This window comes from Sulfitobacter sediminivivens, from assembly GCF_042611115.2.
In the GTDB taxonomy this organism is placed as follows: domain Bacteria; phylum Pseudomonadota; class Alphaproteobacteria; order Rhodobacterales; family Rhodobacteraceae; genus Sulfitobacter; species Sulfitobacter sediminivivens.
This window is the reverse complement of sequence record NZ_JBHGAR020000002.1, coordinates 115,344-169,566: the sequence shown is the minus strand read 5'-3', so window position 1 is coordinate 169,566 and position 54,223 is coordinate 115,344. Positions and strand designations below refer to the sequence as shown.

61 protein-coding genes (2 of these 61 only partly in view) are annotated in these 54,223 nt (G+C 56.6%); 23 read left to right on the top strand and 38 right to left on the bottom strand.

The features are described 5' to 3' along the window. Positions 1 to 409 carry the 5' portion of a redox-sensitive transcriptional activator SoxR gene (soxR, locus tag ACEWL3_RS03155; protein ID WP_114877178.1) on the bottom strand. 47 nt of this gene lie to the left of the window's left edge, so the window shows 409 of its 456 coding nt (coding positions 1-409); it begins with the start codon at positions 407 to 409; the stop codon falls past the left edge of the window. 85 nt (positions 410 to 494) lie between these two features. On the opposite strand from soxR, the gene ACEWL3_RS03150 reads away from it, so the two are divergent. From ACEWL3_RS03150 to ACEWL3_RS03140, 3 genes are all read left to right on the top strand, one after another. Then, a complete protein-coding gene (locus tag ACEWL3_RS03150) occupies positions 495 to 875 on the top strand; it encodes a VOC family protein (protein WP_386177570.1) in 381 nt (126 codons plus the stop codon). Between the two features lie 154 nt (positions 876 to 1,029). Further along, positions 1,030 to 1,500 carry a transcription elongation factor GreA gene (gene greA / locus ACEWL3_RS03145; protein ID WP_386177569.1) on the top strand — a complete coding sequence of 157 codons (471 nt, stop codon included), beginning with the start codon at positions 1,030 to 1,032 and terminating at the stop codon, positions 1,498 to 1,500. A 14-nt stretch (positions 1,501 to 1,514) separates the two neighbouring features. After that, positions 1,515 to 2,609 carry a hypothetical protein gene (locus ACEWL3_RS03140; protein WP_386177568.1) on the top strand — a complete coding sequence of 365 codons (1,095 nt, stop codon included), beginning with the start codon at positions 1,515 to 1,517 and terminating at the stop codon, positions 2,607 to 2,609. A gap of 120 nt (positions 2,610 to 2,729) precedes the next feature. On the opposite strand, the gene ACEWL3_RS03135 is transcribed toward ACEWL3_RS03140, so the two are convergent. From ACEWL3_RS03135 to ACEWL3_RS03120, 4 genes are read right to left on the bottom strand one after another with little or no spacing between them, the layout of a single operon-like run. After that, on the bottom strand, positions 2,730 to 4,796 hold the full coding sequence (locus ACEWL3_RS03135; RefSeq protein WP_386177567.1) for a molybdenum cofactor synthesis domain-containing protein: 2,067 nt from the start codon (positions 4,794 to 4,796) through the stop codon (positions 2,730 to 2,732). Next, positions 4,796 to 5,287 (bottom strand): molybdopterin-guanine dinucleotide biosynthesis protein B, encoded by a 492-nt coding sequence (gene mobB, locus ACEWL3_RS03130; RefSeq protein ID WP_386177566.1) that lies wholly within the window; start codon positions 5,285 to 5,287, stop codon positions 4,796 to 4,798. The genes ACEWL3_RS03135 and mobB overlap by 1 nt, the downstream gene beginning before the upstream one ends. Further along, positions 5,284 to 5,886 carry a molybdenum cofactor guanylyltransferase MobA gene (mobA, locus tag ACEWL3_RS03125; protein ID WP_386177565.1) on the bottom strand — a complete coding sequence of 201 codons (603 nt, stop codon included), beginning with the start codon at positions 5,884 to 5,886 and terminating at the stop codon, positions 5,284 to 5,286. Before mobA ends, mobB begins: the two co-directional genes overlap by 4 nt. Beyond that, the gene (locus ACEWL3_RS03120) at positions 5,883 to 6,764 is read right to left on the bottom strand and encodes a formate dehydrogenase accessory sulfurtransferase FdhD (protein ID WP_386177564.1); all 882 of its coding nucleotides are present in this window, start codon (positions 6,762 to 6,764) and stop codon (positions 5,883 to 5,885) included. Before ACEWL3_RS03120 ends, mobA begins: the two co-directional genes overlap by 4 nt. Before the next feature lie 53 nt (positions 6,765 to 6,817). Between ACEWL3_RS03120 and ACEWL3_RS03115 the strand changes: the two genes are divergently transcribed. Further along, positions 6,818 to 7,537 (top strand): AzlC family ABC transporter permease, encoded by a 720-nt coding sequence (locus ACEWL3_RS03115; protein ID WP_386177563.1) that lies wholly within the window; start codon positions 6,818 to 6,820, stop codon positions 7,535 to 7,537. Then, positions 7,534 to 7,857: an AzlD domain-containing protein gene (locus ACEWL3_RS03110; protein ID WP_386177562.1), complete on the top strand. Its 324-nt coding sequence runs from the start codon at positions 7,534 to 7,536 to the stop codon at positions 7,855 to 7,857. The genes ACEWL3_RS03115 and ACEWL3_RS03110 overlap by 4 nt, the downstream gene beginning before the upstream one ends. Here ACEWL3_RS03110 and ACEWL3_RS03105 read toward each other — a convergent pair. The 5 genes from ACEWL3_RS03105 to ACEWL3_RS03085 all read right to left on the bottom strand — a co-directional run bounded on the left by ACEWL3_RS03105 (position 7,849) and on the right by ACEWL3_RS03085 (position 11,966). Further along, a complete protein-coding gene (locus tag ACEWL3_RS03105; protein ID WP_386177561.1) occupies positions 7,849 to 8,463 on the bottom strand; it encodes a hypothetical protein in 615 nt (204 codons plus the stop codon). The genes ACEWL3_RS03110 and ACEWL3_RS03105 overlap by 9 nt on opposite strands. A gap of 26 nt (positions 8,464 to 8,489) precedes the next feature. After that, positions 8,490 to 8,624: an aa3-type cytochrome c oxidase subunit IV gene (locus tag ACEWL3_RS03100; protein ID WP_114877164.1), complete on the bottom strand. Its 135-nt coding sequence runs from the start codon at positions 8,622 to 8,624 to the stop codon at positions 8,490 to 8,492. Positions 8,625 to 8,714: 90 nt separating this feature from the next. Next, the gene (locus ACEWL3_RS03095) at positions 8,715 to 9,203 is read right to left on the bottom strand and encodes a DUF6173 family protein (protein ID WP_386177560.1); all 489 of its coding nucleotides are present in this window, start codon (positions 9,201 to 9,203) and stop codon (positions 8,715 to 8,717) included. Between the two features lie 4 nt (positions 9,204 to 9,207). Beyond that, positions 9,208 to 10,260 (bottom strand): MBL fold metallo-hydrolase, encoded by a 1,053-nt coding sequence (locus ACEWL3_RS03090; protein ID WP_386177920.1) that lies wholly within the window; start codon positions 10,258 to 10,260, stop codon positions 9,208 to 9,210. Further along, positions 10,260 to 11,966, bottom strand: a complete 1,707-nt coding sequence (locus ACEWL3_RS03085; protein ID WP_386177559.1) for an acyl-CoA dehydrogenase family protein — start codon at positions 11,964 to 11,966, stop codon at positions 10,260 to 10,262. Before ACEWL3_RS03085 ends, ACEWL3_RS03090 begins: the two co-directional genes overlap by 1 nt. 135 nt (positions 11,967 to 12,101) lie before the next feature. On the opposite strand from ACEWL3_RS03085, the gene ACEWL3_RS03080 reads away from it, so the two are divergent. Further along, positions 12,102 to 13,043: an L-threonylcarbamoyladenylate synthase gene (locus tag ACEWL3_RS03080; protein WP_386177558.1), complete on the top strand. Its 942-nt coding sequence runs from the start codon at positions 12,102 to 12,104 to the stop codon at positions 13,041 to 13,043. Positions 13,044 to 13,052: 9 nt separating this feature from the next. Here the strand turns inward: ACEWL3_RS03080 and ACEWL3_RS03075 are convergent, their stop codons facing one another. Then, positions 13,053 to 13,622: a YqgE/AlgH family protein gene (locus ACEWL3_RS03075; protein WP_386177557.1), complete on the bottom strand. Its 570-nt coding sequence runs from the start codon at positions 13,620 to 13,622 to the stop codon at positions 13,053 to 13,055. 144 nt (positions 13,623 to 13,766) lie between these two features. Here ACEWL3_RS03075 and ACEWL3_RS03070 point away from each other — a divergent pair, with 144 nt between their 5' ends. Beyond that, positions 13,767 to 14,573: a protein-disulfide reductase DsbD domain-containing protein gene (locus ACEWL3_RS03070; RefSeq protein WP_386177556.1), complete on the top strand. Its 807-nt coding sequence runs from the start codon at positions 13,767 to 13,769 to the stop codon at positions 14,571 to 14,573. On the opposite strand, the gene ACEWL3_RS03065 is transcribed toward ACEWL3_RS03070, so the two are convergent. The 5 genes from ACEWL3_RS03065 to ACEWL3_RS03045 all read right to left on the bottom strand — a co-directional run bounded on the left by ACEWL3_RS03065 (position 14,570) and on the right by ACEWL3_RS03045 (position 21,532). Then, complete coding sequence (locus ACEWL3_RS03065) at positions 14,570 to 17,980, bottom strand: efflux RND transporter permease subunit (protein WP_386177555.1); 3,411 nt, start codon at positions 17,978 to 17,980, stop codon at positions 14,570 to 14,572. The two genes, ACEWL3_RS03070 and ACEWL3_RS03065, sit on opposite strands and share 4 nt — an antisense overlap. A gap of 3 nt (positions 17,981 to 17,983) precedes the next feature. Continuing rightward, positions 17,984 to 19,438: an efflux RND transporter periplasmic adaptor subunit gene (locus ACEWL3_RS03060; protein ID WP_386177554.1), complete on the bottom strand. Its 1,455-nt coding sequence runs from the start codon at positions 19,436 to 19,438 to the stop codon at positions 17,984 to 17,986. 171 nt (positions 19,439 to 19,609) lie between these two features. Then, positions 19,610 to 20,152, bottom strand: coding sequence for a molybdenum cofactor biosynthesis protein B (moaB, locus tag ACEWL3_RS03055; RefSeq protein ID WP_386177553.1), 543 nt, complete (start codon positions 20,150 to 20,152; stop codon positions 19,610 to 19,612). Then, positions 20,149 to 20,763, bottom strand: a complete 615-nt coding sequence (locus ACEWL3_RS03050) for a LysE family translocator (RefSeq protein ID WP_386177552.1) — start codon at positions 20,761 to 20,763, stop codon at positions 20,149 to 20,151. The genes moaB and ACEWL3_RS03050 overlap by 4 nt, the downstream gene beginning before the upstream one ends. Beyond that, on the bottom strand, positions 20,756 to 21,532 hold the full coding sequence (locus ACEWL3_RS03045; RefSeq protein ID WP_386177551.1) for a uracil-DNA glycosylase: 777 nt from the start codon (positions 21,530 to 21,532) through the stop codon (positions 20,756 to 20,758). The genes ACEWL3_RS03050 and ACEWL3_RS03045 overlap by 8 nt, the downstream gene beginning before the upstream one ends. 153 nt (positions 21,533 to 21,685) lie before the next feature. Between ACEWL3_RS03045 and ACEWL3_RS03040 the strand changes: the two genes are divergently transcribed. From ACEWL3_RS03040 to ACEWL3_RS03010, 7 genes are all read left to right on the top strand, one after another. Further along, positions 21,686 to 22,624: an aspartate carbamoyltransferase catalytic subunit gene (locus tag ACEWL3_RS03040; RefSeq protein ID WP_386177550.1), complete on the top strand. Its 939-nt coding sequence runs from the start codon at positions 21,686 to 21,688 to the stop codon at positions 22,622 to 22,624. Positions 22,625 to 22,682: 58 nt separating this feature from the next. After that, positions 22,683 to 23,240 carry a hypothetical protein gene (locus tag ACEWL3_RS03035; protein ID WP_386177549.1) on the top strand — a complete coding sequence of 186 codons (558 nt, stop codon included), beginning with the start codon at positions 22,683 to 22,685 and terminating at the stop codon, positions 23,238 to 23,240. Positions 23,241 to 23,401: 161 nt separating this feature from the next. Beyond that, entirely contained in the window at positions 23,402 to 23,818 is a 417-nt protein-coding gene (locus ACEWL3_RS03030) for a hypothetical protein (protein ID WP_386177548.1), read from the top strand. Positions 23,819 to 23,914: 96 nt separating this feature from the next. After that, positions 23,915 to 25,195 carry a dihydroorotase gene (pyrC, locus tag ACEWL3_RS03025; RefSeq protein ID WP_386177547.1) on the top strand — a complete coding sequence of 427 codons (1,281 nt, stop codon included), beginning with the start codon at positions 23,915 to 23,917 and terminating at the stop codon, positions 25,193 to 25,195. Next, positions 25,195 to 25,803 (top strand): glycerol-3-phosphate 1-O-acyltransferase PlsY, encoded by a 609-nt coding sequence (plsY, locus tag ACEWL3_RS03020; RefSeq protein WP_386177546.1) that lies wholly within the window; start codon positions 25,195 to 25,197, stop codon positions 25,801 to 25,803. Before pyrC ends, plsY begins: the two co-directional genes overlap by 1 nt. Beyond that, a complete protein-coding gene (locus ACEWL3_RS03015) occupies positions 25,800 to 26,090 on the top strand; it encodes a hypothetical protein (RefSeq protein WP_386177545.1) in 291 nt (96 codons plus the stop codon). The genes plsY and ACEWL3_RS03015 overlap by 4 nt, the downstream gene beginning before the upstream one ends. After that, positions 26,087 to 26,710: a LysE family translocator gene (locus tag ACEWL3_RS03010; RefSeq protein WP_386177544.1), complete on the top strand. Its 624-nt coding sequence runs from the start codon at positions 26,087 to 26,089 to the stop codon at positions 26,708 to 26,710. The genes ACEWL3_RS03015 and ACEWL3_RS03010 overlap by 4 nt, the downstream gene beginning before the upstream one ends. 121 nt (positions 26,711 to 26,831) lie before the next feature. Here the strand turns inward: ACEWL3_RS03010 and ACEWL3_RS03005 are convergent, their stop codons facing one another. Continuing rightward, positions 26,832 to 27,212, bottom strand: a complete 381-nt coding sequence (locus tag ACEWL3_RS03005) for a hypothetical protein (RefSeq protein WP_386177543.1) — start codon at positions 27,210 to 27,212, stop codon at positions 26,832 to 26,834. Here ACEWL3_RS03005 and ACEWL3_RS03000 point away from each other — a divergent pair. After that, positions 27,156 to 27,332, top strand: coding sequence for a hypothetical protein (locus ACEWL3_RS03000; protein WP_435000493.1), 177 nt, complete (start codon positions 27,156 to 27,158; stop codon positions 27,330 to 27,332). The two genes, ACEWL3_RS03005 and ACEWL3_RS03000, sit on opposite strands and share 57 nt — an antisense overlap. Before the next feature lie 27 nt (positions 27,333 to 27,359). Further along, positions 27,360 to 27,734: a hypothetical protein gene (locus ACEWL3_RS02995; RefSeq protein WP_386177542.1), complete on the top strand. Its 375-nt coding sequence runs from the start codon at positions 27,360 to 27,362 to the stop codon at positions 27,732 to 27,734. Here the strand turns inward: ACEWL3_RS02995 and ACEWL3_RS02990 are convergent. From ACEWL3_RS02990 to ACEWL3_RS02980, 3 genes are all read right to left on the bottom strand, one after another. Continuing rightward, complete coding sequence (locus ACEWL3_RS02990) at positions 27,731 to 29,101, bottom strand: glutamate--cysteine ligase (RefSeq protein WP_386177541.1); 1,371 nt, start codon at positions 29,099 to 29,101, stop codon at positions 27,731 to 27,733. The two genes, ACEWL3_RS02995 and ACEWL3_RS02990, sit on opposite strands and share 4 nt — an antisense overlap. Positions 29,102 to 29,162: 61 nt before the next feature. Continuing rightward, positions 29,163 to 29,690 (bottom strand): hypothetical protein, encoded by a 528-nt coding sequence (locus ACEWL3_RS02985; RefSeq protein ID WP_114877144.1) that lies wholly within the window; start codon positions 29,688 to 29,690, stop codon positions 29,163 to 29,165. Then, entirely contained in the window at positions 29,687 to 30,415 is a 729-nt protein-coding gene (locus ACEWL3_RS02980; protein ID WP_386177918.1) for a 16S rRNA (uracil(1498)-N(3))-methyltransferase, read from the bottom strand. The genes ACEWL3_RS02985 and ACEWL3_RS02980 overlap by 4 nt, the downstream gene beginning before the upstream one ends. Before the next feature lie 12 nt (positions 30,416 to 30,427). Between ACEWL3_RS02980 and ubiA the strand changes: the two genes are divergently transcribed. From ubiA to ACEWL3_RS02965, 3 genes are all read left to right on the top strand, one after another. Then, entirely contained in the window at positions 30,428 to 31,390 is a 963-nt protein-coding gene (gene ubiA, locus ACEWL3_RS02975) for a 4-hydroxybenzoate octaprenyltransferase (RefSeq protein WP_386177540.1), read from the top strand. A 61-nt stretch (positions 31,391 to 31,451) separates the two neighbouring features. After that, positions 31,452 to 33,359: an OmpA family protein gene (locus tag ACEWL3_RS02970; protein WP_386177539.1), complete on the top strand. Its 1,908-nt coding sequence runs from the start codon at positions 31,452 to 31,454 to the stop codon at positions 33,357 to 33,359. Then, complete coding sequence (locus ACEWL3_RS02965) at positions 33,346 to 33,675, top strand: hypothetical protein (RefSeq protein WP_114877140.1); 330 nt, start codon at positions 33,346 to 33,348, stop codon at positions 33,673 to 33,675. Before ACEWL3_RS02970 ends, ACEWL3_RS02965 begins: the two co-directional genes overlap by 14 nt. Positions 33,676 to 33,743: 68 nt before the next feature. On the opposite strand, the gene ACEWL3_RS02960 is transcribed toward ACEWL3_RS02965, so the two are convergent. The 11 genes from ACEWL3_RS02960 to ACEWL3_RS02910 form a co-directional block, all read right to left on the bottom strand. After that, on the bottom strand, positions 33,744 to 34,190 hold the full coding sequence (locus ACEWL3_RS02960; protein ID WP_386177538.1) for a universal stress protein: 447 nt from the start codon (positions 34,188 to 34,190) through the stop codon (positions 33,744 to 33,746). Between the two features lie 68 nt (positions 34,191 to 34,258). Then, complete coding sequence (locus tag ACEWL3_RS02955; RefSeq protein WP_386177537.1) at positions 34,259 to 34,711, bottom strand: molybdenum cofactor biosynthesis protein MoaE; 453 nt, start codon at positions 34,709 to 34,711, stop codon at positions 34,259 to 34,261. Further along, positions 34,711 to 34,956, bottom strand: a complete 246-nt coding sequence (gene moaD, locus ACEWL3_RS02950) for a molybdopterin converting factor subunit 1 (RefSeq protein ID WP_114877137.1) — start codon at positions 34,954 to 34,956, stop codon at positions 34,711 to 34,713. The genes ACEWL3_RS02955 and moaD overlap by 1 nt, the downstream gene beginning before the upstream one ends. Further along, positions 34,956 to 35,621: a CDP-diacylglycerol--glycerol-3-phosphate 3-phosphatidyltransferase gene (gene pgsA / locus ACEWL3_RS02945; protein ID WP_386177536.1), complete on the bottom strand. Its 666-nt coding sequence runs from the start codon at positions 35,619 to 35,621 to the stop codon at positions 34,956 to 34,958. Before pgsA ends, moaD begins: the two co-directional genes overlap by 1 nt. A gap of 85 nt (positions 35,622 to 35,706) precedes the next feature. Beyond that, positions 35,707 to 37,572, bottom strand: a complete 1,866-nt coding sequence (uvrC, locus tag ACEWL3_RS02940) for an excinuclease ABC subunit UvrC (protein ID WP_386177535.1) — start codon at positions 37,570 to 37,572, stop codon at positions 35,707 to 35,709. Between the two features lie 289 nt (positions 37,573 to 37,861). Then, positions 37,862 to 38,641 (bottom strand): SDR family oxidoreductase, encoded by a 780-nt coding sequence (locus ACEWL3_RS02935; protein WP_386177534.1) that lies wholly within the window; start codon positions 38,639 to 38,641, stop codon positions 37,862 to 37,864. Between the two features lie 11 nt (positions 38,642 to 38,652). Beyond that, entirely contained in the window at positions 38,653 to 39,603 is a 951-nt protein-coding gene (locus ACEWL3_RS02930; RefSeq protein ID WP_386177533.1) for a calcium/sodium antiporter, read from the bottom strand. A gap of 167 nt (positions 39,604 to 39,770) precedes the next feature. Next, the gene (locus ACEWL3_RS02925; RefSeq protein WP_386177532.1) at positions 39,771 to 40,568 is read right to left on the bottom strand and encodes a S49 family peptidase; all 798 of its coding nucleotides are present in this window, start codon (positions 40,566 to 40,568) and stop codon (positions 39,771 to 39,773) included. 53 nt (positions 40,569 to 40,621) lie between these two features. Continuing rightward, complete coding sequence (locus tag ACEWL3_RS02920) at positions 40,622 to 41,383, bottom strand: ABC transporter permease (protein WP_386177531.1); 762 nt, start codon at positions 41,381 to 41,383, stop codon at positions 40,622 to 40,624. Beyond that, positions 41,380 to 42,309, bottom strand: a complete 930-nt coding sequence (locus ACEWL3_RS02915; RefSeq protein ID WP_386177530.1) for an ABC transporter ATP-binding protein — start codon at positions 42,307 to 42,309, stop codon at positions 41,380 to 41,382. Before ACEWL3_RS02915 ends, ACEWL3_RS02920 begins: the two co-directional genes overlap by 4 nt. A 61-nt stretch (positions 42,310 to 42,370) precedes the next feature. Continuing rightward, complete coding sequence (locus tag ACEWL3_RS02910; RefSeq protein ID WP_386177529.1) at positions 42,371 to 42,886, bottom strand: SRPBCC family protein; 516 nt, start codon at positions 42,884 to 42,886, stop codon at positions 42,371 to 42,373. A 105-nt stretch (positions 42,887 to 42,991) separates the two neighbouring features. Between ACEWL3_RS02910 and ACEWL3_RS02905 the strand changes: the two genes are divergently transcribed. After that, positions 42,992 to 43,969 carry a DMT family transporter gene (locus ACEWL3_RS02905; RefSeq protein ID WP_386177528.1) on the top strand — a complete coding sequence of 326 codons (978 nt, stop codon included), beginning with the start codon at positions 42,992 to 42,994 and terminating at the stop codon, positions 43,967 to 43,969. Here the strand turns inward: ACEWL3_RS02905 and ACEWL3_RS02900 are convergent, their stop codons facing one another. The 6 genes from ACEWL3_RS02900 to ACEWL3_RS02875 form a co-directional block, all read right to left on the bottom strand. Then, positions 43,970 to 44,938 (bottom strand): NADPH:quinone oxidoreductase family protein, encoded by a 969-nt coding sequence (locus tag ACEWL3_RS02900; RefSeq protein ID WP_386177527.1) that lies wholly within the window; start codon positions 44,936 to 44,938, stop codon positions 43,970 to 43,972. It abuts the gene before it with no gap. Between the two features lie 78 nt (positions 44,939 to 45,016). Further along, positions 45,017 to 45,127: a DUF2474 domain-containing protein gene (locus ACEWL3_RS02895; protein ID WP_386177526.1), complete on the bottom strand. Its 111-nt coding sequence runs from the start codon at positions 45,125 to 45,127 to the stop codon at positions 45,017 to 45,019. Further along, entirely contained in the window at positions 45,127 to 46,134 is a 1,008-nt protein-coding gene (gene cydB, locus ACEWL3_RS02890; protein WP_386177525.1) for a cytochrome d ubiquinol oxidase subunit II, read from the bottom strand. The genes ACEWL3_RS02895 and cydB overlap by 1 nt, the downstream gene beginning before the upstream one ends. Before the next feature lies 1 nt (position 46,135). After that, positions 46,136 to 47,545 carry a cytochrome ubiquinol oxidase subunit I gene (locus ACEWL3_RS02885; protein ID WP_386177524.1) on the bottom strand — a complete coding sequence of 470 codons (1,410 nt, stop codon included), beginning with the start codon at positions 47,543 to 47,545 and terminating at the stop codon, positions 46,136 to 46,138. An 82-nt stretch (positions 47,546 to 47,627) separates the two neighbouring features. Beyond that, complete coding sequence (locus ACEWL3_RS02880; RefSeq protein WP_386177523.1) at positions 47,628 to 48,971, bottom strand: sensor histidine kinase; 1,344 nt, start codon at positions 48,969 to 48,971, stop codon at positions 47,628 to 47,630. After that, entirely contained in the window at positions 48,968 to 49,639 is a 672-nt protein-coding gene (locus tag ACEWL3_RS02875; RefSeq protein WP_386177522.1) for a winged helix-turn-helix domain-containing protein, read from the bottom strand. Before ACEWL3_RS02875 ends, ACEWL3_RS02880 begins: the two co-directional genes overlap by 4 nt. A gap of 151 nt (positions 49,640 to 49,790) precedes the next feature. Here ACEWL3_RS02875 and ACEWL3_RS02870 point away from each other — a divergent pair, with 151 nt between their 5' ends. The 3 genes from ACEWL3_RS02870 (at position 49,791) to ACEWL3_RS02860 (ending at position 52,289) form a co-directional block, all read left to right on the top strand. Then, positions 49,791 to 50,903, top strand: a complete 1,113-nt coding sequence (locus ACEWL3_RS02870; RefSeq protein ID WP_386177521.1) for a Do family serine endopeptidase — start codon at positions 49,791 to 49,793, stop codon at positions 50,901 to 50,903. Between the two features lie 481 nt (positions 50,904 to 51,384). Further along, complete coding sequence (locus tag ACEWL3_RS02865) at positions 51,385 to 52,086, top strand: cation:proton antiporter domain-containing protein (RefSeq protein WP_386177520.1); 702 nt, start codon at positions 51,385 to 51,387, stop codon at positions 52,084 to 52,086. A gap of 2 nt (positions 52,087 to 52,088) precedes the next feature. Continuing rightward, complete coding sequence (locus ACEWL3_RS02860) at positions 52,089 to 52,289, top strand: hypothetical protein (protein WP_386177519.1); 201 nt, start codon at positions 52,089 to 52,091, stop codon at positions 52,287 to 52,289. Positions 52,290 to 52,318: 29 nt separating this feature from the next. Here ACEWL3_RS02860 and ACEWL3_RS02855 read toward each other — a convergent pair whose 3' ends face one another. Then, positions 52,319 to 54,223 carry the 3' portion of a DUF3131 domain-containing protein gene (locus tag ACEWL3_RS02855; protein WP_386177518.1) on the bottom strand. Its footprint extends 669 nt past the window's final position, so only the last 1,905 of its 2,574 coding nucleotides appear in the window; its start codon lies beyond the right edge, outside the window; the stop codon is at positions 52,319 to 52,321.

Below are 54,223 nucleotides of genomic sequence, written 5' to 3'. Positions count from 1 at the left end.
TTTTATGCGCTTTGTCGGTCGGATTATAAAGCGCGCAGGCCTCAAGGCTCAGGCACCCGCAGCCGATACACCCATCCAGATTATCGCGTAATTTGGTCAGCGTTGTGATCCGCTGATCCAGTGCTGCACGAAACCCTTCGCTGATCCGTGCCCAGTCTGCTTTCGTCGGGGTCCTCCCGCCCGGCAATCGGTCCAGTTCTGCTTTGATCTGTGGCAGGGTGAATCCAAATTGCTGCGCGATCATCACAAAACTGAGGCGGCGCAAGTCGGCGCGTTCAAATCGCCGCTGTCCCCCGCTGTTACGCCAAGGTTTGATCAACCCTTGCGCTTCGTAGTACCGGATCGCCGAAACTGCCAAGCCCGTGCGCGCCGCCAGTGCACCAATAGAGAGCCCATCATTAATTGCCATAGTGCCTCACAACTACCTTGACTTAAAGTTAGGTTTAGGAATTATCACAGCAAGTAGTCAACTCTAAAATCCAAAGGAAACCATCATGACTGCAAAACTTGAGCACGCAAACTATACTGTATCTGACCCTGCGGCGACCGCCGATTGGATGCAAAAACTGTTTGGCTGGCATATCCGCTGGGAAGGCAATGCCATCGCTGGAGGGCATACAAAACACGTAGGGACCGACACACAATATGTGGCGCTTTACACACCGGGTGATGCGACGAAACCTAAATACACCAGCTATAAGGTGACGGGCGGCCTCAACCATATCGCGGTCGTGGTTGACGATCTTGATGCAACCGAGCGGGCGATCAAGCAACACGGCTTTAAGACCGGTAACCACGCCGATTATGAACCTGGGCGCAGGTTCTATTTTCACGACGATGACGGCATCGAATATGAGGTTGTCCAATACGACTGACGCGGCACCAGTTGGCCAAGCATCGCCGACAACGACACCCTTGCCCCTTGCAATCCTGTGCCAGTTTAGGTCAGGTAATTACCAAGCAATTTCAATTCGGCCGCCCCCCGCAATCAAATCGGGGCGCGGCCCTCATTACGTGGACGGACTGCCCATGGAAAAGATTCCGATGACCCGGCAAGGGCATACTGCACTTGAGACCGAGCTCAAGCACCTGAAATCCGTTGAACGCCCGGCCATCATCAAGGCAATCGCAGAAGCACGAGAACACGGCGACCTCTCCGAAAATGCGGAATACCATTCCGCCAAGGAAAAGCAGTCTTTTATCGAAGGCCGCGTGAAAGAGCTTGAAGGTGCCATCTCGCTGGCCGATGTCATTGATCCTGCCAAGCTGTCCGGGGCGATCAAATTTGGCGCACGGGTGACATTGGTCGACGAAGAGTCGGGTGAGGAAAAAACCTATCAGATTGTGGGCGAATATGAGGCCAAGATCGAAAACGGTCTGCTCAACATCAAGTCCCCGATCGCGCGCGCGCTGATTGGCAAAGAAGAAGGCGATTCAGTGACTGTTCGCGCGCCGGGGGGCGAAAAATCCTATGAGGTTCTCAAAATCGTTTACGCCTGAAAGGGGGTTCAGGCATGACTGACACACCGCAGCCAGAGACCAGACCGGATACCCGACCCAATGACGGGCCGGTGCAGGACCCGCGCATTGCCAAGGCCAAATCCTCAAGTGTTGCGTCCAGACCAACACCACTGGGCATCTACGACAAGACAAAACCGGATGTTGTCACCGGGATTGAGGTGATCGCTCTTGCGCTCAGCATCGTCTGGCTGCTGGGTTCTGCGCTCTTTTTTGTGTTGATGCCCAACAACAGCAATCCGGATGACGGGTCAGGTGGACTGCGGTTCTTAATGACAATGCTGGCGATTTTCATGCCGGTCGCAATGATCTGGGTTGCCGCAATCGCCGCCCGCGCCAGCCGTGTGATGCGCGAGGAAAGCCAGAGGTTACAAGCCGCCATTGATGCAATCCGACAGACCTATATTGCGCAGCAGCAGGGCAGCAGCTTGCGTTCTGAACCCTCTGTGGCGCGCAAACTTGATGAAATCGCCGCGGCTGCGAAAAAGACAGAAACCGCTTTGGCGATTTTCCAAAGCCGGCGCGATGAAAATGCCCGCCCGGTGATCAAGGTCGATCATCCTGTTGCAGATGACCAGCCCGCGCTTGCGCTGGGCACGCAAGCCATTGATATGGCCCCGGTGCTGGCGACCGATGATTTTATCCGCGCGTTGAATTTTCCCGAAACGGCAGAGGATGAAGTGGGCTTTACCTCACTGCGGCGCGCGCTCAAGGACCGTTCAGCCTCGCAATTGATTCAGGCCGCTCAGGATGTGCTGACCTTGATGTCCCAGGACGGGATTTACATGGACGACCTGCGGCCCGACCGCGCCCGTCCCGAGGTTTGGCGCCAGTTTGCCCAAGGTGCGCGGGGCCGCACGATTGCGGCATTGGGCGGTATTCGGGACCGATCATCTTTGGCGCTGACCAATGCGCGGATGAAGCAAGACCCGATTTTCCGCGATGCGGCACATCACTTTCTGCGCCGATTTGATCGTACGTTTGCCGAGTTTGAAAAAACCGCATCAGACGGTGAAATATCCGCCCTTGCCGACACCCGCACGGCGCGGGCCTTCATGCTGCTTGGCCGCTGCGCAGGGACGTTTGATTAACGGAAACCGGATGCTGCCTCGTTGATGGAACCGAATATGACCCGTGGCTGTCAATTTTGGTGGGTCAATGCAAAGGCAGCGGATGGCATCAAGACCAGAGCCACGTAGTTCACCGGCTCATCAAATGCCAAAACTCGCGTAAGGGATGAAACGCACAAGATCGCCCGGTGCAATATCCAGCGCTTGCTCAGGCAGGTCAACCAATCCTTCGGCCCAGCTCAATCCACTGATCCGACCCGACCCCTCAGAGCCAAAAACCTCGACTTGGCCGTCCCGCATCCGCGCCCGTAGGTATTCGCGCCGCCCGGCTTTCTTGCGTTTCTCGAATGCGGCCGGCACGTCAAACCCGTGTGGTTCTGACCAATCTCCCCCTGCCAGCACTGCCATCGCGGGCCGCGCAAAGATCAAGGTGCAGACCATCGCAGCCACCGGATTGCCGGGCAACCCAAAGACCGGCACGCCATCCCACATCCCCAGCGCCAGAGGGCGGCCCGGTTTCACTGCGATGCGCCACAAGGTCATCGCACCGGACTGCGACAACAGGGCCGACACATGATCCTCGTCCCCCGCCGACGCCCCGCCACTGGTCATGATCACATCAACCTCACCCGCCGCCTGATCCAAGGTCGCGCGCAGGGCCTCGCGGTTATCCGGCACCTTGCCCAAATCGACTGCCTGATGCCCAAACTGCGTTATCATCGCTAAAAGCATTGGTCGGTTGGCGTCAAAAATCTGGCTCTGTTTGACTGGATCGCCCGGGTTCACCAGTTCGCTGCCGGTCGACAGAATGCCAACCTTCAGCCGGTTTCGCACAGGGACATTGGACACGCCCGTTGCCGCCATCAAGGCCAGTTCCGGGGCATTGATCCGCTGGCCCTTGGCCAGGATCTTCTGCCCCTTGATCACATCCTCGCCCGCCTGCCGGGTGTTTGCACCGGCTTTCACCGGTCCTGAAAAGCGTATCTTGCCACCATCAAGCACCACATCCTCTTGAAGCACCACAGTATCGACGCCACCCGGCAGGACGGCCCCGGTCAGCACGCGAATGGCTTGTCCGTCTGCAACGGCTTGCGGCGTGTCCCCAGCCGCTGCGCGACCTGAAACAAGCGGCAGTTCATGCGCACCCGGCCCCCAACCCCCGGCAAAGCCATAGCCATCGACCGCGGTATTGGCCGTCGGCGGGTTCGCGCGGTTGGCGGTGACGTCGTCTGCAGCGATCCGCCCCAATGCCTCAGCAATCGCAACGTGCTCTGTACCTGTGACCGGGTGCAATCGATCTCGCAACAGCGCCAATGCCTCGTCAACCGGGGTCCAATGCACGCCGGGCGGCAGCGCAAAACAATCGTTTCTCAGCGGCGGTGCCTTACGGACCATCAGAACATCCTCATAGCCAAGTCCAAAAATCCAACCCTCCTCAGGGGCCTGTACATCCAGCATTTCTACGAGCTTCTCACTGCTCAACGCTGATACCTGCCGGGCGGCCTCTGCGACCTGCCAAGCGTCCTTGATCATGCCCGCTGGCGCATCTTTGATAGTCAGCGACGGCCAGATTTCAACAAATGCGATTGGGGCATCCAAGGCTGCGAACGGCCAAACTGCCACCGGAAATTTGCGTCGTAACCGTGAAAGTACGGGCAGGCCCATGAAAACCTGTGAACCAACCGCGCCAGCGCCCGCCATCTGCCAGCAAGTAAAAGCACCCTTTGCCTGCTCCTCTGCCTCGCGCCTTTCAGGGAACGGATTCTCATAGCGTGTCTTAGTCCGTGGCAGGCCCGCAATATCGCGTTGCAAACCGTTGGCCCAGAACGGCCCGGTACTACCGCCCAAAGCCACATTAATTTTACCCGCTAGATCAAAACGATTGTTGGAGGCTGGTGCATCCTCGATCCGCGCTTCGAACCAATCCCAAAGCGCAAGGGGATCGTCACTGCCGGTGACAGCGCTGCAAAACCCTTGTGGATAGCCAAAGGGAAAATCAAACCCTGCCAGCACCCTGCGGTTGGCGGCCAATTCCACGCGGAAAATATCCGAGAGCCACGCCTCTGCCACCTGACGGTTGCGCAGATACACGGGCTCTTGGGCTTCCCCGCCCCGGTTCACTGCAGCCCAGATTGCATCTTTTGCGGGTTTTTTGCCCCGGTCATTGCCACCTGACCAATCCACCATAATAACGGTATCAAACGCCATCACAGCCCGACCTCAGCCAGAATAAAATCAGCGATGGCGGTTGTGTCATTCAGATCAAACACAGGACGGTCCAGATCAAGCGGCACGTCACTGGCCACGGCGCGGATCGTGTCATCCCCCGGCGCAATCAGCGCATTGCCAGTTTCCGCACGGTGCGCTTCGATCTTGGGATGGGCATCACGTTTGTACCCTTCGATCAATACCAGATCGACAGGACTGAGCCGGGCCAACAGCGCCTCCAGCGTTGGTTCTTGATCATCACGCAACTCATGCATCAACGCCACCCGATTGCGTGACGCCAGCAGCACTTCGGTGGCCCCCGCAACCCGATGCCGATGGCTGTCCTTGCCCGCATGGTCCACGTCGAAAGAATGGTGCGCATGTTTTACGGTTGAAACGCTGATGCCACGCCCGGTTATTTCAGTCACCAGCCGCTCCATCAACCCGGTTTTTCCTGCGTTTTTCCACCCGACGACGCCATAGATCCTCATCGCATTCGCTCCGCTTTGGCCAGGTCTTCGGGCGTATTCACATTGAAAAACGCAGCCTCATCAGGGAACGTTGCGATGCGTCCATGATGCTGATCCGTCCACTGCACAACCTTGCGCAGGCCCCCTTGCAACGCCGCGCGCAGATCATTGCGCAGGGCGACCGGCCATAGCCCGAATGTCGGGTGCCGCGCGGTGCCGCGTTTGGCATCCGGGGTCGCAGCCAGCACCAGTGGGTGGGCCATGCCTTCGCTGGCCAGCAACAGATGTGGCACCAGATCGCATGGGAAGAACGGTGTGTCTGCCGCTGCAGTTACGATCGTTTCAGCACCTTGTTTAGCTGCCCAATCAAGCCCCGCCAAAACGCCCGCCAACGGGCCCGCGTACCCTTCAATGCTATCGGGCAGAACGGGCAGGTCAAACCCGGCAAACCGGGCCGCTTCGCCATTCGCGTTCAACGCAAGTTTCGCAACCTGCGGGGCCAGCCGCGAAATGACAGCAGACAACAATGTGCCTTGACCCAGAGGCAGCAACCCTTTGTCACCGCCGCCCATGCGCGTGGCTTGCCCACCTGCGAGGATCACACCAAGAGGTTGTTTCATGCCGCCCCCTTGCGCCCGGATTTGCGCGGCTCATCCGCAACTGCGTCAGGGTCGGCGTCCCGGATCAGACGGTCCTCGCCTGCCAGACAGACGAATCGCTTGCCCTTCATCCGCCCAATCAGGGTCAGCCCGACTTGTTGTGCGATTTCGACCCCCCACGCGGTGAAGCCGGACCGTGAGGCAAGCACTGGAATGCCCATCATGGCAGTTTTGATCACCATTTCAGAGGTCAGTCGCCCGGTGGTATAAAGGATCTTGTCCTCGGCAGTCACACCTTCGGACGTCATCCAACCTGCGATCTTGTCCACTGCATTATGGCGACCGACATCCTCCATATAGACCAATGGCTTATCACCTTTACAAAGCACTGTGCCATGGATCGCGCCCGCCTGGAGGTAGAGAGATGGCGTGCGGTTGATCTTGGCAGATATGGCATAAAGCCAAGAGGTGCGCACAGACGTGGCAGGCAGGTTCACCCCTTCCAGCCCCTCCATCATATCGCCAAAAACCGTGCCAACCGCACATCCGCTAGTGCGGGTCTTGCGGCGCATTTTGTCTTCGTAATCGGTGGCACGTGCGGTCCGCACCACGACCGTTTCGAGCTCTTCATCATAATCCACGCCCGTAATCTCTTCGCCGGACAGCAGCATGCCCTGATTGCGCAGAAAGCCGAGCGCCAGATAGGCGGGGTAATCGCCGATTGTCATGGCGGTCACAATTTCCTGAGCATTCAGGAAGATTGTCAAAGGGCGTTCTTCGACGACACGAATTTCCGTCTGCGCCCCTGTGTGGTCGATCCCCTGCACGGCGCGGGTCAGGCGCGCGTTCCCCGGATCGGGCGCGATGAGGTAATCCTGCAGATTTGGATCCTGGGCCAATTGTATCCCCCCGGCGATGGCGTTACGACTTGGCGGTAATCTAAGGGCAACGCATGGGCATCACCACACCGAAATCTGCCTATCTCAAAGGCATTGGCGATGGGGCACCCTTTATTCTGGTGATCATCCCCTTTGCCACGCTCTTTGGCCTGATCGCAACCGAAGCAGGCTTGAGCGTGTTCGAAACGCTGGCCTTTTCGGTAGTGGTGATTGCAGGTGCCGCACAATTCACGGCCTTGCAACTGCTTCAGGAAGAAGCGCCAACAATCATCGTTCTGGCGTCAGCACTTGCTGTAAATCTTCGCATGGCAATGTATTCGGCCTCTTTGACCCCCTGGATCGGCGGTGCCGCATTGTGGCAGCGCGCGCTGGCGGCGTATCTCACGGTCGATCAATCTTATGTTGTATCCATCGCCCAATATGAACGCGCGCCTGATATGACCATGCCGCAGCGGATCGCGTATTTCTTTGGTGCGGTGACGCCAGTTGTCCCGCTTTGGTATATTTTCACGTTTGTTGGTGCATTGCTGGGTGCTCAGGTGCCAGACACCTGGGCATTGGATTTTGCGATCCCAATCACCTTTCTGGCCATGATCGCCCCCATGTTTCGCACTCTGGCCCATGTGATTGCAGCATTTGTCGCTGTTATCGTCAGCCTGCTAGTTGTGGACTTGCCCTATTCTCTGGGCCTCATCGTCGCGGGTGTTTCAGGCATGATCGCTGGCGCACAGGCCGAAGTTTGGGCCGAGCGCCGCACTGGCGCGCGATCATGATTGACAAAACGACGCTTTGGATTGTGATCATCGGGCTGGGTCTGGGTAGCTTTTTCCTGCGCTTTGTTTTTACGGGTCTGGTCGGTGACCGTGCCATGCCACCATGGCTCTTGCGGCACCTGCGCTATACGGCTGTGGCAATCCTGCCTGCGCTGGTGGCACCGCAAGTCCTGTGGCCCGCTGCAACTGGGGGTCATACCGACCCGGCGCGCCTTGCTGCGGCCTGCGTCACATTTCTTGTTGGATTGTGGACCAAGAATGTGATCGCTGCGATCCTCGCGGGTGCAGCGACACTTTACGGCCTGCTCTATTTATTGTGACAGGGCCAATTGGCCTGCACGCACCGCGTCAATCACATCACCGTCGTCATTCTCATAGTATTTTGTCGTCTTCACACCGGGCAAAGCCGATATCTGGTCCATGAACTTAACCGGGTAAAATGTCTGTTCGATGTCATTGAACCCATTGATCTGGCGCAGGATAGCTGTGGTTGCATTCGCACAATAGGCAGCCGGAACCGCCCCATTGGATGTCACCAATTGCAGCGCCCGTTCGGCCTGTTCATCTGTGACCGGTATTTCCTGAGAGACAACATGATAGGTGCTGCGCGCGTGGGCGGATCTATAGGTCTGCACCCAATTTGGTGACATTCCGTAAAGCACATCACCGCGTTCAACCACGCGGGGGTCGCGGAATGATCCGGCGGGGTCAAAAATCACCGTCTGCGATCCTTTGACCATCAGCGCGGTATGCCCGCCACTGCCAGACCGGTTATTGACCATCGTGAACACCGTGAGGCTTTTGGGGCCCGGTGCGCGGAATGCTGCGGCGGCAACAACCTCAGGCGCGCTGTCTGGTGAATTATCTGCGGCACCGCAACCCGCAACAAAGCCAACAGCGGCCAAACCGATCAAGAGACGCTTCACAATGGAATTCCTTAGATAATAGCCGGTTAGCGGATAAACATCGCCATCAGAATCAGCAGGACCAGAATCAGGATCACTGTCTTGGTGACAAAAGACATAAACCCTTCAAAGGTCTTTTCCTGCACGTCGGTATTCATGGTGCCATGTTCATGTTCGGCCATAACTATCGGTCCTTAAGTTTTGCGTTTGCGGCTGATTACCTTATTCGCATGATCCTGTCACGCCGTCAAAGCAGTCGTTGTCTATTGTGGTCACGATGTCGCGGGGCCAGGGATCGCGGGCTCTGGGTTTTCCAGATCTTCCACCAAACGGAACCCAATGCGGTTGGGCGCTGCATTTTCAACCTGCTTGGGCAATGCGCGCAACATCACGGCAAGCTGGCTGACGTGCTGAATAAGCTGTGTGCGCCCGCCCGTTGGATCAGTGCCATAGAAGGTGACGATATCAGGGTCAAAATACCCCATTCCTTCAATCCGCAGTAGGCCGGCATCGCCGCCGGTGAATCCCATTGCGACTTCATGTTCGTTGTCCAGTTGTTCTTCGAAATTCTTGAGGTAAAGGACAACCCGCTCATAGGCCCATTGCGCCGGTGATTTCTGCGAAGGGGGTTTGTCGGTGACGCATTTGGGCAATGCCTGTTCGGTGGCCTTGCGTTGTTTGGGATCTGAATGCACCTCGTGCATTCTGGGCAGGGCATCTGCCTCAACTGCTTCTGCCGCCGTCCTGATCTCGTCGTCCATCTGATCACCCTTTACGTTGATACACCCATGCACCGTCTGCTGCCCGCAATGTGCGCGTTGCTTGGCCAGTCTGATAAAGGTGGCTCAAATGGGCGACCGCTTCAACCAAGGCAAGGCCATATTCGCCTTCACCTATCGATCTTTTGAACAGCGTTGGGAAACACTCAGTTGCCGATTTGGGTGCTTCGATGAAATCCTGCAAACGTTTCAATGCACCATGATGGTTATCAATCAATTGCTCCATCCGGCGCGGCAAACCTGTAAAGGGCAGCTTGTGGCCCCCCAGCACCAAATGATCCGCCCGCGCCAAAGGGGCCAATCGTTCGCAGGCCTCAAGCCATTCGCCAATCGGATCGGCCATCGGTTCGGTCGGATAGACGCCGACATTGGGGCTGATCGACGGCAATATCTGATCGCCCGCAATGACCAGATTGTCATCCCTGCTCCAGAACGTTGCGTGTTCAGGCGCATGGCCATTGCCAATATGAACATCCCAGACGCGCCCGCCCATGGTGATCTGATCGTCCTGTTTGATCCGAGTGTACCCCAACGGCAAGGGGGTCACCACATCGGCAAAATTGAACGGGCGTTCAGTGGTGCGCTTGTCGAGCAGGTCACGATCCATCCCGGATTTCCGATAAAAACTCAGCGATTCCGCGGGCGAGACTTCCTGTTCGTCCAGCGTCAGCATCCGGGCGGTCAACCATGCAGTGCGTGTCGTGACCAGATCCGCGCCAAATTCAGTTTGAAACCAGCCAGCCAATCCAATGTGATCTGGATGATGATGCGTGACCACTACCCGTTTGATCGGCTTTCCCCCCAGCGGCCCGGCCATCGCATCGTGCCATAGTGCCTTGGATTTTTTCGATGCAAAACCGGTGTCTATGATGGTCCAGTGATCGCCCTCATCCAGCGCATATACGTTCACATGATCCAGCTTCATCGGCAGCGGAAACCGCAGCCAAAGGACACCGGCCGCAACTTCGATGGCCTCGGCCCCGTGTTCTGGCGGTATCTCCCAAGGATAACGCAGCCCTTGTGGTGCGATATCCTCCATCAAGCGGCCAATTCATCGACGCTCAGAGCGAACAGATCATCATCGCCCGCCTGTGCATGTGCGAGCAGACCGATGTGTTCGGGCAGCAACCGCTGAATGTAAAAACGCGCCAGCTTTTCACGCGCGCCGCCCCGGTCTGCCATTGCGGCTTTGAGGTGCAGATGCCCGCCCAGCACCCGCGCAAAGGCCCGCAGATACGGCACGGCCCCGGCGAAACGGGCATTCATTTCGTCTTGGGCCGTCACCCATTCTGTCGCCTCGCGCAGGGTTTCCGAGGCTTGCCAGACCGCGTCGGCCATCTTGGGAAACGCCTCGCGCGCGGCTTCGGCATCGGCCTCGATTTCGTCGAGCAAAAGATTGGCCGCCTCGCCGCCGTCCATCATCTTGCGGGCGACCAGATCCATTGCCTGAATGCCATTGGTGCCCTCGTAGATCGCCGTCACCCGCACATCGCGGCTGAACTGCGCTGCACCTGTTTCTTCGATAAAGCCCATGCCACCATGCACCTGCACCCCCATTTCCGCCACAGCCATTCCCGTGTCGGTGCCGAACGCCTTGGCAATCGGGGTCAGGAAAGCAGCGCGCGCTTTCCACTTTTCGGCCTGCGTGGCCTGCCCCATGTCGATGGCATGGGCGCACGACAACGCAATCGCCCGGGCCGCAAACACATCGGCCTTCATGGTCAACAGCATCCGGCGCACATCGGCATGCTCAGCGATTGTCCCGGAACCGCCTGCGCGGCCCTGTTTGCGCTCCAACGCGTATTCCAATGCCTTTTGATAGGCCCCTTCGGCAGCACCTATGCCCTGTCCACCAACGCCCAGTCGCGCATTGTTCATCATGGTAAACATGGCCGCCATGCCGCCTTGTTCCTTGCCGATCATCCACCCTTTTGCGCTGTCATATTGCATGACGGCAGTTGGGGACCCATGCAGACCCATTTTATGCTCAAGGCTGACCACGCTCACGCCATTGCGCGGCCCCGGTTCACCGTTTTCATCCGGCAGAAATTTAGGCACTAGAAACAGGCTGATCCCTTTTGTTCCGGCAGGTGCGCCCGGCAAGCGCGCCAAAACCAGATGGCAGACATTGTCAGAAAAGTCGTTGTCACCCCAACTGATGTAAATCTTCTGACCACTGACCGCATATGTCCCATCGCCATTGTCCTCGGCCTTGGACGACAGCGCGCCCACGTCTGAACCGGCCTGTGGCTCGGTCAGGTTCATCGTGCCGGTCCATTCGCCACAGATCAGCTTGGGCAGGTAGAGCGCCTTGATCTCGTCTGAGGCGTGATGCTCCAGCGCTTCAATCTGGCCCTGAGACATCAACGGGGCCAGTTGCAGCGACAGACACGCACCCGACATCATTTCGTTTACTGCAGAGGTCAGCGTCATCGGCAGCCCCATGCCGCCATATTCAGGGTCTGCTGACATACCAATCCAGCCGCCCTCAGCAATGGCTTTGAACCCACCGTCAAACCCGGGGGACGTCAGCACGACACCGTTTTCCAACCGCGCCGGATGCAGATCGCCATTGCGTTGCAAGGGGGCCAGTACCTCATCACACATCTTGCCCGCTTCGGACATGATTGCACGGGTCACGTCGTCAGTAGCTTCGGCAAATTGTTCAGTTTCCCGAAGTGCTGCGAAATCGACGACATGATCAAACAGAAAGTTAAAATCGTCCACGGCGGCACGGTATGGCATTTGTCATCTCCTCAAAGATCGGACCCGGGATTGGCAAGCCCGGCTTGGCCCTGATAAGGGCTGTGCGGTACGCAAGCGCAGCATGAAACGGCAGCCCAGCACCCGCAACCCACAACGCGGCGTCACGAGGATCAGATGAGCCAAGAAACAACCATTTTGCAACCCGATGCCGCCGGGATTTCCCAAGCGGCGGCGTTGCTGGCACAAGGTCACCTTGTCGCGTTTCCAACCGAAACGGTCTATGGTCTGGGCGCAGATGCCCGGAATGGTCGGGCCGTTGCGGCCATTTATGAGGCCAAGGGGCGGCCCAGCTTCAATCCGCTGATCGTCCACCTACACAATACCGACGTGATACAAACATATGTTCAGTGGTCCGACGCCGCCGAAATCCTCGCCAGCGCCTTTTGGCCCGGGCCGCTGACGCTGGTCCTGCCCCTTAAAGAAGGACACGGTTTGTCCGGCCTCGTGACAGCGGGCCTTGATACGGTCGCCCTGCGCGTGCCCGCACATGCCTTGGCACGTAAGTTGCTTGCTGAATTCGGCGGCCCGGTTGCGGCCCCGTCGGCCAACCCGTCAGGCCGGATCAGCGCCACAACAGCGGCGCATGTGTTGTCGGGTCTTGGTGGCCGCATTGCCGCCGTAGTGGACGACGGGCCTTGCCCCGTTGGATTGGAAAGTACGATTGTCGGGCTGCAGGGTGCCAAACCGACCCTTCTGCGCGCCGGTGGGCTGCCGCAAGAGGCAATTGAGGCGGCACTTGGTCACCCCCTTGATCTTGCGAACGGGGCCGATATCACTGCGCCGGGGCAGTTGGCCTCGCATTACGCGCCCGGCGCATCCGTGCGGTTGAACGCCGCTCAGGCGAATGGAGACGAAGTTTTGCTGGGGTTTGGGCCTATGGCCTGCGATCTGAACCTGTCAGAGACCGCCGATCTGGTTGAAGCGGCGGCGAACCTGTTTGAGTTTTTGCACCAATTGGACGCATTAAAGCGACCGATCGCTGTAGCACCGATCCCGGCACATGGTTTGGGCCGCGCCATCAATGACCGATTGCAAAGGGCCGCAGCACCGCGATGATCGCCTGATTTACGCCCGCCCTGCCGCCGCCGACAATCCCAAGGGATCGACCCCAATCGACTGCAACGCAGCACTCCATTTTTTTGCATCCGGCAGGTCAAACACCAATCCTGTTTCTGCGTCGCAGGTCAGCCAGCCGTTTTGGGCGATCTCAGCCTCAAGCTGCCCGGGTCCCCAGCCTGCATAGCCCAACATCAGCAAAGCCTTTTCGGGCCCATTGTGTCCGGCGATATCTTCCAGCACATCGAGGGTCGCCGTGAGCGCAAAATCATCATCAATCACAAGCGTTTCAATGGCGGAGCGGTACTCCCCCGAGTGCAAGACAAATCCGCGGCCCGTCTCAACCGGCCCGCCAATACGCACACCCAGAGAACCGTCGACAGAAGCCGTTCCTTCGACCAGTCTGTCCAAAACATCCGACAACTTCAGGTCTGGCGCAGGTTTGTTTACCATCAATCCCATCGCCCCGTCGTCGGAATGGGCCGTCACAAAAATGACCGCATGGGCAAAGCGCGGGTCGCCCATGCCGGGCATCGCAACCAGCAATTTTCCGGTCAGGTTCAAAGTGGTCGAGGTCATGCTAACGGTGCTCTCTCGTTGTCCGCTTACCTCTAAACATGGAGGCTGCGTTTGGTCGTGACAAGGGCCAAGCCCGCCATCGGCGAAACATGGATGATACAAACGTGACTTGGCAGCCGGGCTGGATTGACGCATTTATGAAATATGATGAAATTATTGATCAGCGCTTTGTTCTTCGGACTGCTTGCAGTTCCTGCGACAGCACAAGCCCAGAGTGGTGCCCCTGTCACCGGTGAAATTCTAACCGGTTGGCAGCAGCCCGACGGTACCCGCGTGGCCGCCATAAAACTGACGCTGGCACCGGGGTGGAAGACCTATTGGCGCAGCCCTGGGGACAACGGGATTCCGCCACACTTTGATTGGTCCGGGTCATCCAACCTGGGTGGTGTCGGCATCACCTGGCCCGCGCCAAGTGTGTTTCGCAAAGCTGGCGTGCGTACGATTGGGTATGCAAATGAGCTGATTTTGCCCATCATCATTGCGCCCCGCAGTTCCGGCAAGCCGGTCACATTGCATGCCGACCTCGACATCGGCGTGTGCAGTGATATTTGCGTGCCGCAGCAGTTGTCGTTGCGCGCAACTTTGGACACAACAAGTCGCAGCCCGACACCCGCGATTGCCGCCGCACTTGCTGCCCGCGCTTATTCCGCTTCAGAGGCGGGAGTAAAATCAGCGACCTGTTCCCTGCGGCCCACGGCCAATGGATTGGAGATCCAAACCCGGCTGAACGTCCCTTCGGCGGGCGGACGCGAGGTTGTTGTGATCGAACCGGGTCAACCCAATATGTGGATGAGCGAAACCGACACCAGCCGCAATGGCAGGCATCTGACCGCCATAGGAGACCTGTCAACAACCAACGGCGGGATGTTGGCCATTGACCGCTCTGCCATTCTCATCACGGTGCTGGGCGAAAACCATGCGGTTGAAATTCAAGGGTGCACCCCCGGTTAAGGTGCCGTATTTGAACCTGCTTTGCGCTGCGTGGCAAATGTCAGTGCCCCGATGAGATAGCCCGACAAAGCAACCAAAGCCGCACCGATGACGAACAGGATCAAGGCTGCTGTGAGTGCCGACAGATCGGCAAATGTCGGTATGAGCTGTGCCAGTCCGGGATAAATCTGTCCGTGCCAGATCGTCCAGCCAAGTGTCAGTGCCCCCCAGCCGATGATCAAGGCCCACAGCGCCGACATCCCCCAGCGCAAGCCCCCGACAGGCGCACGGACGCCGCGCCGCATGGCGGCAATTTGGCGGGCGATATCATGTTGTGCAGCGATCAGCGCGGGCACAACCAACAGCACCAAAAACATCCCGAACCCCAGGCCATACACCAACGTGATCACCGTCGGCTTGAGGAATTGCGCCTGTTGGCTTTGCTCATAGAGCAGCGGTGCCATCCCCAGCACAGTTGTCATAGTGGTCAGCATAACAGGCCGCAACCGATCCGCTGCTCCATCAATGATTGATGGGACCAATCCGCGCGTTTCGGCGTGTTCGTCAATCGTCGTCACGAGAACGATTGAATCGTTAATAATGATCCCGGTCATGCCCAACAGCCCTACTACCGTGAACATACTCAACGGAACATCCCAAAGGGCGTGGCCGTAAATCGTGCCGACCAACCCAAATGGGATGATTGCCATCACGACCACAGGGCGGGTCCACGACCCAAAGACCCAAGCCAACACCAGATAAATCCCCGTCAGACACAGGATCAACCCGGTCAGCGCATCGTTCAGAAATTGGTCTTCCTGCTCGCTCAGTCCTGCAAGGCGGAATTCGACCTGACGTTCCGATGCAATGCGGGGCAGAATATCGTCGGCCAGCGCTTGGGTGATCTCAGTTGCGCGCGCTGGATCGTCTTCGGATATGTCGCCTGTGACTGAAATCAACCGAATGCCGTTTTCTCGTCTCACTGTGCTAAAGCCCGTGCGGCGCGTCACACTTACAATATCGGCCAGCGGCACATAGATACCATCTGGTGTGCGCATCTGGCTTCGATCCAGAAAATCCGCTGTCAATTCGCCCTCCGGCAATTCAACACGGATGGCCGCCGATCGTGGCCCGTCCGGGTAAGTCGCGGCCTCAATCCCGCCCAGACGATTGCGCAAGGCGCGGCCCAGCGCGTCGATGGTAAAGCCCAGTGCCTGACCCTGTGCGGTCAAATCAAGGATCAATTCCTCTTTATCATAGGCCAGATTATCCTCAATTGCACTGACCTCTGGGTATTGGCGCATTGCAGCCTGCAGATCCTCTGATGCAGCTTTCAGCGTATCCGTGTCTGCGCCGTAGAACTGAACATCAAGAGCGTCACCGCCCGGCCCGGAATGCCAGCGCCGAAAGCTGACCGTTTCAGCCAGCGGATGATTTATCACCCGATCCTGCAACTCCCCAACAAAGGCAAAACTGGAATAGGGACGCAGATCGGCGTCGATCAGTTCAATCGAAATTGCGCCCAGCAGATCCGGGTCTTTGGTGTCCGCACCAGCCAACCCCCGACCCGTAGTGCCGCCAACCTGCGCCATAACGTAATCAAGTGGATTGGTGCCATAGCGTTCAGCGTATTCTGCGCCCAATTCCTCGGTCGCACGTTGCATTTCGCGCATCATCTCAAGCGTATCGGCGCGGCTTGCCCCTTCGACCATCGCGAAATTGCCAGTGACAGAAGCCCGCTCTGGCGCGTTGAAAAAGCGCCATTGCACATCGCCGCGGATAAACAATGCCACTTGGCTGGCCAGCACCACAACGACGCCTGCCAGCACCACATACCGCGCCATAATCACACCCGCCATAAACGGTCGGAACAGTTTTTCGCGCGCCCAGACAAAGCCACGGTTCACCACACGGCTTGGCAGGTCGTACCAATGCTCTGCCCGTGCCGCGCGCATCGCGTGGGCCATGTGGTTGGGCAAGATCAGGAAACATTCGACCAAAGATGCGGCCAGCACAGCAATCACCGTAAAAGGAATGTCCTTGATCAGATCGCCAAACCTGCCCCCAACGGCAATTAGCCCGAAAAAGGCGATGATGGTGGTCAGCGTGGCCGCAAAAACCGGCATGGCCATTCGTCGGGCCGCATTTTCCGCCGCCTCCATAGCGCTTTCGCCAAGGACCTTGAAGCGGTGGTCGGCGTGCTCGCCCACCACGATCGCATCATCAACTACGATGCCCAGCGTAATGATCAGCCCGAAAAGCGAGATCATATTGATGGTGATCCCGCCCGCATACATCAACGCAATTGCCGCCGCCATCGACACCGGTATGCCCGCAGCAACCCAGAACGCCGTGCGGGCGTTCAAGAACAAGAACAGCAACATCACAACCAACCCCAGTCCCATGAGGCCATTATCAATCAACAGATCCAGTCGACCGGTGATCGCGGCGGCGCGCGTACGGATCAATTCAACCGATACCGAGGTAGGCAAGCTTGCCGCCAATTCGCCCGCTACTTTCTCAACTTTTTCCTGAATCGCGATGGCGTCACCGCCATCTGATCGGTCTACGCGCACCGACATTGCCGGATTGGCACCCACAAAAAAGCTCCGATTGCGATCAACGCTTTGGGTGCGAACCTGCGCGACATCCGCGATGGTCAATTTGGACCCGTCCGGGTTAGAGCGCAAAACAATGCCCTCAATCTGGGTTGCACTTCGTTTGGCGGTACCGGTGCGTACCCGTGCATTGGCCCCTGCCACATCGCCTGCAGGATCGGCATCAACTTCCGCCGCAATGGCACCGGCGATATCGGCCATGCTTATGTCATACGCGATCAGTTTTGCGGATGGTACTTCGACCAGAGTTTCAGGAGCGGCAACCCCTCGGATTGTGGTCCGCGTCACGCCGACCGCAAAAAGTCGCGTCACAAATTCATCCGCAAAGCGGCCCAATTGTGCGGGTGCAATCGGCCCGGTGATCACCACATCTGTTACCCGGTCTCGCCATGCACCGCGCCGCACAACAGGCTCTTCGGCGTCTTCGGGCAAGGTTGTGACAGCATCCACCGCCGTTTGCACATCAGCCGCAGCACGCGCCATATCCCAAGATGGTTCAAAATCAAGCACCACCACACCGCGCCCTTCGCGCGACGTGCTGCTAGAGCTTTCGACACCTTCGATTGCCAGTAAAACCGGTTCAAGAACCTGCACAATTGCAGCGTCTACATCTTCGGCGCCAGCGCCAGACCACGTTGTTTCGACAGTAACATTGTCGATAATCACGTCCGGAAAGAATTGAGCGCGCATGTTTGGCGCAGCCGCCAGCCCTGCCACCAGCAACAACACCAGCAGCAAGTTCGCTGCGGTCTGGTGCCGGGTAAAATAGGAAAGCAATCCTCCGGCTGATTTGGGAATAGGACGCGCCATAGCTTACCCCCCCATCCGACTTTCGATCCGCGCGATTGTTTTGGCAGAAACCTGTGGTTGTGAGAGCTGCGCCAGAACCCGCTCTTTCGCCTCTTTCGGCATGCGTTTGTTGTTCTCGACAAATGCCATCAGCTTGGCGCGGCGTTCTTGCGTCAACTCAACCATTTCTGGTTCCTCTGGAACGGGTGCGCCATCTGCACGAAGCGGTTTGACCAGGATGCCGGCACCCAACAGTGGTGATCGTGCATCGATCACTTCTCGATCCACAATCGGGCCACGCACCAATACATCGTCGCCCTGCCTGCGCAATACCTCTACGTCAGCGCTTTCCAGGCGGTTGTCTTCGCCCAGAACCAAAACTTGTCCCCGCGCATCCACGGCGGCGGCTGGCAATCGCACAACATCCTGCAACAGCGGTTCGCGGACCTGTACTGTGACAAAATCGCCGGGTTTAAAGCCCGCTGCGTCATTCAATGCTGCAAAGATCAGCCGCCCTGTCGCGCCTTCACCCGCTGCCGCGCTTGTTCTTGTGATCTTGCCACTCGCCCTCAGGTCAATGCCGACCACGTCCAAAATTGCGGTGACATCGGCCTGCACAATCGCGCCATTTTCATCCAGCAGCCGTGCATATTGTGCGGTGGACACGCGGAACGACACCTCAAGATCATCTGGATCAATCAGTTCCGCCAGCCGTTCATTGCCGGTGACCAAACGCCCAACCACCACATTTGTCGCGGACAGAGTGCCGTCAAAGGGAGCGGTGATCGTCGTGTCATCCAAGCGCCGTTCTGCTTCGGCATATGCGATGCGAGCGCGCGTCAGTTGGGTCGCAGCCTGATCGATCCGCGCCTCAGCCTGAATGGCCGCCTGGCGGCGGGACAAGACGGCCTGTCGCGCCGCAGACGCTGCGAGCTCTGCCGTTTCGGTTGCAATCGCTGTGCCCACACCACGTTCAGCCAGATCGCTTTGACGTTGAAATGCGCGCGCGCGCAATTGCGCTTGTTCCTCGGCAGCAATGAGTTCGTCGCGGGCCAGTTCAAGGGCGCGCGCGGCATCCCGGACCTCGGCCTCGGCGTCGGCAACATCGCTGGCGGCCCGGTCAACGGAGGATTGCATATCAGCCGGGTCCAGACGCACCAGAACCTGGCCTGCGCGCACCTTGCCACCATCCTCAAAACCATCTGCAATTTCAATAATTTCGCCACCACCGCTGGCCCGCAATTCCAATAGTCTGCGGCTGTTCACTTCGCCAAATGTTTCAAGAATGGGCACCACGTCTTCCGCGACAGCGATGCGCACATTGACTGCAAAGACGCGTTCGCGCGCAGGAGGGGTCACTGTTTCGTCGGAAATGCGTTCCTGCACCGCCCCACTGATCAGATAGCCGGCAAAGACCAGCAGCCCCAATGAGACTGCGGCCAAAAATAGACCAATCATACTTTGTCGCAAAAAACGCATCTTCTTCCGATCATTAGGCCAAGAAAGCGACGTGCAGATTGTAATCTAGCGGACCCCAAAAAAATACCAAGTCACTATTATGGTACGAAACTAAACAGATATTCCGTCGATTTTGTGTCCTCTGACCGTCTGATCCCATCGGATTGCCGCCCCTTTGGGCCAGCGTATAGGTCACTTGCGTCGATGATGTTCATCCAGGCGTGGCATAATCTCGACAAAGTTGCAGGGCCGATGCCGATAATCCAACTGCTTTTCCAAGATTGCGTCCCACGCGTCCTTGCACGCTCCCGGACTGCCCGGCAGGGCAAAAAGATAGGTCCCATGCGCCACCCCACCCGTGGCACGGCTTTGTACCGCTGAGGTGCCGATTTTTTCCATCGACACGATGGTAAAGACGGTTCCGAATGCCTCAATCTCTTTTTCATAGACATCCCTGTGCGCCTCAACCGTCACGTCACGGCCCGTCAACCCGGTGCCGCCCGTGCTGATCACGACATCAATCGCCGCATCGTTGCACCAGCTGCGCAGTTGATCGGCAATCAATGCCCTTTCATCGCGCAGAATATGGCGCGCGGCCACAACATGTCCGGCGCTCTCAATCCGCTGTGCAAGAACATCGCCTGAGCGATCATCCGACGCCTCCCGGGTATCTGAGACTGTCAAAATCGCAATGCGGACAGGAATAAATTCCTTGCTTGTATCCAAGGTGCTCATGTTCGCTCCAATACTGCTAATCGCGCCGCGAGGGCCACAAATATCCCACTTGTGATCCAACCAAGGGCCCTGCCACCGCGTGCCATGCGCCTGCCAATCCCGCTGGCGAAAACACCCACGACCCCGTTGATGATGAACCCACCGATGCCCAATACCGCGCCAAAAATCAGGAATTGAACCAGAACGCTCCCCGCCTCTGGATCGACAAATTGTGGCACAAAAGCCAATACAAAGACGATCACTTTGGGGTTTGTCAGGTTCACAACGAAACCAGTTCCAAAGGCACGGATGACACTCATTCCCTGCCCTTCTCGCGCTGCTGCACGAGAGCTGCGCCATGCCTGAAATGCCAGATACAGAAGATAGGCAACGCCGACCCAGCGGATCACATCAAAGGCCCAAGGCAGAGCCGCTACAAGTGCGCCAAGACCGAGCCCCGCCAAGGCCACCTGCACCATACCACCCAGTGTAATGCCCGCACTGGCCGCGATGGCCGCGCGCGGTCCAGAACGCAGCCCCTGCCCCAGACAAAACATCATATCCGCCCCCGGTGTCAGATTCAGCGCCAGTGCAACCGGTACAAATGCAGCAAGGGTAAGAGGATCAACCATCGCGCAACCGCGCCTTTAGGCTTAGCAAATCTGCCCAGGCTTCGCGCTTGACCTCAGGATTGCGCAATAAATACGCAGGGTGGAACATCGGCAGTGCTGGCATGCCCGCCGCTTGTGTCCATTGCCCACGCAACCGCGTGATGCCGCGCTTGCCAAGCAGGGCCTGACACGACCAGTTCCCAACAATTACAATAAGTTCCGGCTTTGCCAACTCAATGTGCCGCATCAAAAAAGGCCGCATCATCGCGATTTCGTCAGGTTTTGGGTCACGGTTTTGCGGCGGCCGCCACGGCAATACATTGGTGATGTAAACCGGGGCATCCGCCCGGTCCCGCCCCAGCCCGATCGCAGCCAGCATCTTGTCCAGCAATTGCCCTGCCTTGCCAACAAAGGGTTTGCCGGCAAGGTCCTCATCCCGACCCGGTGCCTCGCCCACGATCATCACCCGCGCACCGGCGATACCGTCAGAGAACACCAGATTGCGGGCCCCTTTCTTTAAATCGCACAGATCGAACCGTCCGAGCGCGGCACTGAGTTCATCAAGGGTTTGCGCTGCGGACGCCGCTTGGGTAGCGATGTGTACCGCATCGGTTTTTTCGGATGATACATCAATCAAAACGGCTGCAGAGGGTGCTGTCTTTGGTTTTTCAACCGCTGCCGGCACGTCATATCGATCCACCGGTGCGTCACAGATTGCCTCTGTCGCGCCCAGTTCGACCTGCCATTCCAGCAAAGCCCGGTCTGCCCAGTATGTATTTGCCGATTCCATACTTCCAATCTATGCCCCTTGCGGCGGAACCTAAATCCCCTGCTTCCAATTGGCCCTCGTATCTTCACCTAGGGCGCAAAGTTCCTTTTGCGCGACGCTTGCTGTCCATCACCTCAGCCGCCTATAAAGCGACGAACGGAAAAGGCGCACGCAATGACATTCCCCCACCGCCATCTCTTGGGTATCGAACAACTGTCGCAGAGCGATATCACCACGGTCCTCGATCTGGCTGACACCTATGCTGACCTGAACCGCCAGCCATCAAAGCATGGTGATGCGCTTAAGGGACTGACACAGATCAATATGTTCTTTGAAAACTCTACGCGCACGCAGGCGAGTTTTGAGATTGCTGGCAAACGGCTGGGTGCAGATGTGATGAACATGGCCATGCAGGCGTCGTCGATCAAGAAAGGGGAGACCCTGATTGATACGGCAATGACGCTGAACGCTATGCATCCCGATCTGTTAGTTGTGCGCCATACGCAATCGGGTGCCGTGGACCTTCTGGCGCAGAAGGTGAATTGTGCAGTACTCAACGCCGGGGATGGCCGCCATGAACACCCAACCCAGGCGCTGTTGGATGCATTGACCATTCGCCGCGCCAAAGGCCGCCTGCACCGGCTCAGCATCGCGATTTGCGGCGATATCGCGCACAGTCGTGTGGCTCGCTCCAACATCATGTTGCTGGGTAAGATGGAAAACCGCATCCGACTGATTGGGCCGCCCACGCTTATGCCGTCGCAGATTGATCAGTTCGGGGTCGAGGTTTTTGACAATATGGCCGAGGGGCTGAAGGACGTGGATGTGGTGATGATGCTGCGCCTGCAACGCGAACGCATGGACGGCGGCTTTATTCCGTCAGAGCGGGAATATTATCACCGCTACGGGCTTGATGAAGAAAAGCTGGGCCATGCCAAACCAGACGCCATTGTCATGCATCCGGGCCCAATGAATCGCGGCGTCGAAATTGACGGGACTCTGGCGGACGATATCAACCGAAGTGTTATTCAGGATCAGGTCGAGATGGGCGTTGCTGTGCGCATGGCGGTCATGGACCTGCTGGCGCGCAACCTGCGTAATGACATTAAATAACTGCGGATGTGAACCAAACCGCTTGATGCGGGTTGATGTAGCAGAGCGAGGTTATCTGATGTCAGAAATTACGGTTCCGAAAGATGAACACGGCAAACTGCGCGTCTTTGCGCTCTCAATGTCTGATGATGCGGCCCGAGCGTTGAATGATAATGATCACCCAACGTCTGCCGATCATCCCCATCCTCAAGAGCGCGCGCTTGGAACAAGTTTTGTTGACGCCAAAAACGTAGAAGTCTTTCGCGTAGGTGATCTGGGGCCGCTGGGTCTGGCCGGGTATCTGCGCGAAGGCGCTGATGCGAATGAAGCAGAAATAACTCAGGATGCTTCCAAACTGGCAGCGGTCGATGGCTGGGTGATGGTGGTTTATTCTTCGGCCTTTGGCGGGGCAGAGGCCAAACTGGATCCGATACCTGAACTCACGCTGATTGGAACGTATGCACAAGAACAGGCCGACCAAACAACCATCGCGTTGGAAAGCGAGGCCGCGGCACCCTATACGGGTGTGCCCAGCGAGGCCCCTTCGACACCACCCAAAAATGCCGCAGGTGGTTCATTGGTTGTAGTGGGGCTTGTAGTGCTCATCGCTTTGATCCTTTGGTGGGCCTTCGGTTAACCCGCTGGAAATGGACCTGAGTTTGGGCTAGGAAGGTCCTATGCAAGAACCAAAACCCGATCCAAAAATGTCCGGCCGTATCGCGATGATCGCGCTTCTTGTGGCTTTTGGCGTCGTGGGTCTGATGCTTTGGGTTGGCTGACGTGCCGGGCGGCGTTGCGGTGGATAGCCTTAGTTGGGCACCAAAGAAAGCCGTATTTGTCCGCCAAACCATGATAGCGGGTGGCGTTACTTTTGCATTGCTGGTGCTTTTGGGGACCGGCGTTTCCCTTTATTTTGATGCGCCCATCTTCTGGGTCTTCCCTACGGCCCTTGCGCTGACACTGGGCTTCATCTTTGATGACATACTGAGGTGGCGCGCGGTACAATTCGACCGCTGGCAAATCGGCGATGGGCACTTGATACATGAGGGCCAGGACGGCAGTGCGCGCATCCCGCTGACAGAAATAGACGGCGCGCACAGGCGCTTGGGCAGCAATGTCGTCGTGCAACTGACGTCGGGCCAGCAGATCGTCTTGCGGTATCTGCCCTATCCTGCAGAAACTGCAGCACAGATCAATGCAGCCAAACCTATGTAGACGATCGGGGCTTTCAAATACAATCGCCCCTTGGTTCACAGCCCGTTTTCGGGCAAGACATGCCCAAAGCATTGCATTCTGACCAAAAGGCCCGCCATGACGCTGCATTTTATCAATGCCAAGCTGATCAACCCCGAAAGCGGCAGGATCACATCCGGCACGCTGAGTGTGGATCAAGGAAAGATCAGTAAAATTTCGGCTGATATGGCCCCTTTGCCCGCAGATGCAAAAGTGATCGACTGCAAGGGCAAATACCTTGCCCCTGGCATTGTCGATCTGGGTGTCAAAGTGTGCGAACCGGGTGAGCGGCACAAGGAAAGCTATCGATCTGCTGGCATGGCGGCGGCGGCGGGGGGCGTGACCACAATGATCACCCGCCCTGACACAGCGCCCGCCATCGACAGCCCCGAAGTATTGGAATTCGTCACCCGCCGCGCCAACGAAGCGGCACCGGTGAACGTCGTGCCGATGGCCGCCCTGACCAAAGGGCGTGCAGGCCGCGAGATGACCGAGATTGGTTTTTTGATGGACGCAGGTGCCGCCGCGTTCACCGACTGCGACCGTGTGATCACCGATACCAAAGTGTTTGCGCGCGCCCTGATCTATGCCCGTAGCCTTGGCGCATTGGTGATCGCACATCCTCAAGAGCCGATCCTCAGCAAAGGGGCTGCCGCGACGTCCGGGAAATTCGCCTCTTTGCGTGGGTTGCCCGCCGTCTCTCCCATGGCCGAACGCATGGGGTTGGACCGGGACATCGCGCTTATTGAGATGACGGGTGCAAAGTACCATGCTGATCAGATCACCACAGCCCGCGCCCTGCCCGCGCTGGAACGCGCCAAGAAAAATGGGCTGGATATTACTGCGGGCATCGGCATACATCATCTGACATTGAATGCCCTCGATGTGGCTGATTATCGCACGTTCTTTAAGCTCAAACCGCCGCTTCGGGATGAGGACGACCGCATCGCGGTTGCCCAGGCCGTCGCGAGCGGATTGATCGATATCATCTGTTCTATGCATACGCCGCAGGATGAGGAATCCAAGCGTCTGCCGTTTGAAGAAGCGGCCTCAGGTGCTGTAGGTCTGGAAACGCTATTGCCCGCAGCCATGCGGCTTGTGCATGCAGAATTGATGGATCTGCCGACTTTGTGGCGCGCGATGTCGTTGAATCCTGCAAAACGCCTTGGCCTTCCCGGAGGTCGTTTGAGCGCAGGTGCCCCTGCCGATCTAGTTTTATTTGATCCCGATGCGCCCTTTGTGATGGACCGGGCCAAACTGCGGTCAAAATCGCGCAACACACCATTTGACGGGATGCGGATGCAGGGTAAGGTGCTTGCAACTTACGTCGCCGGAACATGTGTTTACGAGGGCTCTTGATGCCGATTATTGACAGTTCACTTGCAGTTTTGATCCTTTGGGCTGTGATTGGCTATGGGATCGGATCGATCGCCTTTGGCATGATCGTGACCAACTATATGGGTCTCGGCAATTTGCGAGAAATTGGGTCGGGCAATATCGGGGCCACCAATGTCCTGCGCACCGGCAACAAGAAAGCCGCGGCGCTGACGCTGTTATTGGATGGCGGAAAAGGGGCCGTCGCGGTCCTGCTGGCGCGGATATTTGCGGGCGAGGATGCGGCGCAAGTGGCTGCGTTGACTGCAATGATCGGCCATTGCTATCCGGTTTGGCTGGGCTTTCGCGGCGGCAAAGGGGTGGCAACGTTTCTGGGTATTTTGCTGGCTTTGGCATGGCCTGTTGGTGTCGGATGTTGCGTCGTCTGGTTGATTGCCGTAGCAGCAAGTCGGATTTCGTCAATGGGTGCATTGGCGGCTGCATCGGCGTCGACTTTCCTAATGGTATTTCTGGGGTATGGAACTGCACTTGTGCTTGGTATCGTACTGACCCTTCTGGTTTTCTGGCGGCACCGCGCGAATATGAAACGCATCAAAGCGGGTGTTGAGCCGAAGATAGGCCAAAAAGTGTGACACCGCCGGGTGATGTGGTCGCACGGCTTGCGGCGCTGCCGATCGGAACCAGCACGGGCACTGCGCATGGCAGGCGCTATGTCGCCACACGCAGCATCTTTAACAATGGCCGTTCAGCGAAATTGGTGGCCGAGGAACTGGGCGGGCCTGATTATATCAGCCTGAACTTTTATGACTTGGCGGCCGGGCCGCTCCTTTATCCGTGCGAAATGCCTGCGGAAAAGGTGATGGCCTTTTTGCGAGGTTATCAGCCTGATCCGGGCCAAACCGAGGTCGCGGCATCATGACCGATGTGAACCTGCCCGTCATCTTATTCGCCGCCTTCATCGCTGCAGGCAGCCCCGGACCAGCCACCCTTGCCATTGCCGGCACATCCATGTCGTCTGGTCGTCGTGTTGGTCTGGCGCTGGCTTCTGGGGTGACGACAGGGTCATTTATCTGGTCGGTGTCCGCAGCATTTGGTTTAGGGGCCGTGATGGCGGCAAACGCGTGGATGTTTGAGGTCGCGCGTTATATCGGCGCGGCCTATCTGATGTGGCTGGCGCTCAAAGCCGCGCGATCCGCATGGTACGGCAACAAGTTGATGACGAGGCCGCTGCCTTTGACCACCCCGCGCTGCGCCTATGTGAAAGGTCTGGCATTGCACCTTACAAACCCCAAGGCGATTTTGTTTTTTGGCGCGCTTTATGCGATCGGCATTCCCATTGGCACGCCACCCGCCGCTTTGATCACGGTGATCCTGGCCGTCGGCATACAAAGCCTGATCATGTTTCACCTTTACGCTGTGATCTTTTCCTCGGCAACTATGGCATCGGCATACGCCCGTGCAAAACGTTGGTTTGAGTGCTTCTTTGCGCTGGCGTTTGGGGCCATTGCAATAAAAGTGCTCACTGCCAAGATTGGGTAGGTACACTCATGCCATCGGCACCTTGCGTATCGTGATCATGCAAAATATCCTGCCTGCACCAAGCTAGTGTGGCAGTTTCCCACCGGTCTGCGTGTCCAGCGTTCAGACCAATCAGAATAGTTCAATAATACACGTCCTGATCATTAATCTTGCGCCAGACTCGCCGAAACTTCGCCTCAATTTGGGCGAATTTCAATTTTGGATGGTAATCAATATTGGGACCGGGAAGGCGCTGGCAGACGATGGAATTCTTTTCCTTTTTGAGAACTTTGCCTTCAAGGCTATTAAGTTTGACGATCGCGCTTCGCAACTTGAATATTGGTGCGTCATGCCCGTCATCTGGTTGCTGAATCTTGTGATGGTTCCAGACGATGCAGACGCGTTCTGGGGCTTCCTTCTTGCCCGCAAAGTGCCACCACTCAATCCGTTCTAATACGAATCGTTGATGCTTTTCACCATCACTTTCATCCCGCGTCTGTCTCTGACCATGCGTCGACTTCATGACAGCGGAAAAAGCGCAATGGCTTCTGTCCGCATGGGAATGGCATTTGGCGGTGAGGATGGCGACAGTAATTGCAACAGCATTTTTGCGGTGACTGCGATCCTAAACGCGATTGGCTGAGACGCGATCTGGGCGGTGTTCGCCGAAATGCAAGCAAATGTGCCAGCCCCAGATGTGGCAGGCGGAATATCAAACATCGCCAAAGACATGCAAAAAGACCCGGCCCTGACCTCTACGAGGCTGTTGGTCATGGTGGCCATGATCGCCACACCGTTTGTCGCGGTCAAGCTGCATTTCTTTTTTATGATCTCTCCATCAGAGCTTGATGAAAACAGCTTTGGGGCTGGCAAACGCAAGCACAAGACACTTGTAGAAGGTCCCAAATCGGCCAATCCGTTTGCCGGATACAAATACCTTTATGAACGCAGCCCGGAACAAGAGGCACAGCTTCGGATCAACCAGAAAGAAGAAATCCGGTCGCTCTACCAAACCCGTGTTTTGGCCAAAAGCGGCAGCAGCTAGTAACTGTAGTCCGCATAAATCTGGTTCAGATCGCCGTTCCATTTGCCGTTGTAGTCATCCAGCAGTTCATCTGCCGGGACCTTGCCGGTTTCAATGCTCTCTTTAAGCGCATTTAGAAAATGGGTCTCATCCGGCACCATGCCACCCGCGCCGGCGCGGGCACGCGCCTTGAGGCCCGCATCAGACAAGGCTACAACCTCGCGGGCGATGTCGTGCATGTTGATGCCTGTCACTTTGGCCTGCAGACCGTCCACCGAGGCTGCCACGCGCAGCGCATCATGCTGAGCGCTGTTCCACCCTTTGACAAGATCCCATGCAGCGTCCAATGCGGATTGATCATACATCAGCCCAACCCAAAACGCCGGCAACGCGCAAAGCCGCCGCCATGGTCCCCCATCGGCCCCCCGCATCTCGATGAACTTTTTCATCCGGGCTTCGGGGAACGCGGTGGTTAAATGATCGGCCCAGTCGCTCAGTGTCGGCATTTCACCGGGCAAAGCCGGCAGCTTTCCCTGCATGAAATCACGAAATGACATGCCTAGCGCGTCGATGTATTTGCCATCACGGTACACAAAGTACATCGGCACATCGAGCGCATATTCGACCCAACGCTCAAACCCGAACCCATCCTCAAATACAAATGGCAAGGTGCCGGTGCGCGAGGCATCCAGATCACGCCACACACGGCTGCGCAGGGATTTGTAGCCGTTTATCTTGCCTTCGAAAAATGGTGAATTTGCAAAAAGTGCGGTTGCCACTGGCTGCAACGCCAAGGCGACCCGCATCTTCTTGATCATGTCCGCCTCTGAGCCGAAATCGAGGTTCACCTGCACGGTACAGGTCCGCCGCATCATAATGCGGCCCATCGTGCCCACGCGGCCCATGTAGTCATTCATCAAGGTGTAACGCCCCTTGGGCATCAGATCCATTTGCTCGTGGGTCCAGATCGGTGCAGCACCAAGGCCAATAAAACCGGCACCGATATCATCGGCCACGTCCTTGACCTCGCGCAGGTGGATGTTCACCTCGTCGCAGGTTTCGTGAATGGTTTCGACCGGGGCACCCGATAATTCCAGCTGACCGCCCGGTTCAAGCGATACATTCGCGCCGTTCTTTTCCAGCCCGATCAGCTTGCCGCCTTCTGTGACGGGGGTCCAATTGTGCCGATCCCGCAGACCTTCCAACATCGCCCGGATGGAGCGTGGCCCCTCATACGGCAAAGGCAGCAACGAATCTTTGCAATAGCCAAACTTTTCATGCTCGGTGCCAATGCGCCAATCCTCTTTCGGCTTGCAGCCATCTGCCAGGTATTGGGCCAATTGATCGTGGTGTTCTATGGGCCCGCCGCCGGACTGAGGAATAGACATGATCAAGGCTCCGAAATTAGAAAAAAGGGTCAGACTTGGATGCGGGCATTTGCCGGGGGTGTCAATGCAACAAGCCTGTCTCAAGCGGCCCACCACCGCGTCGCCAGATCACAACCGCTTGATGCCGGGTGGCGTGTAATTCGGTCAGCATCCGTTCCGTCTTTAATCCGGGCAGACTGGCAAATGCATCAAACAATGCCTCTGATCCTGCTGCATTTACGGGAATTAACAGTGGCTGCTGACCCGGCTGATCCAAGCGCCAATGCGCCGGAAACATCGCCCGCTCAAGGCTCAGTCGGTCCATTTCGCGCAGGGCGACGGTACCGCCAGTCAGTGGCCCAAAGTAGGTGATTTGCCCTTCGTCGACCTGCACCGCCCCTGCCCCGCCGTCCGCGCCCCGAAATCGCGCGCGTTGCACGCCCAGCCAGATGCCGGCCGCGCCGCCCAGAATGAGCGCATATCCCGGCACCGCCAGCAACAGGCCAGGCCCCAACACCAGCCATAGGCCAAGTGCCGTTATCACCAGCCCCACAAGGCATTCGCGCCACCGCCAAAGCTCTGCTTGCGCTTCTGGTCGGAAGAAAGTCATGCCCAATCCCCCAATCGATCCTGCCAAAGCGTCATCGCGGCAACTGCTGCGGTGTCCGCGCGCAGAATGCGCGGGCCAAGCGTTACGGGATGTGCAAAGTCCAACCCGTGCAACCGCGCACGTTCCTTGTCAGAAAACCCGCCTTCTGGCCCGATCAGGATCGCCCACGGTCCAACAGCCGCAGTGATATCTGGCAAGCAGGCAGTACCACCTGCCAGCGCCTCGTCGCAAAACATGATCTTGCGTTCGCTGTCCCAGCTTTCCAACAGCCGATCAAGTTTTACAGCGTCCGCAACCTCGGGCACATAGGTCCCGCCGCATTGCTCTGCTGCCTCAACTGCATGGGCTTGCAATCTGTCACGCTGAATCCGGCCAGCATTGGTGAAGGCTGTCATCACTGGCAGAATGCGCGCGGCCCCCATTTCTGTGGCCTTTTCCACAATAAAATCAGTGCGCGCTTTCTTGATCGGGGCAAACAGCAACCACAGATCGGGCGGCATCTGCAAGGGTTTCGTTTGCGCCACGCAACGCAGAACGCCACCGCGTTTGCCAGCCTCTGTAACATCCGCACGCCATTCGCCATCGCGCCCATTAAAGACCAAAATGGCCGCGCCAACGGCCAAGCGCATCACGCCAAAGAGATAATGCGCCTGCGCTTTGTCCAAAGTCAGCGATTGCCCCTGACCCAAAGGGTGCTCTACATAAAGTCTGATTTTTGCGTTCATGGACCAAGATATATGCACAACCCTCCACCTTCGCCAGATGCACCTGTCGCAGATGCGCCAAACGACAATTGGGTGGACAGATACGCACCTGCGTTTGCACGTCCCTATCTGCGCCTCAGTCGGGCGGATCGGCCCATTGGCACATGGCTTTTGCTGTTGCCGTGCTGGTGGGGTTTGACGCTGGCCATCATTTTTGACCAGACGCCGCGCTGGGGTGACCTTTGGATATTCATTGGCTGCGCCTTGGGGGCGTTTTTGATGCGCGGTGCGGGGTGTACGTGGAACGACATCACCGACCGCAATTTTGATTCACAGGTCGCCCGCACCCGGTCACGGCCGATTCCGTCGGGTCAGGTCAGCGTGCGCGGTGCCGTTAGCTGGATGGTGTTACAAGCGCTGGCGGCGGCGTTGATCCTATTTACGTTCAACCGCGCGGCCATCTCACTGGGCGTACTATCGCTTTTGCTGGTGGCGATCTATCCATTTGCCAAACGCTTTACCTGGTGGCCGCAAGCGTTTTTGGGACTTGCGTTCAACTGGGGGGCTTTGCTGGTCTGGACGGCCCACACGGGCAGCCTTCAATCGCCCGCTGTTTTGCTCTATTTTTCGGGCATTGCATGGACGCTTTTCTATGACACCATCTATGCGCATCAAGATACCGAAGACGACGCCCTGATCGGTGTGAAATCCACCGCGCGGCTGTTTGGCGACAATACAAGTCAATGGTTGCGGAGGTTCTTGGCGGCGTCCGTCGGATTGATGGGACTTGCGGTTGTTTTTAGCGCAATGCCCAATGCGTCCGTGCTGGCACTTGTGATCGCATTGGGCGGCCCTTGGGCAATGGGCTGGCATATGGCATGGCAATTGCGCGGCCTCGACATCCACAACCCCGCCAAGTGCCACCAATTGTTTCTTGCCAATCGAGACACCGGCATGATCCCGCTGTTGTTTTACGCAGTCGCGCTGCTGGTATGATTGCACCCCCTGCCCCACTTGCGTATCAAAGACCAATCATGAGTAATACAGAAGTACCCCCATGCGCTTGTCCTCTGTCCTAACGATCGCCCTCACGTTTGCTGCGGCTGCGGTGGTTTCTTTGGTGGCCGCGAATTTTTCTGTGCAACTGATCGAAGAAAACTCGGAAATCGGGGTGCGCAATGCACTCGATGACCAAGGCATGACTTGGGCTGAAGTGGAAGCAGATGGACTGAAGGTCACGCTTGCCGGGATTGCTCCGACCGAAGCCGTTCGCTTTCGTGCCCTGACAACCGCAGGCGGCATCGTAGACGCCGCGCGTGTCATTGATGATATGGAAGTCGAGGCGCAGGCCGCAATCGCACCACCGCATTTTTCTGCCGAAGTGTTGCGCAATGATTCCGGTATTTCAGTCATTGGACTGATTCCTGCAAGCACGGACAAAGCCGCTACCATTGCCAGATTTCAAGCGATGGTAGGCGATGAAAAAGTGGCCGATCTTCTTGAAACCGCCGATTACCCTGCGCCGCAAGGCTGGCAGGACTCCCTTGATTTCGCGATCAGTGCAATGGCGCTGCTGCCGCGTGCCAAAGTCTCAGTCGAAGCGGGCCGCGTTTCGATCACGGCCATTGCGGACAGCGCTGCCGCGAAGGCCAAGATGGAAACCACCGTTAGAAAATCCATCCCATCAGGGCTAGAGGTCATTCTGGATATCGCGGCCCCGCGTCCGGTGATCACCCCCTTTACCCTGCGGTTTGAGCTGGACGAGAATGGTGGTCGTTTCGATGCCTGTTCTGCTGATACCGAAACGGCGCGCAAACGCATCGTCGAAGCAGGCAGACGCGCGGGGCTGACTGATTCCGCACGGTGTACCATTGGCATGGGCGTGCCCAGTCCAAATTGGACAGAAGCCGCATCAATGGCGATGGATGCCGTGCAACAACTTGGTGGTGGGTCCGTCACATTGGCCGATGCCGATATCACTTTGCTGGCGGCTGCAGGAACTGATCAGGCCCTTTTTGACCGGGTGATAGGCGAGCTGGAGACCAGTTTGCCGGATGTATTTGCTTTGCATGCCAGCCTGCCTGCGGTCGTTGATCCAAACGCAGGCCCGCCCGAATTCAGTGCCACGCTCAGCCCCGAAGGTCAGGTGCAATTGCGCGGTCGCCTGAGCAGTGATGCCCTGCGCGAACTGGCCGATAGCTTTGCCAAGGCGCGGTTTGGTTCTGACAAGGTCTACACCGCCGCACGCATTGACGAAGAATTGCCGGACGATTGGGCACCGCGGGTTTTGACAGGCCTCGAGGCGCTTTCAACGCTCAGCAATGGCGCGATGACCGTCACGCCCGATGCTCTTTCTGTGACGGGGAACACGGGCAACCCGGACGCCAGCACGGAAATATCGTCTTTGCTTGCCGGAAAGCTGGGGGAAGGGGCGGCGTTTGACATTGATGTCACCTATCAGGAAAAACTTGATCCGGTTCTGGGCCTGCCAACGCCAGACGAATGTGAGGCCGAAATCGGTGCTGTTTTGAAAGTAGGCAAAATCAATTTTGAGCCGAGCAGTGCGACAATCGACGCCTCTGCTCTTGATACGATGGATGACATCGCCGAGATTTTGAAACGTTGCGGTGATTTAATGCTTGAAATTCAAGGACATACCGACAGTCAGGGCCGGGAAGAAATGAACCTTGCCCTTTCGCAATCGCGCGCTGAATCTGTTCTGAACGAGCTGCGCGCCCGCCGCGTTCTGACCGGTTCCTTTGTCGCGCGTGGCTATGGCGAAGACAATCCGATTGCCGACAATGGCACCGAAGCAGGGCGCGAAGCAAACCGTCGTATCGAATTTCGCCTGATCCGTCCGGATACAGTGAGTGATCCGGAACAAACAACGCTGGAAAGTACCGCAAAAACGGGCGATACACTGCAAGATCAAGTGCAAGAAGGCCCCAACGATGAGCAGAACTGAGTTCGTCCTCGCAACAGCGATTATTCTCTTTGTGGCTTTTTGTCTGGGTTGGTTTGCCAACTGGCTGCTGCATCGTTTTACCCGTGTCGCAGCCGATGATGTCGCTCAACTGGATCGGATGAGCCAAGAACTGCACGAGGCTGAAGAAACCCGCGATCAGGCGATTACCTACCTGCAGCAGCGTGAGGCCGAGTTGACCAATCAATTGGCCCAAACCGAAGCAGAATTGCGCGCCGCCATGGACGGGCTGCGCGATGCGCGTCATGAAGCCGAAGAAATGCGCGCATTCATCGAACAGCAACGCGAAGCCAGCTGAGACTGCAAGCGAGCTTACCTGTTTTCCAAGTGCTGGGCCGCGGTCCCGCTTGAACCGCTACCCATAACTTAGGCGACGGTCAGAACCGCACATTCCGCCTTTGCGCTGACTCCATGTGAGGTGCTGCCCAACAACAATCCGCGCAAATCGCCAAGACCGCGCCGCCCTGTGACAATCAGGTCAACACCATCCGATTTGGCGCGGGCAAGCAGATCTTCCGCCGGATTGCCATGGCCAATATGCACCTCAAGGCCCTGATGGCCACAATCAGCGGCAATTGCACGTGCCTTGTCAGCCATCTTTTCTGCCGCGGCCAGCAAGGTTTCGTCGCGCGCGACATTTGGGCCTATATAAAAGCCCGAAATCGCTTCGGCAGCATAGCTCACGGTTTCGTCTTTGGGGGTATGCGATACTTCGATTTTGGCACGGTATTTGGTGGCGATGTCGCAACCCAATCGCAAGGCCCGATCTGAAGCTTCTGAACCGTCGTAGCCGACGAGTATTTTGGTAATCATAGGTCTTTCCTCCGGGTAAATCTCTTCACCACCCTAGGAGAGGGGCACGCACAATACTTTGATTGAGATCAAGATTCTGACCAGCGCGATAATGCGTCTTCATCCTCATCTCGCGCCTCGACCCAGGTCGCCCCATCATGGCCGACCTCCCGCTTCCAAAACGGGGCGCGGGATTTAAGGTAGTCCATCAGAAATTCCGCGCCATCAAACGCGTCTCTGCGGTGCCGTGCGGCAGTCGCAACCATCATGATGACGTCGCCCGGGGCCAGCCGCCCATGCCGATGAATGATGAGCGCGTCGCCAAGCCCGAACCGTTTGATTGCCTGTTCCGCGATGGACGAAATCGCTTTTTCGGTCATGCCGGGGTAATGCTCAATTTCCATTACTTCCAATGCGTGATCCGGGGTGTCACGCACCACACCCGTAAAGGTTACGATCGCGCCCAGACTGTTCTGAGCCTGAGCAAAAGCTGCGGTTTCTGCGCCCAGATCAAAGGATGAGTCCTGAACAGAAATGCGCATCAGCCGCCCGTCATTGGAGGAAAAAACGCCAGTTCTCGAACACCTTTCAACGGCGCATCGAAATCGCTCAATTCCTGGTCAACGGCGACGCGCAGCGCGCTCAGATCAGAAAAGGCCAGCGCATAACGCTCCTCGCGTGCGCGCAACTCTTCGACCAAATCAGCAACTGTCGCCGCCTCTGTCTGCACCTGCTCACGCGGCACCCCGATACGTTCACGTACCCATGCAAAATACAAAACGTCCATTAACGCCCCTCTCGCAGATGTGGCAGGGCTTTCATCAGGTAATCATATCCTGTCACCGCCGTTAGTGTTGCCGCGATCCACAGCAACCACAGTCCAACGCGGCCCGACCATTCCATCCCGGCAAGTTTCCAGTTCAAACCAAACAAATCCTCTTCGTCACCGTTCAGGATTGCGCCAATCATATCCTGATCCATGCCAAAAACGGACATCCCGAGATAATGTTCAAACACCCCCTGCGAAAACAGGACCGCAATTGCGACCATTTGCATGGTGGTTTTCCATTTGGCCAAAGCGGTCACTTTCAGCGTCCCGGCAACATCACCCAGGTATTCACGCAGCCCTGACACAAACACTTCTCGAAAGAGGATCACCGTGGCGGGGAGTACCAGCCAAGGCGACCAGCTTGAAAAACCAATGATCACCATCAGGGCGATGACCACCATCGCTTTGTCCGCAATCGGGTCGAGCATCGCACCAAGCTTGGTCTCTTGTTTCCATGCACGGGCAAGATAGCCGTCAAGCCAATCGGTGACAGAGGCCAGCACAAACAGGATCAGCGCAAACCAATCTGCGTAAGGTCTTGTAAAGTATAGAAACATCAATGCCACGCCAGGGGCCGCGACCAGTCGCAAAAGCGTCAAGATATTGGGCAGGTTCCATTTCATAACGGCACCTTACTACGGCCCATGCTGGCTTAAAAGCGCCAACAGAGCACAATCCCTGATCCCCGAATACGCAGTCACTGCGGGCTTATCCGCGCTCGTGAAAATAGGCATAAATCGTCTCGGCCAAGGCATCAGATACACCGTCAACAGCCTTGAGATCGCTCAAATTCGCACGCGCCACCGCTTTGGCGGATCCAAAATGCGCCAACAGCGATCGTTTGCGTGCGGCCCCGACGCCCGGCACATCATCAAGCGGTGTTGCACCAACCGACTTGGCCCGTTTTGCGCGGTGGGTGCCAATGGCAAAGCGGTGCGCCTCGTCCCTCAGACGTTGTACAAAGTACAATACCGGATCGTTGTGCCGCAGCGCCATTGGCCGTTTACCGACGCGGTGAAATTCTTCTTTGCCGGCATCCCGATCGACACCTTTGGCAACGCCGACCATCGGAATATCCTCAACCCCGTATTCCCGCATAATCGAAGCAACAGCACTGACCTGTCCCGCACCACCGTCAATCAACAAAAGATCAGGCCACATGCCGCCGTTGCGGCCAGGGTCTTCTTTGATCAATCGTTTAAAGCGCCGGGTCAGCACTTCTTTCATCATGCCAAAATCGTCGCCTGGGGTCAGTTCCTCACCGCGAATGTTAAACTTGCGGTATTGGTTCTTCATCAGGCCGTCGGCACCTGCCACGATCATTGCACCAACCGCATTGGTGCCCTGAATGTGACTGTTGTCATAAACTTCGATCCGGGTTGGGGGGGCGGGCAATTCAAACGCCTCTTCCAGACCTTTCAACAGCTTGGTTTGTGTCGCGGTTTCGGCCAGTTTACGGGCCAAAGATTCACGGGCATTGCGCAGAGCACCATCCACCAACTCCGCTTTTTCACCTTTTTGAGGGACCAGCAATTCAACTTTGCGGCCGATTTTGCCGCCAAGGGCATCCGCCATCAGGTCAGGGTTCTCAATCTCGTTGGACAGGATCAGTTGACGAGGCGGTTCGCGGGTATCGTAAAACTGACCAATAAACGCCTCCAACACTTCTGCGGCATCCACATCCGGCCCCACACGCGGATAGTAGTCGCGGTTGCCCCAGTTTTGATTGGCACGGATGAAGAAAACCTGCACGCAGGCCTGTCCACTGTCCATGTGCAGGGCAATGATGTCAGCTTCTGACACGCCTTTGGGGTTGATCCCTTGTGCTGTTTGCACTTGGGTCAATGCCTTGATCCGATCGCGCAGGGCGGCTGCGCGTTCAAATTCCATCTCTTGTGAGGCGCGCGACATCTCGGTAGCCAGACGCGCCTGAATGTCTGTGGTTTTACCTGTCAGGAAGCGTTCCGCATCGCGGACTGTTTGGGCATAGTCCTCTTTCGAAATTTTGCCGACGCAAGGTGCCGAACACCGCTTGATCTGGTGTTGCAAACAGGGCCGCGTTCGACTGTCGAACATTGAGTTTGAACAGTCACGCAACAGAAAAACCCGCTGCAATTGGTTTAGCGTTCGGTTTACGGCACCTGCGCTGGCGAAAGGACCATAGTAGCTGCCTTTCTCTTTTTTGGCACCGCGGTGTTTCTTGATCTGAGCGAAATCATGGTCCGCTGTCACCAAGATGTTCGGAAAGCTTTTGTCATCGCGCAAGAGCACATTGAATTTGGGTTTCAGTTGCTTGATCAGGTTCTGTTCCAGCAACAACGCCTCTGTCTCTGTCTTGGTGGTCAGAAACATCATCGACGTGGTGGCCGCAATCATCCGGGCAATCCGCCCGGAGTGGCCGCCGGGACGCGCATAGTTACTGACGCGGGCACGCAAATTACGGGCCTTACCTACATAAAGGACACGGCTTTCTGCATCCAACATCCGGTACACCCCCGGCGAGGTGTCAATCGTTTTGAGATAACTTTGAATGACCTCATGGCCTTGCGGCGGGGAGCTGGGGATCTGGTTCATCGGGCTGTCTGATTCTCTGTCTGCGCTGCAATATGGCGTGGTTCGCCACAAGACTTAACATGTCCACGGAACTTGTGGATAACTCTGCTGATAACTTCTGACCTTGGCGAAATTATTGTTGCTTTTGGCCCCCTTCGTAGATTTGCCTAATTTTTAGGCATCTTTGTAAACGTCTGATTTATAATGATATTTTCTTATCTTAATATCAACTCACTGAAAACAAAGGGCTTTTTGTAACAGTTTGGTAACGAAGATGAGAGACGTGCAGAACTTTCGCCGCCACACTTCGTTATTCGACCCCTACCACGTCTGGCGTTTGCCATCCAAGATGCTGTCCGCCATCCACGCAAAGCAGTTGACCTGTCACGGCAGGCGCATCCAGAAAATACCCCAGCGCGGCCGAAATGTCGTCTGGATTGGACCCTCGGCCCAGCACCGTATTGCGCCTTTGCGTGTCAAAATGACTGTCAGATTGGCGTTGCCCCTTCATCGTTGGGCCCGGCCCTATAGCGTTAACGCGGATCGCAGGGGCCAGTGCGCGCGCTGTGGTTTGAGTCAACGCCCAAAGTCCCATTTTCGCGAGCGTATAGGTCATGAACTCTGGCGTGAGTTTGCGCACGCGCTGGTCAACCATATTCACGATCAAGCCCACACCACGCGGTTCACCTGCTTCGTCGGATTTTGCTGCCAATCCCTGCGCGGCCATCGCCTGGGTCAGAACAAAGGGCGCACGCAAGTTGCTCCCCATGTGCCTGTCCCAACTGGTCAGCGTCGCAGTTGAAATTGTGTCGTATTCAAAAATCGACGCGTTGTTCACAAGACAAGTGATCGGTCCGCCCAGTGCCTCCGCTGCCCTTGGCACCAATGTCTGGCTTGCCTCCTCATCCAACAGATCGGCTTGCAAGGAAACAGCCTTGCGACCCATCGCTTTGAGTTCGGTCACGACGGCATCGGCCCCTTCGCCTGAACTGGCATAATGCACCGCGACATCGTATCCGCGTTTGCCCAAATACAACGCCATCGCTCGGCCAAGGCGCTGCCCGGCCCCGGTAATTAGTGCACGGCCCATGCGTGACCTCCTCAGATTAGAACAACAATCAGATAGACTGCATATAGCGCACTCAACGCAATGCCCCAGATGCGGGTGATGTCTTTGTTCAGGTAGACGAACGGAATCAAAAGCAAAGATGCCGCCAGCATGACCCAGAGATCAAATCGTAGGAATTCGGGATCGACACTGATCGGGCCGACAAGGCTTGCGATGCCGATGATCGCCAGCAGGTTGAACATGTTCGACCCGATGACATTGCCCAGCGCCACGTCTGCTTGCCTGCGCAATGCCGCCATAACGGTGGTTGCAAGTTCCGGCAAAGATGTCCCGATCGCAACCAGCGTCAAACCGATCACTGTGTCACTGACCCCATAGGCCTGTGCGATAATCGTGGCGTTTTCAACCAGCAGCCCCGCCCCAAGCGGCAGGCCAATCAGGCCCAAAATCATAAAAACCGCAATGCGCCATCCGGGCATATCGGGGTCAACGCCTTCAAGCTCTTCTTCGGCGTCGCCCTTGCACGCATCTCGATGGTTTTTGGCCTCCCGAAATTGATCGGCAAGCACAAAGGCAAGCGCACCCAAAAGAACCAATGCAGCAATCCAATCGAATACACCGCGAAACGCCAGCGCAATGAAGACAACGCTGGCACCGATCATGAAATTATAAGTCTTTCGCGTGTTACATTCAGACGTGTGCATGGTGGCCAGCAGCGCGGGAATACCCAGCACAAGCAGAATGTTCGCAGTGTTTGACCCCACTACATTGCCCAATGCGATACCCGGCGCGTCATCAAGAATTGCCTTGATTGAAATCAGCAGTTCCGGCGCAGATGTTCCAAACGCCACAATCGTCAGGCTGACGATCAGCGCAGGCACCCCCAATCGCAAGGACAAGTTCACCGCACCTTTGACCAGCGCATCACCGGCAAGCAGCAAGATTAACAGACCCAACCCGGAAAGCAGCCAAGGCATCAGCATCAATCTGATCCTCCGCAACCGCAGGGACCTTTGCCAATCCGGTACCGGCCACAGGCCTTGCACTTTGTCTGGCTCAAACGCTTGGAACCTAGCCAGTGCATTTTTCCAAACCACGCCAAGACGCCCATAAACACCATGAACAGAAGGACTACCTTGATGACCATGAATTAAAGGCCAAAGCGCGCAAAGGCTGCGCGTTCCTCGATGCCGTGCACCGCGTCATGGACCAGTTGCACGCCGAACCGCGACAACAGGCCTTTCTTTGCGCCATAGCGCCGCAATTTCACCTTCTCGCCAAAGCGTTCTTTCAGCAAAGGCTGCAGATGTCCGATGCCATCAATCAAGCCCAGCTCGGTCGCGCGTTTGGCCAGCCAAATTTCACCCGTGAACAAGTCCTGCGCATCGGTAAGCTTGCCATCACGGCGGGCTTTGACGTGGCCGATGAAGTTTTCATGGATGTCTTCGAGCAACGCTTTAAGGCGTGCCACATCTTCAGGCTGTTCAGGGCGGAACGGGTCGAGCATGGATTTCGATTTTCCGGCAGTATGAACCCGCCGCTCAACCCCATGGTCCTTGATGAACTCATGCGCGCCAAACGATGCCGAAATCACACCGATCGATCCGACAACTGAGCTTGGGTCTGCATAGATCTCGTCTGCTGCTGCCGCCAACCAATAACCGCCAGATGCGGCTACATCTTCGACAAAAGCGATCACTGGGATGTTCTTTTCGGCCGCCAGCCGCCTGATCTGTGCCCCAATCAAGGACGATTGCACAGGGCTGCCGCCGGGCGAGTTTATCTCAAGCGCCACAGCAACAGGTTTTCCCTTTCCAAATGCTTTCTCAAGCACCGGTGCAAGAGTGGCGTCATTCAATGCTGACCGACTTTGAGGCCCGATCACGCCCGAGAGGCGGACCACGGCAACAGTGGGTTCAGATTTCAGGAAAGGGATCCAGCGTTTCATACCAACCCATGTAGAGCGCTAGACACAGTCAAACAAGCCAAGTTCCCAAAGGTTTATTGCCGTATCCGCCAACCGGTGTGGAAAATCCACCAGATCACCGCCATGCACAGCCCGGTAAACAGGCCAATCGCCAGCAAACTCGTCAAAATTGGCACATCAGCCGACCCAAAGAAAGCCCAGCGGAATCCTGAAATCAGATACACCACCGGGTTAAAATGCGAAATGACCTGCCAAACAGGCGGCAACATCGAAATGGAATAAAACGACCCACCAAGAAAGACGAGCGGTGTGACGATCAAAAGCGGCACCAACTGTAGCTGTTCGAAGCTGCCGGCCCAAATGCCGATAATAAATCCCATCAAAGCAAAGCTGATACAGGTGAGAACCAGAAACGCGACCATCGCAAAGGGATGTGCAATTGAGATCTCCACAAAGAAAAACGCAGTGATCAGGATGATGACCCCAATGAACAACGCCTTTGTCGCCGCCGCCCCGACATAGCCGATCACGATCTCGAAAAAGTTGATCGGTGCAGAGAGCAATTCAAAAATCGTACCGATGAATTTCGGAAAATAAATGCCAAAAGACGCGTTTGATATCGCCTGGGTGATCACGCTGAGCATGATCAGACCCGGTACGATGAAAGCGCCATAGCTGACACCCTCAACCTCTTGGATGCGGCTGCCAATGGCCGCACCAAAGACCACAAAATAGAGCGATGTGGACAACACGGGCGAGATGATGCTTTGCGCGATTGTGCGGAAAAACCGTGCCATTTCAAAGGCGTAAATTGAACTGATCGCCGTCCAGTTCATGCCGCATCCTCCTGAACCAAATCGACAAAGATATCTTCGAGGCTGCTTTGCCGGGTCATCACATCCGTTAGCACCAGACCAGCCTTTGAAACGTCGGCCAACAGCTTGGTGATGCCTGTCCGTTCCGCCTTCGTGTCATAGGTATAGATCAGTGTGGTGCCGTCCTCAGAAAGCGTCAGTGCGTCCGATTGCAGCGCCTTTGGCAGCGCCATAATTGGTTTGCTCAATTGTACTTCCAGTTGCTTTTTGCCCATTCGCGCCATCAGTTTGGCTTTGTCTTCAACCAGCAACAGCGCGCCATGTGCAATCACACCGACACGATCGGCAATTGCCTCCGCTTCTTCGATGTAATGCGTGGTCAGAATGATGGTCACGCCATCAGCCTTCAGGTCCGCCACAATTTCCCACATGTCTTTGCGCAGCTCAACGTCAACTCCAGCGGTGGGTTCATCCAGAAACAACACCCGCGGGTCATGCGCCAGCGCCTTGGCAATCAAAACCCGCCGTTTCATCCCGCCAGACAGGGCCCTGATCTGGCTGTCTTTCTTGTCCCACAATGACAATTGGCGCAGAATTCTTTCAAGCGCGGCTTCATCTTTTGGTTTGCCAAATAACCCGCGCGAAAAACGGACCGTGTTGATCACCTTTTCAAAAGGTTCCAGGTTGATCTCCTGCGGCACCAGCCCGATCATCGAACGTGCGGCGCGGTACCCGGTGATGATGTCATGACCACCAACAGAAACGGTGCCGTCCGTCGGCGTTGTGATCCCGCATATGGTGGAAATCAATGTGGTCTTGCCCGCGCCGTTCGGGCCGAGCAGTGCCAGAATCTCACCTTCCTGTATTTCCAGATTAACGCCTTTGAGCGCCTCAAAGCCACCGTCATAGGATTTACGCAGGTTCTTGATGTCCACGATAGTTGGCATGGGGCTCTCCGCTAAATGTCGCGGCAACCTAAACCGGAAAATCACAAGTGAACAGAGCGGTTCAGTCTTTGGACCTGCCGAACCAACCTTTTTTGGCGGGGGCCTCACTGGGGTCGTTTTCGGCTGTGTCTTCAGTCGGGCCTTCAAGCGATTCCTGAAGGTTGTTAAAGAACTGATCGGCCATCTTTTTGGCAAAGCCGTCAATGATTCGACTGCCAAGTTGTGCCAGCTTACCGCCCACCTTGGCCTCTACGTCATAACTTAGCTCAGTTCCACCATCCTTGGCCAACAACCGGACCTCGGCACCGCCTTTTGCAAACCCAGCAGCCCCACCTTTGCCCTCGCCTGTGATGGTCAAAGATTGATCCGGCACCAGATCACTCAGCGTGACCTGACCTTTGAACGTGGCCTTAACCGGCCCAACCTTTTGCACGACAGTTGCCTCGTAGCCGTCTGCGACGGACCCCGTCACATCCTGTGCGCCCGGCACACATTTTTGCAACATGTCCGGATCCAGCAATGCGGCATAGACGGCGGATGGCGGAACTGCGATCTGGCGGGTGTCTGACATCTGCATCGGGGTGGCTCCTCTGGCTTTCGGTTTTGAACCTAGCCGAGAATCAAAGTCTGCGCCAACACCAAAGGCGCTGGACTATGCAGCCAAGGTTGATAGGTCTGGACCATGAACACCGCCCCGCAGAACCGCGCCGGACTGGCGATCTTGTTTGTCCTTATTGGAGTCGGTGCGATTTCCATCAATGACATGCTGATTAAACAGCTGTCGGGCGGGTATCCGTTGCATCAGATCGTGTTTGCACGCTCTGCAATCGGGATCATCATCAGCCTCGGTTTGGTCAAGCTCGAAGGTGGCTGGCATCTGCTGAGGACAAAACATCCCGGTTTGCATGTTCTGCGTGGGGTTCTGGTTGTGATCGCCAACATGGCGTTTTTCCTTGCGCTTGCAGCACTGCCACTGGCCGAAGCGACCGCGCTGTTCTTTGCGGCACCTCTCTTTATCACGCTGCTGTCCATCCCGATCCTGGGTGAAAAAGTCGGCGTCATGCGTCTGAGCGCGGTGGCTGTCGGTTTTGTCGGTGTGGTCATCATGCAGCGCCCCTGGGCAGGCGATGAAGCCCTGCACGCCTCGCGGTTGGTGCTGTTGTTGCCGGTCTTGGCCGCAATCACTTATGCGCTCAACCAGTTGATGACCCGCAAACTCGGCGTCACTGCCAAAGCATCGGTGCTGTCGCTCTATATTCAGGCGGTGTTCATTGTCGTCTCGGTCGCATTTTATCTGATTGCGGGTGATGGTCGGTTTGTTGACGAAACGTCCATGGCATCAATGCAATTCCTGCTGCGCCCTTGGGTCTGGCCCGCACCGGGCGATGGATGGGTTTTCTGGGGACTTGGGCTGAACGCCGCCATCATCGGGTATTGTCTAAGCCAGGCCTATCGCATGGCGGATGCGGCCACCGTGGCCCCGTTTGAATATGTCGGGCTGCCTTTGGCTGTCTTTTGGGGCTTTGTGATATTTCGCGACTTGCCATCTTGGGAAGTGTGGGTGGGCATCGCACTTATCCTTGGGTCGGGCCTTTTTGTTTTCCTGCGCGAACGGCAAAAAGCCCGCACCATCACCCGGGCCCAAGGCGGGCGACGATAGCTATTTCGATGCCACCTGCACGACCACCTTTCCGGTCGCCTTGCGCGTGCGCAGCAGCTCCAGCGCCTCGTTGGCCTGATCCAATGGCAAAACATGACTGACGTGCGGTTTCAGCTTGCCCTGAATATACCACTGGGTCAGTTCTTTGAAACTGTCAGTCAACACCGAAGGTTTGATCCGGGCATATGCACCCCAGTAGAATCCAAGCACTGTCAGGTTCTTGACCAGCAAGATGTTTGCCGGGATTTGCGGCACGTCACCAGAGGCAAAACCAAGCGGGATCAACCGCGCCTCGGGGTTACAGGCCCGCATCGCCGCTTTGAACTGATCGCCACCGACAGGGTCATAAACCACATCTGCCCCTCCCAGCGCCTTGACCATTTCGCGGATGTCGTCCGTCTCTGAATTGATCAGATGGTCGGCCCCGGCCGCTTTGCAGACCTCAAGCTTGTCCGCACCGCGCGCGCAGGCGATCACTTCGGCACCCATCAACTTGCCCAACTCAACAGCGGTTAATCCAATCCCACCAGAGGCACCCAAAACCAACAACCGTTCACCCGGTTGCAAGCGCGCCTTATAGGCCAGCCCGACATGGCTGGTGCCATAGGCAATCAGGAATGCAGCGGCATCAACTGCGTTCATCTCATCCGGGATAGGGACGCAAACATCTGCAGGGATTGCAGCATATTCTGTCAGCCCGTTGAATCCGGTGTAGGCCGCTACACGTTGGCCCACTTTGAAATGATCCGCACCGTCGCCAAGCGCAGTGATTGTTCCCGCAAGTTCCATCCCAAGGGTGAACGGCAAGGGTGGCTTTTCCTGATACGTCCCTTTGATGATCAGCAGGTCGCCAAAGTTCAATCCGCAAGTGTCAATCTGAACCAACACCTGGCCTTTTTCAGGTACAGGCATCTGCAATTCCTGCATCGACAATGGCTGATCGTAGGCGGTGACTTGCATGGCACGCATCAGGCGGCTCCCTCATTTGAATTTGGTGCAGAGTGGCCAGTGGGTGGGACATTGGCAAGGGGATGATCGTGACGTCACCTAGCCTGCGAAAATTACCATCCTGATGCCGTAGGCGACAACTGCCAGCGCCAGCACCGATGCCACCCAGATCACCACAAACCAGCCAATGCGCCTGACCCAGGGCGGCATCAATGATAGCCCTCATCGGGGTCAACCTTGCCGCGAAATACCCAATAGGCATAGGCGGTGTAACCCAAAATCATTGGCAGCAGAACCAGGGTGCCAACCAGCGTAAAGGCCAGTGAACTGTCTGGCGCTGCGGCCTCAGCAATGGTGAGGCTCGGGGGGACGATATGGGGATAAAAGCTGATCCCGATCCCGACAAATCCGAGAACGAAAAGCGAAAGAGCACATAGAAATGGACGTATCTCACGGCCGGTGCTGATCCCCTGAAATAACCCGACCACCGCCAAGCCAACCAAGACAGGTACCAAAACGCTAAACGCCGCGGTCGGCCAAGCGAACCAGCGGCCAAAAAACTCTTCATTCTGGAAGGGCGTCCAAAGGCTGACCAGCGCCATAAACACCAGCGTCGCAATCGCCAGAGGCCAGACAAGCCCGCGCATGTGTTCTTGAATGCGCCCCACCAGTTTCATGTTCAGCCAGGTCGCGCCAAGCAGCGCATACCCAACGGTGACGGCCACCCCGGTCAGCACGGAAAACGGGCTCAACCAATCCCACCAGCCCCCGGCATAAGCGCGGCCTTCAATCTCGATCCCTTGTACCAGCGCACCCAGCGCAATGCCCTGACACAATGCTGCCGTTAGCGATCCGCCAAAAAATGCCATGTCCCAAAACGGCTTGAAACGCTTGGTGCGCCAACGGTATTCAAACGCCACACCGCGAAACACAAGCCCAAGCAACATCAGCGTGATCGGGATATAAAGCGCGGGCATGATGACGGCATAGGCCAAGGGGAACACGGCAAAAAGCCCGCCACCACCCAGCACCAGCCACGTTTCATTGCCATCCCAGATCGGGGCCACGGAATTCATCATCACATTGCGTTCGCCTTCATCCTTGGTCAGCGGAAACAGCAAGCCTACGCCAAGGTCGAAGCCATCCAGAATGACATAGATCAGCACGGCAAGCGCGATGATCCCTGCCCAGATGAACGATAGTTCCAATCCAAACATATCAGTTGTCTCCTTTTGCCTGGCTCTGCGCCACAGGGGTGGTGCCTGCTGTGCGTGTGGGCGCGTCATCTCGCAACGGCTGCGCGCTGACCACTTTGACCGGCTGGCCCATCATCCGCAGGATGTAGAAAGTCCCTGCCCCGAAGACAAAGAAATAGACGACAATGAACGCAACAAGGGACGCCGCCACCGCCGGGGCCGCCACTGGTGCCAGACTGTCAGAGGTGCGCAGCAGGCCATAAACCGTATACGGTTGCCGCCCCACCTCGGTGGTGATCCAGCCCGCGAGCACCGCGATAAACCCGGTCGGCCCCATCGCGATCGCCGCACGGTGCAGCAATGGCGCATCAAAGAGACGTTCGCGCAGACGCGCCCAGAGCCCCCACAGGCCAAGGCCCAACATTGCAAATCCAAGGCCTATCATCACGCGAAATGAGAAAAAGACAATTGCGACAGGCGGCTCGTCCTCGTCTGGGATTGTGTCCAATCCGGCCAACGGTGCGTTCAGATCATGCTTGAGGATCAGCGAGGACAGCTTGGGTATTTCAATTGAATAATCGATCCGTTTTTCTGCCGGATTCGGGATGCCAAACAAGATCAGCGGCGCACCATTTTCGTGGCTGTCATAGTGGCCTTCCATCGCCATCACCTTGGCGGGTTGATGTTCCAATGTATTCAACCCGTGCAAATCGCCAGCGAGAATTTGCAATGGCGTGACCAGTACAAGCATCCACATTGCCATCGAAAACATCCGGCGGCTGGGGTTGTCAGACCGGTCGCGCAGCAGATGCAGCGCACCCACTGCCCCCACCACCAAAGCGGTGGTCAAAAATGCCGCCAACACCATATGCACCAACCGGTAGGGAAACGACGGGTTGAACACAATCTGCCACCAATCAAGAGGGATAAACTGGCCTACGTCATTCATCCCGAATCCGGCAGGGGTCTGCATCCAAGAATTTACCGACAATATCCAGGTGGCCGACACCAGCGTCCCAAATGCAACCATGCCTGTGGCAAACATATGCAAGCCGTTGCCCACGCGCTTGCGACCAAAAAGCATGATGCCAAGAAACCCGGCCTCAAGGAAAAACGCGGACAAAACCTCATAGGCCATCAATGGCCCCAAAACTGGCCCCGCCTTGTCCGAAAATACGGACCAGTTGGTGCCAAATTGATAGGACATGACAATGCCCGACACGACACCCATGCCAAAAGCCACCGCAAAAATCTTCTTCCAGTAATCGAATAACACGCGGAACGTATCATCACCGGTCCATAGCCACCGTGCATTCAAGACAGCCAGAAAGCTGGCAAGCCCGATCGAAAATGCCGGGAAGATAATGTGAAACGATATTGTGAATGCAAATTGCATCCGGGCCAATGTCTCAGCGGTGAAACCGTCAAACATATTGAATTCCTCGCACCTGAATTTGGCGTACAATATGATGCGTCATCGCCGGGCGCACAGGCGCATAACGCCGCACTTAGGCCTAGAAGAGAATAATCGCGCTTAGCCCCGGCGAATTTTCGCCCAGTTCGAATTCTGCGCCGTGAAGCTTTGCCACGGCATCGACCAAGCTTAGCCCCAGTCCATTGCCCGGTGTGTGCCTGCTGCGATCCAGACGGTAAAGCCGACGCACAGCCTTGTCTCTTTCATCCGCTGGAATGCCCGGTCCAGTATCAGTGACGCGGAGGCGCGGACGCCCTTTATGTCGGTCCAGAGCAACCGTAATGGTGGTGCCGCGCGGCGTGTGGCGCATTGCGTTCTCCAACAGATTAGAAAGCATTTGCCCCAAGAGCGCCCGATCACCGGTCACAATCAGGGACTCCTCAGCCAAATCGCTCTGCAATATTTGCCCATGTTCGACGGCTGCAGGCTCAAAAACCTCGACTATCGTTCGGCATAAGGCGGTCAAATCAACCGGTGCAAAGCGCGCCTTGGGCGATCCTGCTTCGACTTGGGCAAGCTGTAAAAGGGACTGAAAGACCGACGCGATGCCATCCAATTCTTCCTGAGCCTTGTCGACCAAAGCGGCCTGATCCGAGCAGTCCCTGGTGATATGGGCCAATGCGTCGAGGTGCACAGACACCCGCTGGATCGGGGTTTTCAGGTCATGAGCGATGTCTAAAGACACTTGCTTGAGTGCTGCAACAGAGGTCTCCTGCGCGCCTGCCATCTGGTTCAGCTTGCCGCCGATTTGTCTCAGGTCATCGGACCAGCGCGGTCCGATCTCGACGCGCGCGCCAAGGTTGCCGGAGGTCATATCGTCAAGCGCACGACCCACCACCTCGACGTGCCGCTTAGATCGCCGCGCGAGGATCAGACCGCCGGAAAGCGCGATCAGTACTGTTGGCAAAAGGGAGATCAGCAATATGTTCACAAACACATCGCCAAGAGCTGAAATCTCGGCGCGGCTGCGCGCGATGGTCAGCAATCCACCAAAAAGCGGTTCGGTAAGGGCCAAATAGGCACCGTCGTATTCGGCCCTATCTGCGTCCAATGATATGATGTGGAAACCTTGGTCATCGCGCGCGATGGCACCGTTGCCGTAAATCTGGCCGCTGGGCGACACATAGCTCAGGATCAGACGATTGGGGTCAGTTTCGCGCGATTCCGCCTTGACCAAAAGCGCCACGGCGCGTGCATTTGGGGCGGCCCGGAACCCGGCCAGATCCTGTGCGAGATCGGCGCGGATGGCCTGTTCGAACGATGATTGGGTAACAGCATAGCTGGCCGCCAGGCTCAGCAGACTAACCACTGAAAACAGGCCAACCATCAGAACCGCCAGCCGCAACGGCATTGACCGCCAAAGCTGGGACAGCCGCGCGTTCATCCAATTATCCTGTATCCCGCACCGCGCACGGTTTGTATCAGTTCGGTCTCGAACGGTTTGTCCACCTTGGCGCGCAACCGGCTGATGTGGGTTTCAACCACATTCGTCATTGGATCAAAACTGAGGTCCCAGACCGCTTCAAGCAGCATCGTACGGGTCTGCACCCTGCCCTTTCGCCGCAGCAAATGTTCCAGCAATTGAAATTCACGCGGCAACAGATCTATTTCAACGTCCCCCCGTATCACTTTGCGGGTGATCAAGTTCATCGTAAGGTCGCGCGCGCAAAGCGTTGTTTGTTGTTCCAACGCTTGCGGTCGGCGCGCAAGTGCCGCCACCCGTGCGGATAATTCGCCAAAAGCAAAAGGTTTGAGCAGATAGTCATCCGCACCAGCGTTGAGGCCAGCAATCCGATCCTCAACATCGCCCATCGCGGTAAGCAATAGTACTGGCACCCGGTTGCCTGCGCCCCGCAATGTCTTGAGCAAAGTCAGCCCATCCACTTCGGGCAACATCCTGTCCACGACAAGCACATCGTGTCCCCCACCAGTGGCCGCAATAAGCCCGGCCCGACCATCGGTGACCAGATCCACCACATGCCCTTCTTCACGCAGTCCGCGCGCGACATAGGCCCCGGTGGTCGCATCATCTTCGATCACAAGCAGTTTCATCTGGGTTCGGTCCTGAATTCCAACATACCCTATATAGCCACCTTGCCCCCGATGTGGGGCAATCTTACAAATTTGTATAGCCCATCAAAGAACGCTGTAAGCCGCAGGTCCCATGTGGGGAGGATAACAACAGAATGCGAGGAGCATCTTAATGAAATCATTCCTTAACAAATCACCTCATGCCGCAGCACTGGCGCTGAGCGCGGCACTTGTATCTACATCTGCGCTCACACTGGCACCTTCCGCCGCTTTCGCCGTGCCCCCCGGTGGCTATGCCGATCTGGTTGAGGCCGTATCACCCGCGGTCGTGTTCATCGAAGTCACGACAAAGGCCCAAGATGCCAACGTCACATTGCCACAGAACATGCCGGATGCGCTGCGCAAGCAGTTTGAAGAAATGTTGCCAGGTAGGGACGGCGCGCCCATGCCTCGGCAGGGGCTTGGCTCTGGTTTCATCATATCGAATGACGGGCAGATCGTGACCAATCATCACGTCGTTGAGGGCGCTGAAGAGGTCACAGTCAAGCTTGCGGATGGGCGCAGTTTTGTTGCCATCGTGGTCGGCAGCGACCCGATGACCGATATCGCGGTCCTGAAGATCGAGGCAGATGTTGACCTGCCTTTCGTAAAATTCGGCACGTCCGAGACGTTGCGCGTCGGGGATGAAGTGGTTGCCGTTGGCAACCCCTTTGGTCTTGGTGGCACAGTGACGTCCGGCATAATCTCGGCCCTGTCGCGCGATATTCATGCAGGCCCTTTTGATGACTTCATTCAGACAGACGCCGCAATCAATCGGGGGAATTCAGGCGGACCGCTCTTTAATAACAATGGTGATGTGATTGGTGTGAACACCGCGATTATCTCACCGGGTGGCGGGTCTGTCGGGATCGGCTTTGCGGTACCTTCTGACCTGGTGCAAATGGTCGTTGCTGACCTTGCTGATGACGGCCTGATTGCGCGCGGCTGGCTGGGCGTCAACATCCGCCCGATGACCGAAGAAGTCGCCAATGTTCTGGGCTATGACACACCCAAAGGTGCCGTGATCGAAGCCGTTGCAGAAGACAGCCCTGCAGCAACAGCGGGCTTGAAAAAAGGCGATATCATTTTGTCTTTTAATGACGCTGAAATCACGGAACTGCGCGATCTGACACGGGCGGTTGCCACGACCAAACCCGACGCGACGGCCAAGATTGTCGTGCTGCGTAAAGGGACAGAGCAGACATTGGACGTCATCATCGGCGCGCTCAAACCCAAGGCGGCCTGAAAAATTGCCACCATTCTCGGCGCTGGTCCCCAACGCCGGATTGCCCCGCAGAATTCGCCTGCGGGGCATCTGCTTGCGGTGTTGGAGAGGCATCGCAAGCATGATTTCCTTCTCCGGACGGTTCTTGGCATTGGCAGCAGCGATGCCGCATAGTCACCTTGCACGCCCAAATATTTGCAAGGGAAGATCATGACCACGCCCAGCCTTTTGTTACTTGTGATTTTAGCGGCATTTGGCCTCTACGCCCTTCTGAGCAAAGCGATTGACCGCAGCATTTTGACGCTTCCGTTAATCTTTACACTGGTTGGTCTGGCGTTGTCCGAGCCGGTTACACGTCACGGCAACCCAGAGGTGCTGTCTGAAGGAAAGCGCCTTTTGGCAGAGATCACTCTGATCCTGATATTGTTTTCGGACGCCAGCCACGTGCGGTTTTCTCAGCTACAGAAGAACTGGGTATTGCCAGCGCATGTTGGTGGTTGGCATGCCACTGACGGTTGGACTTGGGACACTTATCGTATTTTGGCTGAACCCTGCCTCGAGCTTTGCGATGGCACTCTTGACCGCTGCGGTACTCACCCCGACCGATGCAGCCTTGGGTCAGACGGTGCTGAACAGCCCGGATGTGCCCGAGAAATTGAGCGAAACGATTAATGTGGAAAGCGGGCTGAACGATGGTCTGGCACTGCCTTTCGTGCTGTTGGGTGCATTGCTGGTGTCCTCTGAAATTGGCCACGCAGAAACGGGTTCATTGGCCATTTCATCTGGTTTGCAGATCATAGTCGGGTCATTGGCCAGCATCGCCATTGGTTGGGCCATAGCGCGCCTGACGGAAGCCGCCCAAGACCGTGATCTTATGGGCGAGGCCGCGGGCGGGATCGTTTTCCTTTCAACAGCCTTTGGCGCGTATCTGATGTCAGAGCAGATTGGCGGCAACGGTTTCATTTCCGCATTTGTTGCCGGGATGGTCTTTGGCAATTCTTATCGCCACGACATTCATTTCATCACAGAATTTATGGAAGACGTCGGTCAGCTTCTTACAATGGCGGCGTTTCTGGTGTTTGGCGCAATCTTGCTGCCGGATGGCCTGTTGCACGTAACGCCCAAAGTGTTCGTGTTGGCGATCCTGTTCCTGACACTTGTGCGGATGGCTCCCATATTTCTATCTCTTCAGGGACGGGGTTGACGGTGCGCGACAAATTATTTCTTGGCTGGTTCGGTCCGCGTGGTTTGGCCTCAATCCTGTTTACCTTTATCATCGTGGACGAATTTGATCTGCCGGGCGAAAACGAATTGCTGGCGTGTGTCTCCATGACAGTTGCGATGTCAGTTCTGCTGCATGGGCTGTCAGCCACGCCTTTTGCAAAGATGATGCGGACACGGGTTTGACCGCTGAAAAAAGCTGGTAGATCGACGCGTTACAGCCCCTCGGCGGTTTTCAATATCCGCGCAATGGACTGCAGAATAATTGCGTTGGTGTTGATATCTGCATAGTTGGATGTCGCCTGCCCGGTGTTGCGGTAAATGCTTGAGCAAAAGCCATAAGGCGTTTGTGCTTTGCTGCGGACATATTCAACCAAGGCATCGCAATAATCGTGATTTTTGTAGGCCGCCCACAAATATGCGCCTTTTGAACTGACAACCGCGTTCTTCTCTCTGAATTCGGGCGACCGATGCGCTGGCAGGCCAGCCACCGTATCCGTTGCCCAAACTCTGCCCGGCGCATCAAATTGCAGTCCCTGATAGGTAAACCATGGTGGGCGATCAAGCGGCCCCTCTGACACGCAGGTGAATTGGCCCGTCTGATCATATTCCTCAAGCTGGGCCGCAAAGAGAACGTCGGCCAGATATGAAGACTCAGGCGACATGCCCAACTCTATCGCTTCGAGCAACAATGGCTCGGCACCCATCGGACCAATATTGCCGGCCACCTCAAGCAATCGCATCTTGCCATCAGCCACAGTGTTGCCGACGAACACCTCATAAGGGGAAAGCGCCTCAATTCCCCATGTACGAAACGCCCAGGTCGCATAATGCGCACAATGGGACCGAAAGGTGCTTTCCAGTTCTCCGCCCTGAACCGAATTGATGACCCCGTCTTTGATGATTTCGCGCAGGTCCCATTTCTTGACAATAGGGGCCGACTTATCCTGGGCCAAACCATGGCTATCCAAATTGTAGAGCGCCGCCATTAACCGGCCTGCATCGCAGCCATCGAAATTTTTAGTGCCCCATTTGAACCGATCCGTCGCAATCCAGCCTTGCGGCAACAAGCGTCCCTGTGATCTGCGCCCAGCGATATTTGGCAGGATTTTCTTGATGGCTGCCTGAAATTGCCTAGCCGTGATAAGGCCGATATCGACCGCAGCTATCAATGCGTTGATCTGGCTGCCGACATCCCACATGGTAACGGCCTCATGCAGGATCGGCTCACCCTCTGGGGAAGAGATTGTGGCGGGGCACAGACCGGTCTTCCTGTTCGTCCATTGATCAAAATATCGCCACGCTGTTTTGGCGTCCTGCAAATACGCATCTATCGCTTTCGTGCTTAAAGTTCTTTGCCTTGGCTGGCCCGCGGCGGCATAGGCAACAGTGCGGCGAAAGTGCGAGATGTAAGCGCCTTTCGGCACAATGGCCCGCACATAATCCGGCAAAGACACAGAAGACGTTATTCCATCTTGGGACAAATTCAGCAGTGTGGACTTTATCATATTGCGTTGGGCGCGCGTGCGTAACGCAGCGTTCGACACCACGATTACAAAATCACCTGTTCCCAAATCAACTTTGCGCAAATCAGAGATGCTGGCGGGGTCATCTAACAAGAAGGCAGGGACTCTGAGTTCGCCCTGTGCGCCAAGTCCTGTGTTGCTTGGATCGTTCCAGTCTATCAATGCCACGCCTAGTCCGTAAGTCTCAGGCACTGGCGTGGTCTTGGTAGGCCGAGCGACAGGATCGGATACCTCCAGAAGTTGCAGAGGAAGATCAGGTCTGTCGGATATCGTCGGGCCTTGAACATCAATCCAGTAGGTTGCTTGCCCGTCTTTAGCAGCGTGCCCGATTGCCGGCGCGCCAAAGCTAGACGCAAGACCAGCCGCTGCCAGTTCTTGGCGAAATCCCGCAAGAATTTCCTGGTCCTCAGCGTTGGCGTTTTCACCTAGCACAAAGTGCAGCCCGATGTTGCGCCGGTATCCGTAAGCATCCCTGAATTGCAAATCTGAGCCGAGAATGGGCGTAGACCAATCCGCACCATCTGAGGTTTGGACATCAAGCGCGAACTGCGTCGCCGCGGCCTCCAGATTGGCAATCGACAAATTGGCAAAGTC

What these genes read in the sequence shown, in the direction of transcription:
- ACEWL3_RS03150 (WP_386177570.1), top strand. Translation starts at nt 495, where the DNA reads ATGACTGCAAAACTTGAGCACGCAAACTATACTGTATCTGACCCTGCG.
- greA (WP_386177569.1), top strand. Translation starts at nt 1,030, where the DNA reads ATGGAAAAGATTCCGATGACCCGGCAAGGGCATACTGCACTTGAGACC.
- ACEWL3_RS03140 (WP_386177568.1), top strand. Translation starts at nt 1,515, where the DNA reads ATGACTGACACACCGCAGCCAGAGACCAGACCGGATACCCGACCCAAT.
- ACEWL3_RS03135 (WP_386177567.1), bottom strand. Translation starts at nt 4,796, where the DNA reads ATGGCGTTTGATACCGTTATTATGGTGGATTGGTCAGGTGGCAATGAC.
- mobB (WP_386177566.1), bottom strand. Translation starts at nt 5,287, where the DNA reads ATGAGGATCTATGGCGTCGTCGGGTGGAAAAACGCAGGAAAAACCGGG.
- mobA (WP_386177565.1), bottom strand. Translation starts at nt 5,886, where the DNA reads ATGAAACAACCTCTTGGTGTGATCCTCGCAGGTGGGCAAGCCACGCGC.
- ACEWL3_RS03115 (WP_386177563.1), top strand. Translation starts at nt 6,818, where the DNA reads ATGGGCATCACCACACCGAAATCTGCCTATCTCAAAGGCATTGGCGAT.
- ACEWL3_RS03110 (WP_386177562.1), top strand. Translation starts at nt 7,534, where the DNA reads ATGATTGACAAAACGACGCTTTGGATTGTGATCATCGGGCTGGGTCTG.
- ACEWL3_RS03100 (WP_114877164.1), bottom strand. Translation starts at nt 8,624, where the DNA reads ATGGCCGAACATGAACATGGCACCATGAATACCGACGTGCAGGAAAAG.
- ACEWL3_RS03095 (WP_386177560.1), bottom strand. Translation starts at nt 9,203, where the DNA reads ATGGACGACGAGATCAGGACGGCGGCAGAAGCAGTTGAGGCAGATGCC.
- ACEWL3_RS03090 (WP_386177920.1), bottom strand. Translation starts at nt 10,260, where the DNA reads ATGGAGGATATCGCACCACAAGGGCTGCGTTATCCTTGGGAGATACCG.
- ACEWL3_RS03085 (WP_386177559.1), bottom strand. Translation starts at nt 11,966, where the DNA reads ATGCCATACCGTGCCGCCGTGGACGATTTTAACTTTCTGTTTGATCAT.
- ACEWL3_RS03080 (WP_386177558.1), top strand. Translation starts at nt 12,102, where the DNA reads ATGAGCCAAGAAACAACCATTTTGCAACCCGATGCCGCCGGGATTTCC.
- ACEWL3_RS03075 (WP_386177557.1), bottom strand. Translation starts at nt 13,622, where the DNA reads ATGACCTCGACCACTTTGAACCTGACCGGAAAATTGCTGGTTGCGATG.
- ACEWL3_RS03070 (WP_386177556.1), top strand. Translation starts at nt 13,767, where the DNA reads ATGATGAAATTATTGATCAGCGCTTTGTTCTTCGGACTGCTTGCAGTT.
- ACEWL3_RS03065 (WP_386177555.1), bottom strand. Translation starts at nt 17,980, where the DNA reads ATGGCGCGTCCTATTCCCAAATCAGCCGGAGGATTGCTTTCCTATTTT.
- ACEWL3_RS03060 (WP_386177554.1), bottom strand. Translation starts at nt 19,438, where the DNA reads ATGCGTTTTTTGCGACAAAGTATGATTGGTCTATTTTTGGCCGCAGTC.
- moaB (WP_386177553.1), bottom strand. Translation starts at nt 20,152, where the DNA reads ATGAGCACCTTGGATACAAGCAAGGAATTTATTCCTGTCCGCATTGCG.
- ACEWL3_RS03050 (WP_386177552.1), bottom strand. Translation starts at nt 20,763, where the DNA reads ATGGTTGATCCTCTTACCCTTGCTGCATTTGTACCGGTTGCACTGGCG.
- ACEWL3_RS03045 (WP_386177551.1), bottom strand. Translation starts at nt 21,532, where the DNA reads ATGGAATCGGCAAATACATACTGGGCAGACCGGGCTTTGCTGGAATGG.
- ACEWL3_RS03040 (WP_386177550.1), top strand. Translation starts at nt 21,686, where the DNA reads ATGACATTCCCCCACCGCCATCTCTTGGGTATCGAACAACTGTCGCAG.
- ACEWL3_RS03035 (WP_386177549.1), top strand. Translation starts at nt 22,683, where the DNA reads ATGTCAGAAATTACGGTTCCGAAAGATGAACACGGCAAACTGCGCGTC.
- pyrC (WP_386177547.1), top strand. Translation starts at nt 23,915, where the DNA reads ATGACGCTGCATTTTATCAATGCCAAGCTGATCAACCCCGAAAGCGGC.
- plsY (WP_386177546.1), top strand. Translation starts at nt 25,195, where the DNA reads ATGCCGATTATTGACAGTTCACTTGCAGTTTTGATCCTTTGGGCTGTG.
- ACEWL3_RS03010 (WP_386177544.1), top strand. Translation starts at nt 26,087, where the DNA reads ATGACCGATGTGAACCTGCCCGTCATCTTATTCGCCGCCTTCATCGCT.
- ACEWL3_RS03000 (WP_435000493.1), top strand. Translation starts at nt 27,156, where the DNA reads ATGCTTTTCACCATCACTTTCATCCCGCGTCTGTCTCTGACCATGCGT.
- ACEWL3_RS03005 (WP_386177543.1), bottom strand. Translation starts at nt 27,212, where the DNA reads ATGAAGTCGACGCATGGTCAGAGACAGACGCGGGATGAAAGTGATGGT.
- ACEWL3_RS02995 (WP_386177542.1), top strand. Translation starts at nt 27,360, where the DNA reads ATGCAAGCAAATGTGCCAGCCCCAGATGTGGCAGGCGGAATATCAAAC.
- ACEWL3_RS02990 (WP_386177541.1), bottom strand. Translation starts at nt 29,101, where the DNA reads ATGTCTATTCCTCAGTCCGGCGGCGGGCCCATAGAACACCACGATCAA.
- ACEWL3_RS02985 (WP_114877144.1), bottom strand. Translation starts at nt 29,690, where the DNA reads ATGACTTTCTTCCGACCAGAAGCGCAAGCAGAGCTTTGGCGGTGGCGC.
- ACEWL3_RS02980 (WP_386177918.1), bottom strand. Translation starts at nt 30,415, where the DNA reads ATGAACGCAAAAATCAGACTTTATGTAGAGCACCCTTTGGGTCAGGGG.
- ubiA (WP_386177540.1), top strand. Translation starts at nt 30,428, where the DNA reads ATGCACAACCCTCCACCTTCGCCAGATGCACCTGTCGCAGATGCGCCA.
- ACEWL3_RS02970 (WP_386177539.1), top strand. Translation starts at nt 31,452, where the DNA reads ATGCGCTTGTCCTCTGTCCTAACGATCGCCCTCACGTTTGCTGCGGCT.
- ACEWL3_RS02965 (WP_114877140.1), top strand. Translation starts at nt 33,346, where the DNA reads ATGAGCAGAACTGAGTTCGTCCTCGCAACAGCGATTATTCTCTTTGTG.
- ACEWL3_RS02960 (WP_386177538.1), bottom strand. Translation starts at nt 34,190, where the DNA reads ATGATTACCAAAATACTCGTCGGCTACGACGGTTCAGAAGCTTCAGAT.
- ACEWL3_RS02955 (WP_386177537.1), bottom strand. Translation starts at nt 34,711, where the DNA reads ATGCGCATTTCTGTTCAGGACTCATCCTTTGATCTGGGCGCAGAAACC.
- moaD (WP_114877137.1), bottom strand. Translation starts at nt 34,956, where the DNA reads ATGGACGTTTTGTATTTTGCATGGGTACGTGAACGTATCGGGGTGCCG.
- pgsA (WP_386177536.1), bottom strand. Translation starts at nt 35,621, where the DNA reads ATGAAATGGAACCTGCCCAATATCTTGACGCTTTTGCGACTGGTCGCG.
- uvrC (WP_386177535.1), bottom strand. Translation starts at nt 37,572, where the DNA reads ATGAACCAGATCCCCAGCTCCCCGCCGCAAGGCCATGAGGTCATTCAA.
- ACEWL3_RS02935 (WP_386177534.1), bottom strand. Translation starts at nt 38,641, where the DNA reads ATGGGCCGTGCACTAATTACCGGGGCCGGGCAGCGCCTTGGCCGAGCG.
- ACEWL3_RS02930 (WP_386177533.1), bottom strand. Translation starts at nt 39,603, where the DNA reads ATGCTGATGCCTTGGCTGCTTTCCGGGTTGGGTCTGTTAATCTTGCTG.
- ACEWL3_RS02925 (WP_386177532.1), bottom strand. Translation starts at nt 40,568, where the DNA reads ATGAAACGCTGGATCCCTTTCCTGAAATCTGAACCCACTGTTGCCGTG.
- ACEWL3_RS02920 (WP_386177531.1), bottom strand. Translation starts at nt 41,383, where the DNA reads ATGAACTGGACGGCGATCAGTTCAATTTACGCCTTTGAAATGGCACGG.
- ACEWL3_RS02915 (WP_386177530.1), bottom strand. Translation starts at nt 42,309, where the DNA reads ATGCCAACTATCGTGGACATCAAGAACCTGCGTAAATCCTATGACGGT.
- ACEWL3_RS02910 (WP_386177529.1), bottom strand. Translation starts at nt 42,886, where the DNA reads ATGCAGATGTCAGACACCCGCCAGATCGCAGTTCCGCCATCCGCCGTC.
- ACEWL3_RS02905 (WP_386177528.1), top strand. Translation starts at nt 42,992, where the DNA reads ATGAACACCGCCCCGCAGAACCGCGCCGGACTGGCGATCTTGTTTGTC.
- ACEWL3_RS02900 (WP_386177527.1), bottom strand. Translation starts at nt 44,938, where the DNA reads ATGCGTGCCATGCAAGTCACCGCCTACGATCAGCCATTGTCGATGCAG.
- ACEWL3_RS02895 (WP_386177526.1), bottom strand. Translation starts at nt 45,127, where the DNA reads ATGCCGCCCTGGGTCAGGCGCATTGGCTGGTTTGTGGTGATCTGGGTG.
- cydB (WP_386177525.1), bottom strand. Translation starts at nt 46,134, where the DNA reads ATGTTTGGATTGGAACTATCGTTCATCTGGGCAGGGATCATCGCGCTT.
- ACEWL3_RS02885 (WP_386177524.1), bottom strand. Translation starts at nt 47,545, where the DNA reads ATGTTTGACGGTTTCACCGCTGAGACATTGGCCCGGATGCAATTTGCA.
- ACEWL3_RS02880 (WP_386177523.1), bottom strand. Translation starts at nt 48,971, where the DNA reads ATGAACGCGCGGCTGTCCCAGCTTTGGCGGTCAATGCCGTTGCGGCTG.
- ACEWL3_RS02875 (WP_386177522.1), bottom strand. Translation starts at nt 49,639, where the DNA reads ATGAAACTGCTTGTGATCGAAGATGATGCGACCACCGGGGCCTATGTC.
- ACEWL3_RS02870 (WP_386177521.1), top strand. Translation starts at nt 49,791, where the DNA reads ATGAAATCATTCCTTAACAAATCACCTCATGCCGCAGCACTGGCGCTG.
- ACEWL3_RS02865 (WP_386177520.1), top strand. Translation starts at nt 51,385, where the DNA reads ATGCCACTGACGGTTGGACTTGGGACACTTATCGTATTTTGGCTGAAC.